Origin of the sequence: Collinsella sp. AM09-41, assembly GCF_003473245.1 — a bacterium.
GTDB lineage: Bacteria > Actinomycetota > Coriobacteriia > Coriobacteriales > Coriobacteriaceae > Collinsella.
This window is the reverse complement of the sequence record NZ_QRMJ01000001.1, coordinates 115343-173013: the sequence shown is the minus strand read 5'-3', so window position 1 is coordinate 173013 and position 57671 is coordinate 115343. Positions and strand designations below refer to the sequence as shown.

The 57671-nt window shown below is 58.7% G+C and carries 40 protein-coding genes and 1 CRISPR repeat array (2 of these 41 running past the window's edge); of the genes, 28 read left to right on the top strand and 12 right to left on the bottom strand.

Translation table 11 applies throughout. The annotated features are described in order from the left end of the window. The 12 genes from DW112_RS00715 to DW112_RS00660 form a co-directional block, all read left to right on the top strand. On the top strand, positions 1-117 hold the 3' portion of the coding sequence (locus DW112_RS00715; RefSeq protein ID WP_117564499.1) for a PRD domain-containing protein. The gene continues 738 nt to the left of window position 1, outside the view; the window shows 117 of its 855 coding nt (coding positions 739-855); the start codon falls outside the window, past its left edge; it ends in the stop codon at positions 115-117. A gap of 106 nt (positions 118-223) precedes the next feature. After that, on the top strand, positions 224-1654 hold the full coding sequence (locus DW112_RS00710; protein WP_117764927.1) for a PTS transporter subunit EIIC: 1431 nt from the start codon (positions 224-226) through the stop codon (positions 1652-1654). A gap of 127 nt (positions 1655-1781) precedes the next feature. Beyond that, positions 1782-3203 carry a 6-phospho-beta-glucosidase gene (locus DW112_RS00705; RefSeq protein ID WP_117757899.1) on the top strand — a complete coding sequence of 474 codons (1422 nt, stop codon included), beginning with the start codon at positions 1782-1784 and terminating at the stop codon, positions 3201-3203. Between the two features lie 198 nt (positions 3204-3401). After that, positions 3402-7205, top strand: coding sequence for a DNA polymerase III subunit alpha (dnaE, locus tag DW112_RS00700; protein WP_117764923.1), 3804 nt, complete (start codon positions 3402-3404; stop codon positions 7203-7205). 28 nt (positions 7206-7233) lie between these two features. Then, positions 7234-10698 (top strand): SNF2-related protein, encoded by a 3465-nt coding sequence (locus DW112_RS00695; RefSeq protein ID WP_118328134.1) that lies wholly within the window; start codon positions 7234-7236, stop codon positions 10696-10698. 168 nt (positions 10699-10866) lie between these two features. Continuing rightward, on the top strand, positions 10867-11229 hold the full coding sequence (locus tag DW112_RS00690; protein ID WP_118328133.1) for a desulfoferrodoxin family protein: 363 nt from the start codon (positions 10867-10869) through the stop codon (positions 11227-11229). Between the two features lie 117 nt (positions 11230-11346). Next, a complete protein-coding gene (locus tag DW112_RS00685; RefSeq protein WP_118328132.1) occupies positions 11347-13332 on the top strand; it encodes a hypothetical protein in 1986 nt (661 codons plus the stop codon). Between the two features lie 137 nt (positions 13333-13469). Next, positions 13470-13991 (top strand): crossover junction endodeoxyribonuclease RuvC, encoded by a 522-nt coding sequence (ruvC, locus tag DW112_RS00680; protein ID WP_035137351.1) that lies wholly within the window; start codon positions 13470-13472, stop codon positions 13989-13991. Further along, positions 13991-14611 (top strand): Holliday junction branch migration protein RuvA, encoded by a 621-nt coding sequence (ruvA, locus tag DW112_RS00675; protein ID WP_055310211.1) that lies wholly within the window; start codon positions 13991-13993, stop codon positions 14609-14611. Before ruvC ends, ruvA begins: the two co-directional genes overlap by 1 nt. Then, entirely contained in the window at positions 14611-15678 is a 1068-nt protein-coding gene (gene ruvB, locus DW112_RS00670; RefSeq protein WP_118328131.1) for a Holliday junction branch migration DNA helicase RuvB, read from the top strand. Before ruvA ends, ruvB begins: the two co-directional genes overlap by 1 nt. 144 nt (positions 15679-15822) lie before the next feature. Next, complete coding sequence (locus DW112_RS00665) at positions 15823-17490, top strand: formate--tetrahydrofolate ligase (RefSeq protein WP_118328130.1); 1668 nt, start codon at positions 15823-15825, stop codon at positions 17488-17490. Positions 17491-17685: 195 nt separating this feature from the next. Beyond that, positions 17686-19707, top strand: coding sequence for a zinc ribbon domain-containing protein (locus tag DW112_RS00660; protein WP_118328129.1), 2022 nt, complete (start codon positions 17686-17688; stop codon positions 19705-19707). A gap of 290 nt (positions 19708-19997) precedes the next feature. Here DW112_RS00660 and DW112_RS00655 read toward each other — a convergent pair whose 3' ends face one another. Continuing rightward, a complete protein-coding gene (locus DW112_RS00655) occupies positions 19998-20234 on the bottom strand; it encodes a hypothetical protein (RefSeq protein WP_118328128.1) in 237 nt (78 codons plus the stop codon). A 137-nt stretch (positions 20235-20371) separates the two neighbouring features. Between DW112_RS00655 and DW112_RS00650 the strand changes: the two genes are divergently transcribed. Continuing rightward, positions 20372-21307 (top strand): hypothetical protein, encoded by a 936-nt coding sequence (locus DW112_RS00650; protein ID WP_118328127.1) that lies wholly within the window; start codon positions 20372-20374, stop codon positions 21305-21307. 110 nt (positions 21308-21417) lie between these two features. On the opposite strand, the gene DW112_RS00645 is transcribed toward DW112_RS00650, so the two are convergent. Further along, positions 21418-22599 carry a cation diffusion facilitator family transporter gene (locus DW112_RS00645; protein ID WP_118328126.1) on the bottom strand — a complete coding sequence of 394 codons (1182 nt, stop codon included), beginning with the start codon at positions 22597-22599 and terminating at the stop codon, positions 21418-21420. Positions 22600-22860: 261 nt separating this feature from the next. Between DW112_RS00645 and DW112_RS00640 the strand changes: the two genes are divergently transcribed. From DW112_RS00640 to DW112_RS00615, 6 genes are all read left to right on the top strand, one after another. Beyond that, the gene (locus DW112_RS00640; RefSeq protein ID WP_118328125.1) at positions 22861-24198 is read left to right on the top strand and encodes a hypothetical protein; all 1338 of its coding nucleotides are present in this window, start codon (positions 22861-22863) and stop codon (positions 24196-24198) included. A 363-nt stretch (positions 24199-24561) separates the two neighbouring features. Continuing rightward, positions 24562-28767 (top strand): type II CRISPR RNA-guided endonuclease Cas9, encoded by a 4206-nt coding sequence (gene cas9, locus DW112_RS00635; RefSeq protein ID WP_118328124.1) that lies wholly within the window; start codon positions 24562-24564, stop codon positions 28765-28767. Next, the gene (gene cas1 / locus DW112_RS00630) at positions 28754-29635 is read left to right on the top strand and encodes a type II CRISPR-associated endonuclease Cas1 (protein WP_117637334.1); all 882 of its coding nucleotides are present in this window, start codon (positions 28754-28756) and stop codon (positions 29633-29635) included. Before cas9 ends, cas1 begins: the two co-directional genes overlap by 14 nt. A gap of 23 nt (positions 29636-29658) precedes the next feature. Further along, positions 29659-29967, top strand: a complete 309-nt coding sequence (gene cas2 / locus DW112_RS00625) for a CRISPR-associated endonuclease Cas2 (protein WP_117637333.1) — start codon at positions 29659-29661, stop codon at positions 29965-29967. Beyond that, positions 29964-30644, top strand: a complete 681-nt coding sequence (gene csn2, locus DW112_RS00620) for a type II-A CRISPR-associated protein Csn2 (protein ID WP_117637332.1) — start codon at positions 29964-29966, stop codon at positions 30642-30644. Before cas2 ends, csn2 begins: the two co-directional genes overlap by 4 nt. A 55-nt stretch (positions 30645-30699) precedes the next feature. Further along, positions 30700-32641: a CRISPR direct-repeat array (repeat unit 36 nt; unit sequence GTTTTGGAGCAGTGTCGATTTAACTGGTAATCAAAC). 52 nt (positions 32642-32693) lie between these two features. Beyond that, positions 32694-32963, top strand: a complete 270-nt coding sequence (locus DW112_RS00615) for a hypothetical protein (RefSeq protein WP_117637331.1) — start codon at positions 32694-32696, stop codon at positions 32961-32963. Between the two features lie 619 nt (positions 32964-33582). Here the strand turns inward: DW112_RS00615 and DW112_RS00610 are convergent. The 7 genes from DW112_RS00610 to DW112_RS00580 all read right to left on the bottom strand — a co-directional run bounded on the left by DW112_RS00610 (position 33583) and on the right by DW112_RS00580 (position 40211). Next, the gene (locus DW112_RS00610; protein WP_117637330.1) at positions 33583-33774 is read right to left on the bottom strand and encodes a hypothetical protein; all 192 of its coding nucleotides are present in this window, start codon (positions 33772-33774) and stop codon (positions 33583-33585) included. A gap of 32 nt (positions 33775-33806) precedes the next feature. Then, on the bottom strand, positions 33807-34595 hold the full coding sequence (locus tag DW112_RS00605) for an ADP-ribosylglycohydrolase family protein (RefSeq protein ID WP_117637329.1): 789 nt from the start codon (positions 34593-34595) through the stop codon (positions 33807-33809). A 133-nt stretch (positions 34596-34728) separates the two neighbouring features. Further along, positions 34729-35187, bottom strand: a complete 459-nt coding sequence (locus DW112_RS00600) for a helix-turn-helix domain-containing protein (RefSeq protein WP_118328123.1) — start codon at positions 35185-35187, stop codon at positions 34729-34731. Positions 35188-35232: 45 nt separating this feature from the next. Continuing rightward, complete coding sequence (locus DW112_RS00595) at positions 35233-35403, bottom strand: type II toxin-antitoxin system HicA family toxin (RefSeq protein WP_084591772.1); 171 nt, start codon at positions 35401-35403, stop codon at positions 35233-35235. A 606-nt stretch (positions 35404-36009) separates the two neighbouring features. After that, the gene (locus DW112_RS00590; RefSeq protein WP_117637327.1) at positions 36010-38475 is read right to left on the bottom strand and encodes a phosphatidylinositol-specific phospholipase C; all 2466 of its coding nucleotides are present in this window, start codon (positions 38473-38475) and stop codon (positions 36010-36012) included. Between the two features lie 304 nt (positions 38476-38779). Next, positions 38780-39373 (bottom strand): hypothetical protein, encoded by a 594-nt coding sequence (locus DW112_RS00585; protein WP_117637326.1) that lies wholly within the window; start codon positions 39371-39373, stop codon positions 38780-38782. 226 nt (positions 39374-39599) lie between these two features. Next, complete coding sequence (locus DW112_RS00580) at positions 39600-40211, bottom strand: hypothetical protein (protein ID WP_117637325.1); 612 nt, start codon at positions 40209-40211, stop codon at positions 39600-39602. Positions 40212-40563: 352 nt separating this feature from the next. On the opposite strand from DW112_RS00580, the gene DW112_RS10165 reads away from it, so the two are divergent. The 9 genes from DW112_RS10165 to DW112_RS00535 all read left to right on the top strand — a co-directional run bounded on the left by DW112_RS10165 (position 40564) and on the right by DW112_RS00535 (position 55881). Then, a complete protein-coding gene (locus tag DW112_RS10165; RefSeq protein WP_117637324.1) occupies positions 40564-40731 on the top strand; it encodes a zinc-ribbon domain-containing protein in 168 nt (55 codons plus the stop codon). A 30-nt stretch (positions 40732-40761) separates the two neighbouring features. After that, entirely contained in the window at positions 40762-41403 is a 642-nt protein-coding gene (locus tag DW112_RS00570) for a hypothetical protein (protein ID WP_147327737.1), read from the top strand. 184 nt (positions 41404-41587) lie between these two features. Further along, a complete protein-coding gene (locus DW112_RS00565) occupies positions 41588-42220 on the top strand; it encodes a cyclodeaminase/cyclohydrolase family protein (RefSeq protein ID WP_158571708.1) in 633 nt (210 codons plus the stop codon). A gap of 2 nt (positions 42221-42222) precedes the next feature. Continuing rightward, the gene (locus tag DW112_RS00560) at positions 42223-43077 is read left to right on the top strand and encodes a bifunctional 5,10-methylenetetrahydrofolate dehydrogenase/5,10-methenyltetrahydrofolate cyclohydrolase (RefSeq protein WP_117637321.1); all 855 of its coding nucleotides are present in this window, start codon (positions 42223-42225) and stop codon (positions 43075-43077) included. Positions 43078-43443: 366 nt separating this feature from the next. Next, positions 43444-44967, top strand: a complete 1524-nt coding sequence (locus DW112_RS00555) for a C69 family dipeptidase (RefSeq protein WP_117637320.1) — start codon at positions 43444-43446, stop codon at positions 44965-44967. A 148-nt stretch (positions 44968-45115) separates the two neighbouring features. Then, positions 45116-45532 carry a hypothetical protein gene (locus DW112_RS00550; RefSeq protein WP_117637319.1) on the top strand — a complete coding sequence of 139 codons (417 nt, stop codon included), beginning with the start codon at positions 45116-45118 and terminating at the stop codon, positions 45530-45532. An 8-nt stretch (positions 45533-45540) separates the two neighbouring features. Beyond that, complete coding sequence (locus DW112_RS00545; RefSeq protein WP_117637318.1) at positions 45541-47304, top strand: AarF/ABC1/UbiB kinase family protein; 1764 nt, start codon at positions 45541-45543, stop codon at positions 47302-47304. Positions 47305-47688: 384 nt separating this feature from the next. Further along, positions 47689-54963 carry a DUF4430 domain-containing protein gene (locus DW112_RS00540; protein WP_147351819.1) on the top strand — a complete coding sequence of 2425 codons (7275 nt, stop codon included), beginning with the start codon at positions 47689-47691 and terminating at the stop codon, positions 54961-54963. Between the two features lie 9 nt (positions 54964-54972). Then, entirely contained in the window at positions 54973-55881 is a 909-nt protein-coding gene (locus DW112_RS00535; protein ID WP_233503144.1) for a DUF4430 domain-containing protein, read from the top strand. Between the two features lie 347 nt (positions 55882-56228). Here the strand turns inward: DW112_RS00535 and DW112_RS00530 are convergent, their stop codons facing one another. From DW112_RS00530 to DW112_RS00520, 3 genes are all read right to left on the bottom strand, one after another. After that, on the bottom strand, positions 56229-56636 hold the full coding sequence (locus DW112_RS00530; protein WP_117842626.1) for a GtrA family protein: 408 nt from the start codon (positions 56634-56636) through the stop codon (positions 56229-56231). Between the two features lie 219 nt (positions 56637-56855). After that, the gene (locus DW112_RS00525) at positions 56856-57251 is read right to left on the bottom strand and encodes a GtrA family protein (protein WP_117655839.1); all 396 of its coding nucleotides are present in this window, start codon (positions 57249-57251) and stop codon (positions 56856-56858) included. 78 nt (positions 57252-57329) lie between these two features. Then, a protein-coding gene (locus tag DW112_RS00520; protein WP_118065107.1) for a fructose-1,6-bisphosphatase crosses the window boundary here: on the bottom strand, positions 57330-57671 show its end. 1575 nt of this gene lie beyond the right edge of the window; 342 of the gene's 1917 nt are visible here — the last part of the coding sequence; its start codon lies off the right edge, out of view; it ends in the stop codon at positions 57330-57332.

Sequence of the window (57671 nt, the reverse complement as noted above, 5' to 3'; positions counted from 1 at the left end):
TGTACCTATATGAAGCGGGAATGGCATACGGAGCTCACCGACGAGGAGAAGCTTTACTTCATGCTCCATGTCAACCGTATCTGTACGAAGGCGGAATCCGGCACAGCCGGACGCTGACAACCCAGGCCAGAAGGATTGTAACCTGTGTTAGGGCAGGGCATGACCTCCGAAAGTACGAGAACCATCTCGTGCCACGACGATTCGTGGCGTAAAAGGAGGAATGATGACTAACTATCAAAAACTCGCCCAAAGAATCATCGAAGAGGTGGGCGGCAAGGCGAATGTTTCAAGCGCGACGCATTGCATGACGCGTCTGCGCCTCGTTCTTAAGGACGAGGGGCTTGCAGATGACGCCAAGCTCAATGCGATTCCCGAAGTGATTAGCGTGGTGCACGCTGGCGGCCAGGTGCAGCTCGTAATCGGGCCGACCGTCGACAAGGTCTACGGCGCGGTATGCAGGGAAGGCGGCTTTGAAGTCCAGACGGCGATTGATGAAGATCTGGACGCAGCAGAGAGGCTTCCCTGGAAGGAGCGGTTCGCTCCGAAGCGCATCGGCAATCTGATTCTCGATGCGGTGAGCGGCTCTATCGCTCCCATTCTGCCCGTGTTCTGCATCGCGGGTATCTTCCGCATGTTCACCATTTTGCTTGGTCCGGAAGGCGCGGGCCTTCTAGCCGCGGAGGGCAGCATGTACCGGCTCTTCACCTTGGTGGGAGACGCGGCATATTACTTCCTGCCGATCTTCGGTGCCTATGCGGCGGCCAAGAAGTTCCAGACGAGTCCTGTGCTCGCGCTCATGACGGCTGCTATTATGATTCATCCGAGCATGCTCGCTATCGTCGAGGAGGGCGCTCCGTTCGACGTCTACGGCATCCCCATGACGCTGGTGAATTACACACAGTCGGTGCTTCCCATCATCCTTATCGTGTGGATTCAGTCCTACGTAGAGGGGCTTATCAAGAAGCATTGCCCTGACATGCTGCGCATCCTCGTGATTCCAGTGGGGACCATGCTCATCATGCTGCCGCTTGCACTCTGCGTCTTCGGCCCCGCCGTCTCCTTCATTATGGGCATCATCGCCGATATCATCATCTGGCTCGGCGCGAACGCCGGTCCGCTGTGCGGTCTGGTGGTCGGTGCGACGTGGAACCTCGTGATCGCTACCGGCATGCATGTGCCGATTCTCACCGCTATGATGCCCGGCTGGCTTGAGGTGGGCTATGACGCCGTGTGCACTCCGGGTACGACGGTGGTTGTTTACGTGACGCTTGCGGTCGCGCTCGCCTACGGCATCCGTGCAAAGGGCAAGGCTAACCGTCAGCTCGGTTGGACTACCTTCGCTACCTATGCGCTCGGCCGCGTATCCGAGCCCATCATTTACGGCATCCTCTTGCGCGATAAGAAGGCGCTCGCTTGGTCGATGATCGGCGGCGCGGCCGGCGGCCTTGCATGCGGTCTGCTCAACGCGCGCATCTTCGTCTTCTCGGGAGTCGGCTTCCCGTGGATGAACGTCATCAAGTTCAGCCAGGACATCATTCCGGGCGCCATCAGCTGCGCGATTGGCTTTGCGGTGACATTCGCCCTCTGCATGGTCTTTGGCTTCGACAATCGCGAATCGGGCGAGAAGGAAGCCGAGGAGGCCCTTGAGGCTTAAGCGCTGCATCTAGAAGGGTGCCTTAGCGCAACGAGTCTCTTCTCGGAACTGGGGCCCCATGAACCCGGACGGGCACCGCTGCATGGTGGTGCCCGTTCGCACTAAAAGCAAGATAAGGAGGACTCCCATGCCATTGCGTTCTGATTTCCTCTGGGGCGGCGCGCTTTCCGCCAACCAGTGTGAGGGTGCCTGGGACGAGGGCGGGCGGGGGCTCGCCAACGCGGATCTTCTGCCGTACGGGCGGGACCGTCTCGCCGTCATCAGGGGTGACGACGTTCCGCTCGAGCCGCTGTCCGACCATTACTACCCGGCCCAACAGGCCATCGATTTCTATCATCATTACCGCGAGGACATCGCGCTCTTCGGCGAGATGGGCTTCAAGGCTCTGCGCCTCTCCATCGCATGGAGCCGTATATTCCCCAACGGGGATGACTCCGAACCCAACGAGCAGGGCCTCGCGTTCTATGAGGATGTGTTTCGCACCTGCCTCGAACAGGGCATCGAGCCGGTGGTGACGCTCAACCACTATGACGTGCCCATGCATCTTGTTACGGCATACGGCGGTTGGCGCAACCGCGCTCTCGTGGGCATGTTTGAGCGCTTCGCTCGCACTGTGTTCGCACGTTACCGCAATCAAGTGCGCTCTTGGCTCACGTTCAACGAGATCAACATCATGACCTCTGCGTGCTTCATGGCGGCAGGCATCGTGTTTGATGAGGGGGAGGACCGCTACGTCTCCGTTCATAACGCGGTGCATCACGTGCTCGTGGCGAGTGCTTGCGCGGTGCGCGCCTGCCATGAGATCATCCCTGGTGCGCAAATCGGCTGCATGCTCAATGCGGGTATTTTCTATCCTGCTACCTGCAACCCTGCCGACGTTAAAACGGCTCAGGACGAGAATCGCAAGCACTACATGTTCACCGACGTGCAGGTGCGCGGCCACTATCCGTGCTACATGCTCACGGAGTATGAGCGTCAAGGGTTCGCGATTCCTTGGGCGGAGGGCGATGAGGAGGTCCTTGCGCAGAATCCGGTGGACTTCGTGGGCTTCTCTTACTACTCGACGCGCGTGGCGCAGGCAAACACCGAGGGGCAGTTCGACTCCAATCTACTCAAGAGTGCCCCCAACCCTTACCTCAAGATGGAGCCATGGGGCAGATTCATCGATCCCGCAGGGCTGCGCATCACCATGAACGACATATACGACCGGTACGAAAAGCCGCTCTTTATCGTGGAGAACGGTCTCGGAGCCCCGGATGAGCCGGATCAGAACGGCTTTGTGGATGATGGATACCGTATCGATTACCTGCGCGAGCACATCCAGGCTATGAAGGACGCCGTCGAAATCGACGGGGTGGACCTCCTGGGCTACACGTGCTGGGGACCGATCGATCTGGTTTCGGTCGCAACGGGCCAGATGCGCAAGCGCTACGGTTTCATTTATGTCGACCTCGATGACGAAGGACACGGCACACGTCGGCGCAGCAAGAAAAGATCGTTCGAGTGGTATCGCAAGGTAATTGCCTCAAACGGCGAGGACCTGAGCTGAGCTTTCCTCAGGGGCCGGACCGCGACATGGGGTCGCGGTCCGGCCCCTTTGCGACGAATGAAGCAATCAGGTCAAAGCAGCTAAAAAAGACACGTCCCAAAAAGACTGCCCGTGTGGGTTTGGCTAGGTTCGGGCGCTGTCCGCGCCGTGGGGTAAAATCGTTCAGTCAGAACACGAACCCGCATCGGAGCTCATCACATGGCATTCGTCCATCTGCACAATCACACTGTTTTCTCCATGCTCGACGGCGCAACCCGTATCCAGGATATGGTCAATCGTGCCGTTGAGCTGGGCATGCCCGCCGTGGCCATTACCGACCACGGCTACATGTATGGCGTACCCGACCTGGCGCTGGCCTGCGACGCCGTCAACCACAACACGCCCGAGTACAAAACCTGGAGCCACGACAAGGCCTTCTTGGAAAAGGACCGCCGCGACGAGCTGGTGGAGCCCGATCCCGAGTCCAGCCCGCGCGAGCATGCCCAGTATGTGAAGGACATGGCCATGTGGGACGAGAAGGGCAACATCGACGAGCTCAAGCCGCCTCTGGTCATCAAGCCCATCTTTGGCTGCGAGGTCTACTTTACGCCGGACGAGACGCTTGCCCGCGACCATAAGCCCGAGCTCTACCACATGATCCTTCTGGCCAAGGACCAGGAGGGATACGTCAACCTGATGCAGACGGTCTCCGAGGCCGCCGTGCAGGGCTTTTACTATAAGCCGCGCGTGACGCTCGACAACCTGCGCCGCCACGCCAAGGGCATGATCTGCACGAGCGCCTGCATCGCGGGCATCATCCCCAAATACATCGACCGCGGTGACATGGAGGGCGCCATCAAGTGGGCCGAGACCTTCCGCGATACCTTCGAACCCGGCGACTTTTACATCGAGATCCAGGAACACGGCATCACTACCGACAATGGTCTGACCGACGAGCAGATGGACCGTACGCTCATCGATATCGCCAAGCAGGTGGGCGTCAAGGTCATCGCCACCAACGACTTCCACTACCTGCGCCGCGAGGACGCGCCCGTGCAGGACGTCATCATGTGCATCGGTATGAACGCCAAGGTCGACGACCCTAACCGCATGCGCATGACTGGCTCGGAGTTTTACATGAAGACCGAGGAGGAGATGCGGGCGATGTTCCCGTATTGCCCCGAGGCCTGCGACAACACGCTCGAGATCGCCGACAAGTGCTACGTTGAGCTGGACTGGGACTCCATCATCCTGCCGCGCTTCCCGCTGCTCGATCCCGGCGAGACGCACGAGAGCCAGTTCCGCCGCGAGTGCGAGAAGGGCCTGCGCCAGCACTACGGCGACGACTGGGCCACGCGCGAGATTGGTGGCGTCAACATCAAAGAGCGCTTTGAGTACGAATACAAAGTCATCTGCGACAAGGGCTTTGCCGCCTACTTCTTGATCGTTGCCGAGTACGTGCAATGGGCCAAGGACAACGGCATCGGCGTCGGCCCCGGCCGTGGCTCGGCCGCCGGCGCTATCGTCGCCTACGCCATGAACATCACCGCGTTCGACCCGCTCGAGAACGGTCTGATGTTCGAGAGGTTCCTGTCCCCGCAGCGTACCGAGATGCCCGATATCGATATGGACTTCGACGATGAGCGGCGCCTCGAGGTCGTGGAGCACGTTCGCCAGCTCTACGGCCCCGAGAAGGTCACCCACGTCATCACCTACTCGACCATTAAGGCCAAGCAGGCCATCAACGACGCTGCGCGCGTCCTGGACTACCCGGTCTACATGGGCCAGCGTCTGTCCAAGATGGTCTCGAGCGACCCCAAGGTCAAGCTCAAGCAGGTGCTCGAAAAGCAACCCGGCAAAGAGGATCTGTTTAACCCCGATTTTGCCGAGGCCTATAAAAAGGACGACGACGCCCGCCGCATCATCGACACGGCGCTCTCGATCGAGGGCCTTACCCGTGGCGAGGGTGTGCACGCGTGCGCCGTTCTGATCTGCCGCGACCCCGTCAACGAGCACGTGCCCACCAAGCTCGACACCAAGGGCGGCGTCGAGATTACCCAGTACGAAGGTCATACCGTTGCCGACATGGGCCTGCTCAAGATGGACTTCTTGGGCCTGCGCACGCTGACGGTTATCTCCAAGGCCAAGGCAAACATCAAAAAGAACTTCGGCATCGACATCAAAGAGGAAGAGATCCCCTTTGACGACCCCGAGATCTTTAAGCTCATGGGCTCCGGCCATACCGCCGGCGTCTTCCAGGTCGAGTCCGCCGGCATGACGGCCACGATCAAGAACATGAAGCCCACCGAGTACAAGCACGTCGTGGCATTGATCGCCCTGTACCGCCCGGGCCCGCTGGGCGCCGGCATGGTTTCGTCCTACATCAACCGTATGAACGGCAAGGAGCCGGCCGTCTCCTACGACGACCGCCTGGACGACATCCTGGGCGAAACCTACGGCACCATGGTCTACCAGGAACAGGTTATGCTCATCTCCGTCGAGATGTGCGGCTTCTCCAAGGGCGAATCGGACTCGCGTATCCGTAAGCCCGTGGCTAAGAAGAAGATCAAGCTGCTCACGTCGACGGTGCTGCACTGGGAGGATGGCTCGGACGAGACCACCTACGACCACTGGATGAACGGCGCTATCAAGAACAACTACACGCGCGAGGTCGCCCAGAAGATTTGGGACGATGTTCTCGAGTTCGCATCCTACGCCTTCAACAAGTCGCACTCCGCCGGCTACGCCATCCTGGTTATGCAGACGGCGTGGCTCAAGGCGCACTATCCGCACGAGTACATGGCGGCCGTTCTGACGTCCTATACGGGCAAGACCGACAAGATCGTGCACTACGTCTCGGCGTGCCGTCACGACGGCATCCCCGTGCTGTCGCCAGATGTCAACGAGTCCGGCACCGAGTTCACGGCTACCAAGGAGGGCGTGCGCTTTGGTCTGGCCGGCATCCGCGGCGTGGGCACCGGCGTGGCGCAGGCGATTATCGCCGAGCGCGAGGCGGGCGGTCCGTTTAAGACACTGCACGACTTTGTCGAGCGCGTGGACTCGAGCCAGGCCAACCGTCGCGTAATCGAATCGCTGATCAAGGCAGGCGCCTTCGACTCCACGGGGTATCCGCGTCGTCAGATGATGCACTTTGTGGACAAGAACAACCCCGAGAACATCATCGACGCCGCGATAAAGCGCCAGAAGGACCGCGCGAGCGGCCAGACCTCGTTCTTCGACATGTTTGGCGACGTTGAGGGCTCGGGCTTTGAGGTGAGCGTGCCCGATCCGGACGGCCAGGAGTGGGACCGCCACCTTAAGCTGAGCCAGGAGAAGGAGGTTCTGGGCATCTATGTCTCGGACCACCCGCTGCGCCCGTTTGAGTATGCACTAGCCAAGGCGCGCGACTTCTCGTTCTCGCAGATCGATACCGGCTACGAAGTTCAGAATCCTACGGGCGGCACCATCAACCAGGAGATTCCCGAGGGCAAGGCGCTGTGGTGGGCCGGCATGGTCTCGAGCGTGTCCAAGCGCGTGACCAAAAACGGTGACCCCATGGGCATCGTGCAGCTCGAGGACATGGAAGGCGAGGCCACCGTCGTCGTGTTCCCCAAGACCTATAAAGAGGCCGAGGGGTACCTGTACGGCGAGGTCGATCCCGAGACCGGCGCGCAGCTGTCCGATGCCTTTGTGCGCATTAAGGGCAAGCTCGAGCGCTCGGACCGCGGCGACCAGATCATCGCGCAGGAGATCGTGCCGCTCGAGCTCAACGAGGAGAACAACAAGCCCAAGGTGTTTGAGGTCATGGTGCCTAACAGCCGCTTTAGCCAGGGCAATATGGCGCGCCTGGCCACGGTGCTCGCCGCTAACCCGGGCGGCGACCGCGTGGAGATCTTTATCGAGCAGGTGGACGGGCGCGTGCTGCGTGCCGAGGTACCTGCCAAGGTCAACGCGCGTTCGATTCCGCTGCTGGCCGAGGCCAAGGCCATTGTGGGTAACCAGGGTCGCGTGACGGTGATCTAAGCTACCCCGGGTGAGATTGGAGGAAGTGATGGCGCAGGGGACGTTTGTGCAGGCGCTTCGCAAAGAGGCGGCGTTGAGCGGCACCTTTATGAAGGGGCGTTCGCTCATGCTCAACGGTGCCGTGCTGTCGATCGAGGACAGCGGCTCGCGCTTCTCCAAAAACGTGACGGTCGAGGGCACGGTGCGCGGCTCGCGCGGTGACCTGTACAAGACGCACGTGGCGCTCGACATGGACGAGCACGAGGTTATCGACTACGACTGCGACTGCCCCGCCGCATACCGCTATCCCGGTATGTGTAAGCACGCTATTGCCACGGCGCTGGCGTATTTGGATGCCAGCGGCGCCGAGCCCGTCGAAGGTTTGCGCACGCCGGTTCGCACGTTTACGGCGCAGCCGAAACAGCCCGCGCGCGCCGCGTCCGCCGCGCCGGCCGTCAACCCCAATTTTCCCTTTCCGGCGCCCATCCCCACGAGCCCCAGCCTCATGGCGGCACTCTCCGATCTTTCGGACGCGCGCATGGATGAGCTGGCGAGCATGCGCCGCAAGCTCGCCAGCAGTGTGGATCCCGATGTCCCCAAGGCGGTGTTGGAGCCCTCGTTGGCGCCGTACTACAATCCGCTGTTCGCTGACCGCTTTAGCTGGGCGCTCGAGTTCCGCATTCGCTGTGGATCGGTCTCCTACGTGGTCAAGGACATCGACGGCATGGCCGATGCCTACGTGCGCGGCGGCACGTTCTCCTATGGCAAGAAGCTCACGTTTGTCCATTCACCTGAGGCCTTTGACGAAACATCGACAAAGCTGCTCAACCTTGTTGTGACGACAGTTGCCTATCTCGATGACATCACAAGCTCGCGTTCGGCGTCGTACGACTTTGCCCGCAGCGGTTTTGTTGCCGAGCGTCAGTTGCCGCTGTCCGAGCATAGCATCGTATATGTGCTGGACCTGCTGCGCGGCCAGACCATCTCCTTTGAGCCCGCCTGGTCGCGGGGGACGACGACGCGTCGCACCTACGACGTGGCGGTTGAGCTGTCTCCGCAAGGGGAGGACGAGGCGCCCGCTAAGCGCCCACCACTTCTTGCCGCCAAAATCGCGCCGGCGGCTGGTGGTAGCTATGACCTGCGCCTGCCCGCCGATATGTACTGCTTTGCGTCGGGCGATGTCGCCTACTTGGTTGACACGCGCCGCGCGCGCCGTACCGACGCTGCATTTGCTCAGCATGCCGCACCTTTTTTGTCGCGCTTGCTGCCGTGCCGCACGCCCGCCCATATTGCCGCCGAGCAGGTGGGTGAGTTCTGCCGTATGGCGCTGCCCATTTTGCGCGACTATACCGACCTGACCGCCCCCGCCGCACTCGATGCCGTGGCGCCCGAGGCGAGCTTTCATTTTGAGATTGGCGCCGACGATGGCCTTGTGACCTGCAAGATCACGGTGTTTTACGGCGATTGGTCGGCAAATCTCTTTAGCCTTGGTGCCCCGGGCAGCCCCTTCGAAGAGCAACGCCCCGGCGTTCCGCCCCGCGACGCGGTGGCGGAGTTTCGCGTCATGGACACGGCGGCCCTGTATTTCGATTTTCGCGAGGGCGGCCTGGCGTTTGAGGAGCGCGACGACGCCAGCCTGTTCTGCCTGCTGACCGAGGGCCTGTCTGCGCTGTCCGAGCTTGGCGAGGTCATGCTCAGCGACCGCCTGCGCCAGATCTCGGTCCGCCCTGCGCCCAAACTTTCGGTGCGTGCGGCCGTCAAGAGCAACCTGCTCGATGTCGAGTTGGGCGCGAGCGGGCTTTCGGCAGCCGACCTTGCCATCTATCTCGACTCGTATAAGCGCCACCAGACGTTTGTGCGCCTTACGTCCGGCGACATCGTGCGCCTGGATGAGGGAGCGCGCGCCGCGTTTGGCCTTGCCGAGGACTTGGGTGTCGATGCCGTCGACCTGCTCGACGGTGTGTCGCTTCCCGCATCGAGTACCCTGTTTGTCGATAGCATGCTTGCGCGCACACCCGCGCTCGAGGCCGATCGCGACGCAGCATTTCGTCGCACCGTTGAGCGTCTGGACACGCTCGGCAAGATGGACTTTACGGCACCCGCCTCGCTCAAGGCTACGCTGCGTGGCTACCAGGTCGACGGGTATCAGTGGCTCGGCTCGCTCGAGCACTTGGGCCTTGGCGGCATCTTGGCCGATGACATGGGCCTGGGCAAAACGCTGCAGATGATCGCGCATATTCTGGCGCGCGTGGAGGCGGGGGATGCCAAACCCACGTTCGTGGTATGCCCCGCGTCGCTTGTGTACAACTGGACTGCCGAGTTGGAGCGCTTTGCCCCAACGCTTAATGTGTGTGCCATTGTGGGCGCCAAGGCTCAGCGCCGCGTGCAAATTGCCGGTGTTGCCGAGCACAACGTGATCGTGACGTCGTATGACCTCATGCGCCGCGACATCGACGAATACGCCGAGCAGGACTTTGCCCGCGTGGTGCTCGACGAGGCCCAGTACATTAAAAACCCGCTCACCCAGGTGGCCCGCGCTGCCAAGCGTCTGCCGGCCGGCGTGCGCTTTGCCTTAACGGGAACGCCCATCGAAAACCGCCTGTCCGAGCTCTGGAGCATCTTCGACTTTTTGATGCCGGGCCTTCTGGGCACGCGCGACTCGTTTGCCAAGCGTTTTGAGAGCCCCGTTGAGCATGCCGAGGGCGACAGCGCCGCTCGTCTGCAGGCGCTCGTAAGCCCGTTTGTGCTGCGCCGCGTAAAGGAAGACGTGGTAGCCGATCTGCCCGAGAAGATCGAGGACACCGTCATGGCGCAGCTTACCGGCGAGCAGCGCAAGCTCTACCTGGCCAACCAGGACCGCATCGCCCAGCAGGTGCAGCACCGCGAGGCTGGGGAGTTTAAGAAGGACAAGCTCAAGGTGCTCGCCGAGCTCACCAAGCTGCGCCAGATCTGCTGCGACCCGCATCTGCACTACGCGGACTACAAGGCGGGAAGCGCCAAGCTCGATACGTGCATGGAGCTCGTCCATGGTGCGCTCGACGGTGGTCATCGCATCTTGCTGTTCAGCCAGTTCACGGGCATGCTCGATATCATCGGCAAGCGCCTGGCCAAGGAGGACATTGCCTTCCTTAAGCTCACGGGCGCATCGTCCAAGGAGAGCCGCGCCAAGATGGTTGCGCAGTTCCAAGCGGGCGAGGTGCCGGTGTTTTTGATTTCGCTCAAGGCGGGCGGCGTGGGTCTTAATTTGACGGCTGCCGACGTGGTCATTCACTACGACCCGTGGTGGAACGTTGCGGCGCAGGACCAGGCGACCGACCGCGCCCACCGCATTGGCCAACAGCACACCGTGACCGTGTACAAGCTCATCGCCAAGGACACGATCGAGGAGCGCATTATGCAGATGCAGGAGTCCAAGCGCGATCTGGTCAACAGCGTGCTCGGCGGCGATGGCATCTCGTCGGCGCTGTTCACACGCGAGGATGTCCTGGCGCTGCTGGGCGGTGAGGGGCGCTAGCCTGTGTGCTGATGCATGCGTAGCCGGGCGCTTGGAATCGCCGATGCGCTCCGGCCCCGACCGCTTAACACGTCCGTTATGTGTTCATTTGCAATGCCATGGATGGCCTGGCGCTCTTTGGGCATAAGAAGCATCAAGTACATTGGCACATCAGCAAAGGAGAACATCATGGCGAAATTCTTTAAGGATTCCGATGGCAAGCTCATTGCGGCTCTTGGCGACGACGTTGCGACCCCTGCCGGCTGCACGGAGTTGACCGCGAACACCGAGGATGCAGCGCACGAGAAGCACGTGCCCGTCGTCGAGATCGAGCGCGACGGCCACGTTATCCGCACGCGCGTGGGCTCGACGGAGCATCCCATGCTGCCCGAGCATTACATCGAGTGGATTGCGCTTGAGGCCGAGGGCCGCCTGGAGGTCCATTACCTTAAGCCCGGCATGAAGCCCACGACGTTTTTCGCTGGCGGCTCCAAGACCGGTACTATCTATGCCTACTGCAACCTGCATGGGCTGTGGTCCGCGACGTTCTAGGAGCGCGCCCCCGCTCGGGGTATCATAGCTAGCATATGCACATGCGAGCGCCGGCTGCATTATGCGGCCGGCGCTTTTACTACGACAACGACGATTTACGACGGAAAGGGCTGGGCCATGAAGCTCGCACTTGCACAGATCGATATGCGCCTGGGTGATATTGAGGGCATTTGCGGCCGCATCGAGGACCAGGCTCGTCTGGCCCATGAGCGTGGCGCGCGCGTGCTGTGCGTTCCGGCCCCGCTCTTTATGGGCGCCATACCGGGCGGCCTGGTGGGCGCTGCCGACTTTGAGCACGATATGCTGACGGGCCTGACGGGCGTTGCCGAACGCATCCAGGAGCTCGACATGATCTGCATCGTGCCCGCGGCGGTTTCGTTTGAGGGCCAGCCCCTGCTCGACTATATGATGCTTAAGGACGGACGCGTGGTGCCCGCGCGCGCAAGCATTGCCCTGCAGCGCGGCGAGAACAATGATACGCGCTGGGCGCCGCCGGTGTTTGACGTGGACGGCGTGCGCATTGCCGTGGTGTTTGACCTGGACCGCGAACTCGAGATGCTGCCGACTGGCGTCGACCTCATTGCGTATTTCCAATTCAACGCGTTTGACATGACCGACCGCGAGACTGCTGCCATTGCCGCCGTTCGCAGCGGCGCCTACCGCAAGATCGCATCCAAGCGCAGCGTGTGGTTTGCCTGCATGGCGCCGGTCGGTGCCTATGACGAGTCGGTGTATACCGGCGGTTCGTTTGTGCTCGACGACTGCGGCCGCGTGGTGGCCCAGGCGCCGTGTTTTGAGGAGAGCCTGCTGGCTCAGGAGATTCAGCGCGGCGTGATGCTCGATGCCCTGGAAGATCACGAACTGCCCGAGTTTCGTTCCGAGGAGTGGCTGTGGCAGGCGCTGGTGCTCGCTGTGCGCGACAACGCCCGAGCCCACGGTGCGTCGCGTGCTGTGGTGGCACTCGAGGGTGACTTGCCGTCGTCCCTGCTGGCGGCGCTGGCCGTCGACGCTCTGGGCCCGCGTAATGTGATTGGCCTGGTGCTGGGGCGCAACCGTATTTTTACGCCGGCGCAGGAGGAGGTGGAGGCCGCCCGCTGTGCCGCCGTCCGCGCCATCGCCGAGCGTCTGCACATTCGCACCGTCGAGCGCGATGCACCGGATGCGGCGCGTGTGCTCGATCGCGACGTGTCGGCGGGCGATGCCGAGCGTCTGCGCTCGCGCACGTTGGGCCTCATGCTGGAGGACACGGCGCTCGAGCTGGGTGCGATGGCGCTGAGCCCGCTGTCCAAAACCGAGTACGCGCTGGCGGCGCCCGCCCTTTCCGGCGGCTACCAGGGCGGCTTTGCGCCCTTTGGCGATGTGTATCTGTCGACGCTTGAGTTTGTGGCACGTGTGCGCAACCGCACGTCTGCCGTGGTGCCCCAAGAGCTCGTGACGCTCAACGCGGTGGAGGATTGCATGGAACGCGTGCTGGCGCAAGCGCTCTCGACGCTCGACGGTCCGGTCGACATGCTCGACCGCGCGGCGCAGCTGCTCGGTGGGCTCGAACCGGGTGAGGTCGATGGTGCGCTCGAGGCGCACGTGGACCGCAATCGATCTTTCGACGACATCCCGATGGCCGCTGGCAAGCCTGAGGCCTGCTCGCTGCTGCTGATGCTCGTTCGACAGGGTGAGGCTGCCCGCCGCATATTGCCGACGGCACCGATCGTCTCGTCCCGCTCGTTTGCCGAGCGCTCTTGGCCGTACATGCTCGCCTGGTCCGACCTGGGGCTTAATGGCAAGGAGCGTATGTCGGTCGATTCGCTGGCGCGCGCCGAGGTGCGCCGTTTTGCTGACGAGGATACGAGTGAGCGCATGCGAAACGAGATGATGGGCGTGCTGGGCGAGCTACTGGGTATTTCGCCCGAGCAGATGGAGGAGCTGCGCTCCGAGGACGGTCAGCGTCGTTTGCACGAGGGAATGAAAAAGTTCGAGGGCGAGGTTCAGGACGCCATCGATAAGATGATGGGCGGTCAGGGCGGCTCGCAAGGTGGTCCCCAGGATGGTCCGATGCCGCATCCGCCGGTGGATCCCCGACAGTTCCCATTCTTCTCGCAGAACTAAACTGGGGGTAGGATTCGCTTCCAACCCTGACACTTCAACTGAGCATCTTGGCCCCGTTGTGTTATTCTAGAACAGACGTTCGTGAATGATGCGCGGGGCCTTGTCTTGCGCTGTGCTTGTGGCGAGGGGAGGTTGGCTTGGTTATCTTGGGCATTGACCCCGGTTTGGCCCATACGGGTTGGGGGATTATCGAGGAGCGGCGTGGCGAGGTTCGCTGCCGTGCCTACGGTTGTATCGAGACCAGCGCCGGAAGTCCGCTCGCGGTGCGCCTGTCGCATATCGCCCGCGACCTCAAGGGTGTCGTGGAGCGTTATCGACCCGATACCGCTGCCATCGAGAGCATCTACTTTGGCGCTAATGTCCGCTCGGCAATCCCCACGGCACATGCCCGCGGTGCCGCGCTCGTGGCGCTTTCGGAGTGCGCGCTCGAGATCGGCGAGTACACGCCTATGCAGATCAAGCAGGCTGTGGTGGGTACCGGTGCCGCAGATAAGCGGCAGGTCGCCTACATGGTGCGCACGCTCACGCAGCTCGATCACGACCCGCATCCCGACCATGCCGCCGATGCCCTGGCCTGCGCCATCTGCCACGTTAACCTCAGCCGCACCCGGGCGCTTACCGGCGGCGAGTTCTATCAACAGAGAGGAACCGGATACTGATGATCTCCCAGCTCCACGGAACGCTTGTCGAGGCCACGATGAGCTCTGCTGTCGTCGATGTGTCGGGCGTTGGCTTTGAGCTCGGCATCTCGGGCAGCACTGCGGCCACGTTGCCGACGCCCGGCGGCGAGGTCCGCCTCTACACGCGTATGCAGGTGCGCGAGGACGCCATGACACTTTTCGGTTTTTCCTCTAAGGATGAGCGCACGATGTTCGATCGGCTCGTGTCTGTCTCGGGCGTTGGCCCGCGCTTGGCGCTCGCCGTGCTTTCCACCTATACCGTGGGGCAATTGTATTCGCTGGTGATGGCCGAGGACGACAAGGGCATGGCCAAGGTGCCCGGTGTGGGCAAAAAGACAGCTCAGCGTCTGATCCTGGAGCTCAAGAGCACCTTTGCCAAGGACAAGGGCTTTGTGCCGGTCGACGTGATTCCCGGCCAGGTTGCGATGCCCGTGCCCGCTGCCGCTCCCTCGGCCATCGATGACGCCCGTGCGGCGCTCCTTTCCATGGGCTTTAGCCCGCAGGAGACCGATGTTGCCCTGAGCGGGTATGATGGGCAGAATATGCGTGTCGAGGATCTGCTCGGCGCGGCGCTTAAGCGACTCGGAATGGATGCGTGATGTGGGAAGCCGATGACTCTCAGGACCTGTGGGCGACGCCCGGCAACTCGCCGGCGGCATCCATGGCGCACGGCGAGCGCATGGTGGGCTCGGAGCTGACGGCCGAGGACCTCGATGTCGACCGTACCCTGCGTCCCCAGCGCTTGAATGACTACTGCGGCCAGGAGCACATCAAACAGAGCCTGCGCGTGTTGATCGAAGCGGCACAGAGCCGTGGCGAGACGCTCGACCACGTGATCTTCTCGGGCCCTCCGGGCCTGGGCAAGACCACGCTGGCCACCGTTATCGCCAACGAGCTGGGTGCTCAGATCAAGACCACGAGTGGCCCCGCCATCGCGCGCACGGGCGATCTGGCGGCCATCCTTACCAACTTGCAGCCGGGTGATGTGCTGTTTATCGACGAGATCCACCGCCTCAACCGTTCGGTCGAGGAGGTCCTGTATCCCGCGATGGAGGACTTTGCCCTCGATATCGTGATTGGCAAGGGTCCGGCGGCGCGCTCGATTCGCCTGGATATCCCCAAGTTTACGCTGGTAGCGGCAACGACCCGCTCAGGTATGTTGACCGGTCCGTTGCGCGACCGCTTTGGCATTTCGTATCGCCTGGATTACTACACGGTCGAGGAGCTCGCGCAGATTGTGACGCGCTCGGCGACTATCTTGGGCGTGACGATTGACCATCCGAGCGCGCTCGAGATCGGCTCGCGTTCGCGCGGCACGCCACGTCTTGCCAACCGCCTGCTCAAGCGCGTGCGCGATTACGCACAGGTGCGTGGCAACGGCCCTATAGAGCTCGATATCTGCCGCCAGGCGCTCGAGTTCTTCGAGATCGATGAGCTCGGTCTGGACTGGATGGATATTCGCATTTTGGAGACGCTCGCTAAGACGTTCTCCGGTCGCGCCGTGGGACTTACGACCCTTGCCAGCGCGGTGGGCGAGGACCCGGGCACGCTCGAGGATGTCTATGAGCCCTATTTGCTGCAGTGCGGGTTGATGATTCGTACGCCGCAGGGCCGTCAGGCAACCCTTCGCACCTTTGAGCACCTGGGGATTGAACCTACCGTTTAGGGCGCTTTGTTTTGGCGGGCTGTTGAGCTATCGCTGGGCATCGGGTAAACATATCGCCGTTCATCGGTTATGGGCGTTTTACTATTGCGCGCCCGTGCTATGCTGAATTGGTCTTTTTCTCATTCGGTAACGAAAGGACCGCCCATGCCTACTGACATCGAAATCGCACGTTCTGTCACGCCGCTGCCTATTACCGAGGTGGCCAAGAACGCCGGCGTCGACGTTAAGCACCTTATTCCGTACGGCTTCGACAAGGCTAAGGTCGACTATTCACTGCTCAACGAGCCGACTGATCACCAGGCCAAGCTCGTCCTCGTGACCGCTATCAACCCCACGCCTGCGGGCGAGGGTAAGACCACCACGACCATCGGTCTGGCCGATGGCCTGCGCCGTCGCGGCATTAAGAGCGCCGTGGCCCTGCGCGAGCCTTCGCTCGGTCCCGTGTTTGGCGTGAAGGGCGGTGCCGCCGGTGGCGGCTGGGCGCAGGTCATCCCCATGGAGGACATCAACCTGCACTTTACCGGCGACTTCCATGCTATTGGTGCCGCCAATAACCTGCTGGCAGCCATGCTCGACAACCATATTCAGCAGGGCAACCAGCTCGGCATCGACGTTAAGCGCATCACTTGGAAGCGCGTTGTCGACATGAACGACCGTCAGCTGCGCCATGTCATCGACGGTATTGGCGGCAAGGCCCAGGGCGTGCCGCGCGAGGACGGCTTCGATATCACCGTTGCCTCCGAGGTCATGGCGATTTTGTGCCTGTCCACGAGCATCAACGATCTTAAGGAGCGCCTGGGCGAGATCGTTGTCGGCTACAGCTTTGCCGGTGAGCCCGTCCGCGCCCGTGACCTCAAGGCTCAGGGCGCCATGGCGGCCCTGCTCAAGGACGCGCTCAAACCCAACCTGGTTCAGACACTTGAGGGCACGCCCGCGTTTGTCCACGGCGGTCCCTTCGCCAATATCGCCCACGGCTGCAACTCCATCATGGCCACGCGTATGGCTATGCGTTTTGGCGATGTCGCCATTACCGAGGCCGGCTTTGGTGCCGACCTGGGTGCCGAAAAGTTCCTCGACATCAAGTGCCGCATGACGGGCGTTCGCCCCAGCGCTGTCGTGGTCGTCGCCACTGCCCGCGCGCTTAAGTACAACGGCGGTGTTGCCAAGGCCGACCTCAACGACGAGAACCTCGAGGCCCTCAAGGCCGGCATGCCCAACCTGCTGCGCCACGTCGACAACATCCAGAACGTCTACGGTCTACCCTGCGTGGTCGCCATCAACCGCTTCCCGACGGACACCGAGGCCGAGCTCGAGCTCATCGAGTCCGAGTGTCAGAAGCTGGGCGTCAACGTTAAACTGTCCGAGGTCTGGGCCAAGGGCGGCGAGGGCGCGCTCGACCTGGCCGATGAGGTCATGCGCCTGATCGAGCAGCCGAGCGAGCTCAAGTTTGCCTACGAGGACGGTGCCGATGTGGCCGACGCCCTCGAGGCTGTCGCCACTAAGGTCTACCGCGCCGATGGCGTCGACTTTACGCCGGCTGCCAAGCGCCAGCTCGCCGAGCTGCGCGAGAACGGCTTTGGCAACCTGCCGGTGTGCGTTGCCAAGACCCAGTACAGCTTTAGCGACAACGCCAAGGCGCTGGGCGCTCCCGAGGGCTTCCGCATCACCGTGCGCGAGCTCAAGGTTTCCGCCGGTGCCCACTTTGTGGTCGCGCTGACCGGCAGCGTTCTGACCATGCCTGGCCTGCCCAAGGTTCCCGCGGCCGAGAACATCGACGTCGACAACGATGGCAACATCACCGGCCTGTTCTAAGCCTGCTGCTCATAGCCGCTTGCCCGCCCCGCCGCGCCACCAAGGCCCGGCGGGGCTTTTTGTTCCCAAGGGGACGGAAGGATCATTTTAGGACGGCGACAATGTTGCGCAACAAGAATCACTATTTCTCCCGTACGGTGTAGTTGGAAGAATTGCGCGGGCGCATTGCGGCTGCAACAAGAGACGGGAGATGCGATGTATTGCACCAAGTGCGGAGCTCAGATACCCGATGGCTCCATGTTTTGCACGAGCTGCGGAGCACGCGTGGACGGAGTTGAGGACCAGGCGGAGCCTGTGGCGTTTCCGGTAGGGGGTGCGCCGGTGGGCGACCCTGCGGGACGGCACGCTCTTCAGGGTGCCTCGGCTCATATGGAGGTGCAGTCTCGTTATGAGGAATCTATGACCAAGTCAGCCGAGGTCGCTCAACCGTTTGTTCCGACGCCGCAGCCAAAGAAACCCAAGCACAAGGGCCGTATCGTCGCTGCCGTTATCGGCGGTGTTGCCGTTGTCGCCATTGTCGCCGCTATCGTGATCGTGCCGCGTATCGGCGCATCTTCCGAGGTAACTTCGGGTGGCAAGGGCTACGTTGTCTGCGCATGCGAGACCAAGATTCTCCCCAAGAACAGCAAGGGTAAAAAGCTCAAGAGCTATACCGTCGAGCTGGCGCCGGTGTCCGGCAAGGGTAAGAGCTGCACCATTAAGGTCGATGGCGAGGACGGCTTTACCATGGAGGACTTTGGTGAGCTGCCCGATCAGAAGTACCAGATGACCATCACCTCGGGCAAGGGCAAAAAGAAGAGCACGACCACCATGAAGGTCGACTATACCAAGGAAGGTTCGGACGCCCCCAAGAATGTCGAGCTCACGCAGTCCAAGAAGGAGGCCAAGGCGTCTGCCAAGGCGGCGGTCAAGACGGCAGATGAGCTGTTCACCGATAAGATTCTCGAGTACCAAAAGAAGTACGGCGAGGGCGAGGCTGTCGGGTTCGATGAATATGCGTATGGAGCCCAGGGTCTTGCTTACGCCAAGCTCATTGACTTTGATGGCGATGGTCAAGATGAGCTGCTGATTGAGTATTCCGATGAACCGGTGGACCGTGGGGATAACGCAGCCGCTGCGCATCTTGAGGTCTGGGCGTATAAGAATGGCGAGATTGAGAAGGTCTACACGCCAGAGGTAAACGTATCTCATCAGGAGGCGTGTGTGTCTGTCTGGCTTGATGAATACGAGGGCAAGATTGGTTTTTCGCAGTGGTATGACCATGGGACAGCAATTAAGCAAAGCGATCTCTCTGGCAAAAGTGGTCCTTCTGCTCACGAATACCAAGTTAAATTCATTGGCTACGACGGCAAGTCATTCAAAGCCATGACCGACCTTGTTGCCCCGAATGAAGTCGGTTCTGCCTCTTTGGGCGGTTTTGGTTTCTTGTATGCCGACGAGAGCTCGGTTAACAGCACCATTGGCACGGTCGCCACGACGCTGGAGCAGCTGAAGTCGAAGGATGCCGGCGACGATGCGCAGGTGAGCTACGAGGCCGTCTCTGCCACGCAGGATGTCGACTTTACGGCAGCGGTTGGCGAAGGCCCGCTGGACCCGTCCCCCGATGACACGTGCCAGATCACGGCTACGTGGACCTATCCCCAGGTGAAGGGGCAGGGCGTGGGCGTCGCCAAGTTTAACAAGGATATGGTCCAGCTCGTCGCGGATACGCTCGACGCGAGCAAACAGGCCTCGATGGACGACGAGGACAGTCGCGTGACCATGATGTACACCGCCGAGATCGTCTCGATCGATGGCGATATTGCCTGCGTGCGAACCTACACCGATAGCTATCAACCTCCGTATCGATCGGAGCGAGTGACAAGGTCGGCGTACTACAACCTCAAGACGGGCGAGCAGGTTTCGCTCGAGGACTCGCTTGCGCAGCACGGGCTTTCGTTTGATACCCTCAAGAGCGAGGCCAAGCAGGCAATTAAGACGGCAAAGCCGGATATAGACTCCGTGTCTGAGGACAACATCGACGATGACGATAACTACACCGAGGATCATTTCTACTACGACGGCAAGGGCTACATCATCGTCCTCGATACTGGTGAGTTTGACTGCATGGCATGGGATACCCACGACTTGGTTGCGCATGCCTTCGATTCGAACTATTCCTGCGGTCAGGATGTAACGCCCGAGCGAGCCAAGGCCACGTACGTACCCAATGAGTAAGGTAGACCGCGAGGGATAAATTGAACAGTCCCCGGTGACGCAAAACGCAGCGCCACCGGGGACTTTTTGATGCAAATTGGCTCCGAAATAAGCTATCTGGGCCAGCCGCGCCACGAAAAGCGCCCATCTACTACGTTTGCCAGGGTTGGACCGACCATGGAGCGTTTTTTAACAATGCGGCAAGACGTTTACCTGCGGTTTTGTTAATACAAATATGGCTATGGTTGGCACCCTTGGGTTAAACGTAGTAGATGGGCGCATTTTTTGGTGCACAGCCCAAGAAGGGATCATTAGCCGCGCTGGAGGCCGAAGAGTTTGGCGTTGCGCTCGGCGACTATCATGTTGATATCGGCGATTTCCATCTCGCCGTCAATGTAGGGCTGGTAGGTGCCATATGGATCGCCTGCTCCCAAGCTGCAGCTTCCACAGTTATCGCAGCTGCCGTTGCCGCAGCCAGCGAGTGCTAGCTTGATGATTTCCTCGCGCTCGGCACGCGTCGTGTCCTTGATGAGCTTGCTTTTTGCCATGACGTTCCTCGATTCGCTCGTGACCGTCGGCCGCGCATGTCTTGTAGATACCGGCGGGCTTTGCCCATCATAGGCTTTTGCGCGGGTAGAATGCATGGATAACTTGATGCTTACGGGCGACGGAAAGGAATCGTTGCATGGACCAGGATAAGACGACCGTAATGGGTGGCTACGGCTCCCCGCGGACGGGCAATGGCGCCGATGAGACCCGCGTCGTGCCGAATCCCGGCTACGCTGCCCCCGATACGACGCAGGCGTCGGCCGATCCCACGCGCGTTGTGAATTACGGGAACGCGGCGCAGGACCCGTATGGCGCCTCGTCGCAGAGTCCCTACGGAAGCGCGGCGGCAAACCCTTATGATGACTTGCTGCAAAACCCCATTCCGCAACCTCAGCAGACGACATATATGCCGCGCACGGCACAGCCGCGCTACGAGTCGCGCGACCGATATGCGCGCGAGCCGTATCGTGAGTATCCCAAGTCTATCCCTCAGTATGGCGAGGACGAGGAGAAGAAGTCTTCGCGTTCGTCGAGCGTGATCAAAAAAATCCTGATTGTGCTGGCGATCTTCTTTGCCCTGTCGGTTGTGTTTGCCATCGTGTCGGGCATGCTCAACAAGCGGGGCGCCACGACTGATACCACGGCAGGGCAGACCGAGACGACCCAGTCCGGCGCCGTCGACCTGAGCGATATCCCGGGTCAGTACTGGTCTAACGCCAAGAAGCTCCTCAAGTCGCGCGGGGCCGATCTTTCGAATGCCGTGATTCTGACCGATGACGGCTCGACGCCTGTTGTCGACGCCAACTGGGTCGTGACGTCTGCCTACTATAACGACAACGGTAACCTCGAGATTCAGCTCACGCGCAAAGACAGCTTGTCGGGCAATGCGTCCGGCGACCAGGGCACCACGGACAGCTCGAGTTCCAACACGCTGGAGGACCTGAGCAACAAGGCGCAGGAGTTGGGAGACAAGGCCCAAGAGCTGGGCGATACCGCACAGAACCTGGGCGATATGGCAACGAACGCCTGGAATGCCCTGCAAAACGGCATTTCGGGCGCACAGGGAAACTAGCGGTCGAGCGGCTAGAGCCTTAGCAGTGCAAACAAAAACGGGACGCAGGATCGCGTGACCGGGCGCATAGGCGCGTTGGTCGGCGGTCCTGCGTCCCGTTTTGCTGTCGATTACAGCTGCTCGGCCGGACGCTCGGGTGAGCTAAAGCCCGAGTCAAATGTGACGACGCACGAGGCATCGGGCCGGCGCTCGTGCACGATGCGCGTGACGAGCTCCAGCAGCTCCTCGTCGGATATGTCAAAGCCGTCGGGACGCACCAGGTCAAACGAAACGAACCCCTCGTGCTCATGCAAGTCGTGGATGGAGAGCGCGGGGTCGATCTGCATGACACCGCGCTTGACCCAGCCGCGCAGGTCGTCGCCGGTGGTGGCGATGGGGTCGCAGTGCAGTGTGATACCGATGCCCATCTGCCGTTTGATATCGTGCTCGATGGTGTCCAAGATTTCGTGGTGCTCAAACGCATCACCCTCGCCGGGCATTTCCACGTGCGCACTGGCAAATTGGCGGCCGGGGCCGTAGTCGTGCACCATCAGGTCGTGCGTGCCTAGGACCTGCGGATACGACATGATCTTGTCGCGGATTGCCTGGACGAGCTTGGGGTCGGGCGCTTGCCCCAACAGCGGGCTGATGGCGTCGCGCACCAGGCCCATGCCGCTGATGCAGATGAAGATGCCCACGCCCAGGCCTGCCCAGCCGTCGAGGTCAAAGCCGGTCGTCTGCGAAATAAGCGCTGCGGCCAGGACCGAGGACGAGGTAATGACGTCGTTTTTGGAATCCTGCGCCGTGGCGATAAGCGTCTCGGAATCTATGCGGTTGCCCAGCGTGCGGTTGAACGCCGCCATCCAAAACTTGACGAGCATGGACAGAATAAGGGCTGCCATGGAGAGCGCCGAATATGCGGTGGGCGAGGGCTTGATGATCTTGGTGACCGACTCCAGGATCAGGTTGATGCCGACGGCGCAAACCAGGACGGCGACAACCAGGCCGGCGAGGTACTCGTAGCGGCCGTGGCCGTAGGGGTGGCCTTCGTCGGCCGGGCGGCTGGCAAGGCGGAATCCGAGCAGGCTCACGATGTTGCTCGAGGCGTCGGAGAGGTTGTTGAAGGCATCGGCGATAAGCGAGACGGAGCCGGCGAGCAGGCCCGCGATGCCCTTGGCTAGGCACAGGGTAATGTTGAGGCCGATGCAGATGAGGCTTGCGGCAAAACCCGCGTTGGTGCGGCAGGAGGTATCGACCGGCTCGCTTTCGCTGCCGGGAACAAGCGTATGTACCAGCCGATTTACAAATAGCATAACGATCGTCCTCACAATCATGTTTAAGGGGATAGTGTAGCTCGCGCGGGGGCGCCGTGCACCGATGCTCAGAAAATGCAGCAATGGTCTGCCGGCGCTAACGGGCGCGAGGCGGAGGGGGACGACTGCTCGCGCGCCTTCGAGTTCGCTGCTCCTTCCCGTCCGACCGGGTGCTCCATTTTGGGCCACATGGGTATGGGCACGCGCCGATTTGCTCGACATACTGAATGTCGACAGCCCTGTGCAAAGGAGGACGTTTCCATGGACGAGATGTTTGCCATTAAATGCCAAAACTGCGGCGGCCCCATGTATTCGCACCAGGCAAAGCGCAGCTTTGAGTGCGCCTATTGCGAAACGGTTATTCCGTGGCAAGCGGACGCCGGAGAGCCCAAGAGCGCCCTGGGTATCCGTCATACGCCGCTGACGGTGGTTGACGGGCTGCTCAAGCTCACGCACGTCTCGCAGCTCGAGCGCCCAGAGGACCCGGACTGGTATTTCTTCAATTCGTACTGGCGCAATCAGTCGGTTCTGGAGCATCTGCTGTGGGAAGATCGCGGCACGGCGCAGGAGTTCCAAGAGGCGACGCACGTGAGCATTCCCTGCCCCTTCTGCGGCGCGTCCTTTGAGGGGTCATCGACCCAGCGCGTGTTTGAGTGCCCGTCCTGCGGCAACAAAATCGGTATGGCTGACCTTCTCAAGCCCGGTGCGTTTAGCAAGCGCCTGACCATGGGCGTGGGTGCCGAATACGTTCCCGAACAGGGCGTCCCCTGTGAGATATCGCCGCAGCAGGCACGTGCCAACGCGCTTCAGCTGGTGCGCCAGTACCCCGACGCCTTTGCCGGGCACGACGTGGAAGACGCGATTCAAAATGACATGATGCTCTTCTACTTCCCCATGGCACTCGCGGACTTGCGCATGATGGCGTCCTTCCCAGGCAAGGGGCTGAGCAAGGAGACCTTGGTGTACTACGAGGTACTCGATTGGGCGTATCCGCGGGCAAACTACCTGGACGTTCGCCTTATGGGCATTTTGGAGCCGTGGGACTTTGGCAAGGTGGGGCCGTTCGATCCCGCCATGCAGGAGGGCGACTTCCGCGTCGTTTCCGTCGATGCGTCTACCAAGGACCAGGTGGTTATTGATAAGCTGGCGCTCGACGTTGCAGGCAACGATGCCGAGGCGACCCTGGGGCTCAATAGAAAGAGCATCCGCACGTGGGCGCGCAAGGCTCGCAAGCACAAGGACGGCCTGGTGATGGTACCGGTCTACTTTGTCGATCGCCCGGCGTCGGATGGCCGCGATGGCGAGCAGGTGCGCATTGCCGTGAACGGCCAGACGGGTCGCGCGGCGGCGGTGGTGTTTAGCGACAAGCGCGAGACACATGTCGTGGCGCCGCTCAATCCGAGCCTGCATCTGTCCGGTGAGAGCACCGTACACGCCACACCCGTCGAGGTCAAATATGTTAAATCGCCGTTCCTATACCAGATCGTGCGCCGTGGAGACGGCGAGCAACCGCGCCAGGTTGCAGCCGCCGTCGAGGGTTCCTACCGAGAGGAGAAGCCCAAACGCAAGGGCTTGTTCGCTGCGATCTTTGGTAAGTAGGGGAGTGGCTCCGGTTGACATGACGGCGTGATAGCCAGAGGCACGGGGCGGCTCACGGGAATGTGGACTGCCCCGTTTTTATGCGGCGGCAGGACCCGTAGGCACTCCATTAAACACACATGCTCACAGCGCGAACGTTGAGCAACATTACGTTTGCCGATAGCTATTAAAAAATGTCCGCCCACGGTAGTAGTATCAAAAAAAGAGGGGTCCCAAATGGAACCCCTCTGGCAAGTCAAATTGTCCCCTACGGGACGCCTTCCAAGGAAGGCATTTTTGGCAAAGCCGTATTTTGACTCGCAGTGTCGATGTAACTGGTAATCGACAAGGCAACTGTAACACAGCGCGGAAGGGCTGGTCGACATGAATTTAAGAAACTGCTCTGGCGACTACAATATCGGCCTCGACATGGGAACCGGCTCCGTTGGTTGGGCGGTGACCGATGACCAGGGCAAGCTTCTGCATTTTAAGAAGCAACCGACGTGGGGCAGTCGTTTGTTCGATAGTGCGCAGCTGGCGTCCGAGGCGCGCGTTCATCGTGGGCAGCGTCGCCGTTACGTGCGCCGCCGCTGGCGCCTTGACTTGCTGCAAAAGCTGTTCGAGCCTGCGATGAGTGAGGTCGATCCGGGCTTTTTCATGCGACTCAACCAGTCGCGGACCATTGAGGGCGATCCGATTTTTACCAAGGACTTCACGAAGGCCGATTACTACGATCGTTTCCCGACCATCTATCATCTGCGTGCTTACCTTATGGACACCGATGAGCAGGTCGATCTTCGATTGGTGTATCTCGCAATCCATAACATCGTTAAGCATCGCGGTAACTTCTTGCGCCAGGGAGAGAAGCTGACGGCAAAGACGGCAAAGACATCCGATGCCCTCGAGCGCCTCAATGATTCCCTGCAGGCTTGGTGCGAGTCTAGGGAATACGATGTTACAAAAATCAATAAAAGCGCTGTCGCAAAGATTCTCGCTGACGAGCGATCTTCTCGTTCGCAAAAGGCAAAAGACATTCAGGCGCTTGTAAAAGTGGGCACTGCGGATGCGGCTGCGAACAAAAAGCTGGCAAAGGCTTTGTCGAACGCTGTCGTTGGCCTTCAGTGTGAGTTCAAAGACGTGTTTGGCGATTTTGAATGCGAGGCAACTAAGCTCGCGCTTTCGGATGACGAGAAGCTAGAAGCGCTGCAGGCCGCATGCCCCGATGACTGCGTGGAGCTTCTTGAGTCCGTTTGCGGTGTTTACTCTGCTTACGTGCTGCAGGGGCTTTTGTCCTATGCTGAGGGCCAGACTATCTCGGTCAACATGATCGAAAAATATAATTGTTACGCGAATGATCTTGATCGACTCAAGACTTTGGTCCGCGAATATGCTCCCGGCTCATATGAGTCTTTCTTCCGCGGCGCAACCTATCATGATTCGAATAGCGATGACCCCTCGCGCGACTACGATGCCTCTAAGGCGCAGGGTTACACCGCATATGACCTGCATAAACTGTCTTATGATGACCTCGCTAAATCCGTAAAGAAGCTCTTTGCGGGAACGGGCGCGGAGACGGACGAGCGCTATATCGCCATGATGGACGCATTCGACAAGCAGCGCTTTTTGCGTCGTCTTAAGACGAGTGATAACGGTGCCATCTACTATCAGCTGCATCTTGAGGAGCTGCAGGCCATTCTCAAAAACCAGGGTCGCTTCTATCCGTTCCTTAAGGACGAGGCTGCAAAGATTGAGAGTCTGGTCACGTTCCGTATTCCGTACTATGTGGGACCGCTGACGCCTAAAAATGCGGCTCAGGACAAACATGGCAACCATCGATTCCAGTGGTCCGAGCGCAAGCCCGGCATGGAAGATGCGACGATCACGCCTTGGAACTGGGATACCGTGATCGATAAGAACAAGAGCGCCGAGAACTTTATCATGCGCATGACGGGTGACTGCACGTATCTTGCTGGCGAGAAGGTGCTTCCCAAGCAGTCTCTGCTCTATGAGGAGTTCTGCGTTCTGAACGAACTCAATGGCGTTCGCTGGTCCGAAGATGGTGACGATTGGCAACGCTTAGATGCTGCGCAGCGCGAGGGCATTGTTCACGAGCTTTTCCATAAAAAGCGTCGCGTTACCTACAAGATGATTGCCGACTGGCTTGTAAAAGAGGGCGACGCGACAAATCCGGTTGTCCGCGGCGGCCAGGGTGAGAGCGGTCTTGAATCGAAGATGGGCTCGTACATCTTCTTTGCCAAAGACATCTTTGGTGTGGACGAGTTGAGCCGTGCCGAGTATCCGGTTATCGAGAAGATCATTCTTTGGAACACGTTGTTTGAGGACCGTTCGATCCTTAAGGAAAAACTGCAGGATGAGTTTGGCCCCAGTGGCAACGGAATGCTCGATGCCGAGCAGATTAAAAAGATTTGCAAAAAGCGCCTGACCGGTTGGGGACGTCTGTCGGAGAAGTTCCTGACGGGTATCAGGATTGATACACAAGCCGGTCGATCTATGAGCATCATGGACGTGCTGCGAGAAGGAAACCCCAGCTCAGAGCGCCGCTTGGGCGAGACTATGGTGATGATGGAGATTCTCCACGACAATACGCTGGGCTTCCAGGAAAAAGTGGATGAACACAATCGCAAATACTACGCCGAAAACGAGAAGTCACTAGGCGTTAATGAGCTCCCCGGATCTCCGGCGATTCGTCGCAGCCTGAATCAAGCGATTCGCATTGTTGACGAAATTGCAAAGATTGCGGGGCACGCGCCGGCCAACGTTTTTGTTGAGGTGACTCGCGACGAGGACGAAAAGAAAAAGGGTAAGCGGACCACGAAGCGCTGGGATGCCATCGAGGACGCGCTCAAGGCGTTTAAGGCCGAGGGCGGTGACCTGGTCGTTATGGACGATTTCAAGGAGCTCAAGGCAGCCAATGTGGACCTTGACGAGCGCTTGACCCTCTATTTGATGCAGAACGGAAAGTGCTTGTATTCTGGTCGCGCTATCGACCTTAATAAGCTTATGGCGGGCTCGGGCGAGTATGAGGTCGACCATATCATCCCGCGCGCCTACATTAAGGACGACAGCCTCGAAAACAAGGCGCTGGTGTACCGCGAGGAGAACCAGCACAAGACCGACCAGCTTTTGATTGATAAGAGCATTCGCTGGAAGATGGGCGAAACGTGGAAGCAGCTGCATCAGGCTAAGCTTATTGGCGATAAAAAGTATCGCAACCTGCTGAGGTCTTCCATAAACGAGAATGCCATGAAGGGCTTCGTCGCGCGCCAGCTCGTGGAGACGAGCCAGATGGTCAAGATGGCGCAGGCTTTGCTTGAGGCGCGTTATGCCGACGAGGGAACGAAGATCGTTCCCGTTAAGGCGAGCGTATCGCACAACCTTCGTGAGGCGGCCGGCTTGGTCAAATGCCGCGAAGCCAACGATTTTCATCATGCGCATGATGCCTATCTGGCATGCCGCTTGGGCCTGTTTATTCAGATGCGCCACCCGGGAATGTATGAGAACCCCATTGGCTACTCGCACGTGATTAAGAAATACGTGCGCGAGCAGTCTGAGCTGTTTAAGAAAACCCATCGCATGCCTGGATCTGCCGGATTTGTCGTCAATAGTTTTATGACTGCGGGTTTTGACCCCGAGACGGGCGAGGTCTTTGACGATGCCTGGACCGAGGACGACGAGGTCAAGCGCTATAGGGGAAAGTATCTTCCGGACGGCTGGAATGCAGCGGCAGAGGTCGAGAGCATTCGCCGTGCGCTCAACTATCGCCAGTGCTACATCTCGAGGATGCCTCAGGAGGATACGGGTGCATTCTGGAAGGCAACGATTTACTCGCCGCGTGATCCCAAGATGGGCGCAAAGCTTGAGTTGTCGACCAAGCAGGGGCTTGATGCTAAGCAATACGGTGGTTTTTCGAGCCAGCAGTTTGCGTACTTCTTTATCTATGAGGCCAAAAAGAAGGGTAAGCCGGTGTTCCGGTTCTCTCAGGTTCCCGTGTGGCTTGCGGCGCGCATTGAGGGCGACTCGGCGGCGCTCGGCGAGTACGCGCGTGAGCTTGCGGAGAAGGAAGGTCTGGAATACGTCGGTATCACGAGGTCGAAGATCTACAAGAAACAGTTGATTGAGGTGGATGGTGACCGCCTGATTATTACCGGCGCAAAGGAGGTCAGGTCGGGTTCTCAACTGGCGTTTTCACAGGATGAGATGTTGCTGTTAAATATGTCTAAAAAGGATGAAAGACTAAGCGTCCTTCCTTTGCTTGAGGGATTGGTGCACAAGATTGACCACGCTGCTAATGCAACTTGTGGAAAGTTGTCCAGGCAGCTTAAGCTCTCTCGGCTGTCTTCCGTTTCTGTGCTCGATGAGTTGCAGCAGCGTGAGCTTGCATTTGGCCTAATTCGTATTGAAAACGGCGCAGATCGAGTCGTTGATCTCTCTGGAATTGGCGGGCCTGCAAAAGCGGGCGCTATGGTGACGGATATGTCAAAACTAATCAACGAACCAGCGGCCCCGTTCTTTATCATTGACCAGTCCGTAACGGGTATGTTCGAGAGAAGGACCCGTGTCGGGCTTTAGGAACATTGTCATTTCAAGCCCCTGCAAATTGCAGTACAAGGGCGGCTACATGGTTGTCCGCCGCGAGGACGACACGGCGAAAGTCCACCTTTCGGAGATTTCGTCGGTCGTCCTTCAGACCAACCAAGTGTTCATAAGCGCTTATCTGCTCTCGGAGCTTGCCAAGGCAAAGGTCGCGTTTGTCGTCTCTGACGAGAAGCGCGACCCCATTGGGCAGTATTTGCCGCTATACGGGGCCCATAACACCAGCAAGCGTATTGCGGAGCAGCTTGAGTGGGGCGAACCAATCAAAAAGCGCGTATGGCAACGAATCGTGCGCGACAAAATCAAGCATCAATCCGATGTTCTCCACGCTCGTGCGCGTGAGGAGCAGGGTGAGAAGCTTAAGAGCCTTGTTCCCGAGGTGCGCTCGGGTGATACGACGAATCGCGAAGGACATGCAGCCCGATTGTATTTCAGCTCTCTGTTTGGTTCGTCCTTCTCGAGGGATGACGATACGCCTTTGAACGCCGCTCTCAATTACGGGTATGCGATTCTGCTATCGAGTGTCAATCGCGAGATTGCGGCGCGCGGATACCTTACGCAGGCGGGGATTTGTCACAGAAATGAGTTTAACCAGTTCAACTTGAGCTGTGATTTTATGGAGCCGTTTAGGCCTCTTGTAGACCGTATCGTGTTTGACAACTTTGACGGCGAGTTCTCTAAGGAGACAAAGCTGCTTTTGGTCGACATGCTCAATCAGGGAATCGCGTATCGAGGCGGCACGTATCGCGTGGGCTCCGTAATCTCTCTGTATGTTGCTGACTGTTTCAAGGCTCTTGACCGGAAGCTGTCGGTGGACGAAATCGAGTCGTTTGAAGTCGTATGAGTGTCGGGGAAAGGATCAGATATATGAGGCTTGTCGTCTTCTTTGATTTGCCCGTCGATACTCCTGCGCAGAGAAAAGACTACCGGGTGTTCCGCAAATTCCTTCTTAAAGATGGCTATCTTATGCTCCAGGAATCCGTGTATGCAAAGCTTGTTGTTAATGATGGGGCGGCAGGAAGCGCGGTGCAAAGACTCAGGAAGCATCGCCCGCCAGCTGGCCTTGTACAGGTTTTGCGCGTGACCGAATCTCAGTTTTCGACCATGGAGTACATTGCGGGTAACCGCGAGGCTCATGAGGAGATAGACACAATGGAGGAGCTCCTGGTTTTATGAGGCTTGTGTTTTCGGGACTTGAGAACTCGCTGGAACTAACAGCAGGGGAGACATCGGTTTTGCAAGTCGAAAACTCTGCTCTGTTCGCGCGGATTGTGACTTCTTTGCAAAACGGGTTGGGGCGCCAGGCGATGGAACCTTACTCCCTTTGGAAAGACGATGAGGAGATTAAGCCCGGCAGCGCTCTAATGGTGGTGCCTGATGCGCTGAATCTTCCATGGGATGACCGCGCATTTATGACCGCAATCACCAAGAAGGTTGAGCGTGAGTTTCTAGAAGACGAAGACCTGCGCATGCAAGTGGAAGAGGCTGAACGAGCAATAAGGCTGCGTTTGGGCGGATTGAACCTTGGCTTTAATGCCGATTTGGGGTTTGGTTTAGAATGGGATATGAAGCGCTACCTCAAGTTTTTAGGATTTGGTGCAGCGCCTCAAGAAGATAAATCGTTCCTTGATAATCTGCTGAATTTCCTTTCATTTGCTCTTGACGCTGGCTGCAGAAAGACAATCGTATTTGTAAATCTCAAAACATTTTTGACGGAAAATGAGCTGCAAACGCTCTATGACCACGTGTTTTTTCTTAAGTTGAGCCTGTTGCTCCTGGAGAATAAAAAAGATACCATGGCTTACGGACATGAACATAAACTAACGGTTGACCTGCAGTTTTTAGAGCATTGAAAGAACTGACCGGTTAGATTGAACGTCCCGTCGCAGTAGGGAATTTGTTCCAATGGTTTTGGAGCAGTGTCGATTTAACTGGTAATCAAACTACTACACTGACGAAGAATTGAAAGAACTAGTTTTGGAGCAGTGTCGATTTAACTGGTAATCAAACTCTATCTTCGCCATTCAAACACCCCACCCTGTTTTGGAGCAGTGTCGATTTAACTGGTAATCAAACGCGCAGCACGTCGTCCGCATCGGCGCCGGCGTTTTGGAGCAGTGTCGATTTAACTGGTAATCAAACTAGCTTCGGCTTCGACTTGACTCTGTACGAGTTTTGGAGCAGTGTCGATTTAACTGGTAATCAAACAGCCTTCTCATTCTTAGTGTCCGGGTTCAGTTTTGGAGCAGTGTCGATTTAACTGGTAATCAAACGGCTTATCGTTCGTGCTGTTGTTGGGATGAGTTTTGGAGCAGTGTCGATTTAACTGGTAATCAAACCGACACGCCGGAAGGGGACGCGACAATGCGGTTTTGGAGCAGTGTCGATTTAACTGGTAATCAAACTCGAGCAGGAGGTCGTGCTGGATGATGCTGTTTTGGAGCAGTGTCGATTTAACTGGTAATCAAACACATAGTGCGCTGGGTGTTCAGGCGGTGGAGTTTTGGAGCAGTGTCGATTTAACTGGTAATCAAACCCGTAGCTGTACGTACGGCCCTCGATTGTCGTTTTGGAGCAGTGTCGATTTAACTGGTAATCAAACGCTAGCGTCAGGTTCTCGGCTGTGGCCTGCGTTTTGGAGCAGTGTCGATTTAACTGGTAATCAAACTTGCAACGAGTATAGGCGTGATACGGTGCTGTTTTGGAGCAGTGTCGATTTAACTGGTAATCAAACCAGACATCCTAAGTGGATGCAACACGGTACGTTTTGGAGCAGTGTCGATTTAACTGGTAATCAAACCGAGCTCGATCAGGTCGTTCTGGAACATGGGTTTTGGAGCAGTGTCGATTTAACTGGTAATCAAACCGCCCTGCTTTTGTCTCATGCGATGCAACGGTTTTGGAGCAGTGTCGATTTAACTGGTAATCAAACGCGTGTACGTTGCCGCTTTCATCGTCAAAGTTTTGGAGCAGTGTCGATTTAACTGGTAATCAAACGTGCGATAGCTAACTAATTCGTAGCTATTGGTTTTGGAGCAGTGTCGATTTAACTGGTAATCAAACTATCCGTCAATCGATAGAACAGGAGATACGTTTTGGAGCAGTGTCGATTTAACTGGTAATCAAACATGGAAGAGGAGCGTCGTAATAAGAAGCAGGTTTTGGAGCAGTGTCGATTTAACTGGTAATCAAACGCAACATAGGCAACCAGCCATTTACACGGGTTTTGGAGCAGTGTCGATTTAACTGGTAATCAAACCATGTCGGCGTGGTTAGGCTTGGCAATCTGTTTTGGAGCAGTGTCGATTTAACTGGTAATCAAACGGTTTCGGGGGTTGCGCCTATAGGTATACCGTTTTGGAGCAGTGTCGATTTAACTGGTAATCAAACCACAGTTGCCGACCGCCTGCCTGATACCTCGTTTTGGAGCAGTGTCGATTTAACTGGTAATCAAACTACCTCTGGTAGTGATATACCCAGCTCGCGTTTTGGAGCAGTGTCGATTTAACTGGTAATCAAACGCTCATGCGCACATGGCGTCCAGAGGCCGGTTTTGGAGCAGTGTCGATCTAACTGGTAATCAAACGGCAAGATGAATGCTGAATATCTGTTGTCGGTTTTGGAGCAGTGTCGATCTAACTGGTAATCAAACTTTAGTCCGCTGATGCAATGCGGACTGTTGGTTTTGGAGCAGTGTCGATCTAACTGGTAATCAAACTTACTAAGGACTGTACTACCGACCTAGAGCATTTTGGAGCAGTGTCGATCTAACTGGTAATCAAACTGATTGCCGATAAGGAGCGTCGCGAGGTTGGTTTTGGAGCAGTGTCGATCTAACTGGTAATCAAACAATATGACAGTTCGGACCGCAATCTAACCAACGTCAACAAGGAGGAATAGAAATGGACAACGACACGCTGCTGTTCAGAGATAAGGGTGCCGGTGTATTCAAGGAGATCTGTATCTACCCGAATCGAATTACCACGCTCAAGAAGAACCGCTTCTTCGGCAAGCATATAGAGGTGACCTACCTGAATGACGTCACCGGTGTCTATAGGATCAAGGGCAAGCAGGTGATTCTGAACAACAGGCTGCGGACGGGCTACGGCTATAGGCTGAGCAGTCGCTCCCAGGCAGAGGAATTCGTGAGGGTTCTTAACTCAATCATGTAGCGATAACCAGATCTTCTGCCCATAGAAAAGCGCCCTACCAATCCGTCAAGACATGTGGAGCGCAAACAATCCTGTTCCCCGCACGCGCGGGGATGATCCCGTTTTGGTCGGGGCGGCGGGACTCGAGCCCGCACGGGCGATGCCCGTGATGGCAGATGTAAATAAACGGTGGAACGGCTGTAAAAGAGTCTTGCCACTGGGTAAAATCAGGATGTGCCGCGGAACCCGCTCCTCAGTCGGTCAACTTTGGAAGCGCGGGCAACGCAGGTATTTTCGTCTAAAGGGCCGGCTGCAACCGGCCCTTTTTTATGACTCCCTTCGCTATCCGCTACTGCTTATATTCCCGCCAGATCGAGTAGAGGTTCCGGGCAATGCTGGTCACATACATCGAGAGGCGCAGGATTTCAAGAAACAAGTTCATAGGCTTCACCCCAATCGGAGATCGGAGCGTTGCCCGCAGGCGGATTCCGCGGCAGTCAAGATTTTACCTCACAGGCCGCGGTGGGAGACATCCTACCCACCCCATGGTTTGGAACAGTGTCGATCTAACGGGCAATCAAACCTCTAGCACTCTTTGAATTGAGCAAGCATCTGCCCGAAGAAGCTGAGCCCGGATGGCTCACTCATTTATGAGCCCGGATGGCTCATAAATGAGTGAGCCGCCATCTTCGGTTCGGTAGGCCCCGCAGGGGAGGTAGCGCCCGTCGGGGAGAACATAGAGGTTGGCTTCTTCCTTCAGTCCTGCTGGAAATAGCGGAATCCCGTTTTCGTCCACTTGGAACTCGTCTATATTTGCGACCTTCCTCTCCATGATGCCTCCTGCCTTATTTCTTGAATGGCGCCCTAAAACAGGCAGCTCTCAATCAGCTCTTTTCCGCGCAGGGTATCGACCCACTCCTGCGGGATGGCCTCGATGCCGTATGCCGTGCCGGCGAGCGCGCCTGCGACGGCTGCGGTGGTGTCGGTGTCGTCGCCCAAGTTGACGGCGGCGAGCACGCAGGCTTCGTAGCTGTTGGTGTTCACAAAGCACCAGGTAGCGGCTTTAAGCGTGTCGCGCACGAAGCCGCCGGACCTGATTTCCTGCTCAGGCACGCCTTTCAGGTGGAGCGCCCACGAGGGGAGCGCATCGTTCATCACATCCCTCATCAGCTCGACAAATATGACGCATGCATCGGTCGACGTTCTGTGGGCGTGCGTAATCGCGGAGACCTCGCAGATCTCGTCGTCAGTCGCGTCGACAAACGCCAAGGGCGCGATGCGCATGAGCGAACCGTTGCCGTTGTCGCGTTCGCCGGAGCCACCTTTGCCGGTGTGCAGGGCGTGGGCAGTCGTGCCGCCGTAATCGAAAACGCCGTCGATCGTATACTCGCCACGGGCAATCCAGCCTACGAACTTGTCGCGCATGTCCGCGGTGTCGATATGCCCAAGCTCCCTAATCGAGTCACAGGTAGCAAGCGTCATGGATGTGTCGTCGCTCCAGGTGCCGGCGGGCTGCCCATGCGTGCCGTAGCCGATCATGTCCGTGCATTCGAACGTGCCACGAGGCCTGAACTCGTAGGGAACGCCCAACGCGTCGCCGACGGCAAGCCCGTAGATGCAGTCGCGTAGCGTTGTTTTCGGTCTGTCTGTCATGGAAAACTCCTCTTTCACTTCGGATTGGAGATGCGTGGCAATCAGCGACAATGTGTCCAGCCCAATTCGGGACGCAGTGAGTCCCGAATTGGGAGAGCTTGTCAGCTAATCTGACAAATGAAAACCCGCAACGCTATTGCTTTATACAGCAAGGGACCTCTTTTGGGCGCCCTGCCTTTGGTGCCTCGGCGAGTCGTACCTCGATGGAAGCTTTGGATACCATGCGCTTGGTGCCGTCCTTCCAAGAATCCAGCAGCCCAGCATTTATCAGCTGCGATACCCTTGCCGTGCTAACGCCAAGCATGCGAGCGGTGTCCGCCGCGGTGACGGCGGGGATGTCGCCGAGCTCGCGGCTGACGGCCACGGCGATTACCTTGCCGCCGTGTTGTGGCTGGTGTCCAAAGTCCGGCGCGGGAAGATCGACGCCGCCCATAAGGTGATCGTCGACCATACATGCGAGAAAATCGGCGGCGCTTTCGACAGCGTCGTTTAGGTCGGAGCCAAACGTTCCTCCTCCGCCCAGCGAGCCACATGGCACGGCATCGACCATACCGTCCGAATCAAAGAACTCAAATTCCCATACGTAAACCATGTAAGACCTCCTTTAAAAAGTGATGCGAAATGTGATGAGGATGAGCTATCGAAGCCCTGCCTGCCTTAGGATTCTTTTGGCAATTTGATCCTCGATCTCTCGGTGGCGTTTTACGAGCACGAGCTTGTCGCCTTTGACGAACTTCTCGTGATTAGTGCCTCCTTTCGAGATGAAGCCGGCTTCTTCGAGGATACGGATCAATTCGCGTCTCTGCATCTCAGCCTCTTTCAATAACTATATATTAGCACTTCCTAAGGGTTTTAGGCTTAAATCTTAGCTATTGCTAATCCTTTGTTTTGCGGCGCCATCCTTGGATAACGGCTTATATTCGTTGTTGTATTAGTCTATTTGCTCGTGCGGACACGTTTTGGTGCCCTGCGCGTGACCGCAAAAAGGGTTTGTAGTGACTAAAATGTGGTCATAGAGATAGTTTTATCGAACTCCATGGGGGTGGCGCGCGTGGATGACAACACGTTGTTGTTTCACGATAAGGGTGCCGGCGTTTTCAAGGGAATAAGCATCTATCCCAATCGTATCGAGGCGGTCGTGAAGAACAACTTCTTCGGCACCCATACCAAAACGTCTACCTCAAGGACATTACGGGTGTCAACAGGGTCAAGGGTAAGCGCGTGTTCCTTCGTAATAGGTTACTGACCGACTGTTCCTACAGGCTGAGCAGTCATTCCCAGGCCAAGGAATTTGTGAACGCGCTGAACATGGTGATGTAGCCTATGGCGGCGTTCGGACCAAGGTAAAAATCAGGGGCGCAGAACGGTGTTCTGCGCCCCTCATCGAGTTGATGCGCCCAAAAGGCCGGCTGGCCTATTCGCTAGCGCCTTCGTCACTTTCATGGTCGTTGACAAGCATTGCCGCGCCGACGGCTGTTGTTGCTACGGCGGCAGCGGCGAGCCCGGCGGCGATGCCAGAGCCGTCGCCCGTGCCGGCGAGTTTTCCGGCCGAGCTTTTGCCCTTGCCGTTCTTGTCGGCGCTACCTGCGTTGGGGCCCGTGCCACTGTCGGTGCCGGTGCCGTCGCCGCCCGCGTTGCCCGAGGCTGCAACTGCAAAGCTTGCGGCTCCGTCGCTGGCGAGCGTGTAGTTCTGCGCCGCGTCGCCCAAAAGGCCTTTCGCGCGCACCCAGTACGTCCCTGCGGTAAATGCCTCGCCCTCGGCCATTGCCGTGCCCGGAGCGCCGTTTGCATCGTGCATAAACTCGAGCTGGGCCGTGCAAGCATCGGTTTCGAGCTTGCCGTCGAGCAGCGCCGTGATCTTGGCGCGCACGTCCTCGCCGACCTTGAGGCCTTCGAGCCCCTCAAAGTGGGGCGTCAACGCGCGCCGGTCGATATAGATGGGCACGGAACCCCGCAGTCCTGTAACAGTCTCGTTGCCCAGGGCGTCGACATCCACGTATTCGACGAACTTGCTGCCCGAATCTGCCACGTTGAGCGTGCTGCTGCTGTCGACGAGGCGGAAATAGCCCTCGCCAACGGTCTTTCCATCCTGAAGTGAGGCATCGCTCAACGAGTCGCCGTATGTCATGCGCATACGGGTCGGGAGGTAGTACGAAACGGTCTGCTTGTGCTTCGCATCGTAATTGCGCTGGTAGATGCTTCGGGCCAGTGCCGCATCAACAAAGTCGGACGCAATGATGCCAATGTGCTTGAGGCAGTCCTCCTTTGTGCTCTCATTTCCGGTGCTGTTTATATACTGGCTCTTGTATAGATGCTCGTTGACCACTCGTGCTGCGGTAAAAGGATTGCTTCCTTGCTTGTAGTTCGTGCAGCTGGTGTAGTTGATACACCAGCTGTGCTCCAGGACCTTTACCTTGGCCCCGTCATTGTCCTCGACGTCCACCATGATGCGGGCGAGCTTGGTTGTCTCCTGCAGCGCCATATCGACCCAGCCGATTTTGTCGGTTCCTGTGCATTCGTAATGGTCCTGGGCGTATACCTTGGTGCAATAGGGCTCTTCGTCACCCGTTTTCCCCACGGCTTCAAAGCCCCGCTCGTCTCGAACGAGACACATAGAGGTGCTGTCGGTGTGTGCTGCGATTTTGTCGTCCCATTGGGTGAGGTCGAGGCCCCATGTGTGGCTGCTTACGCTGTTGCCGGCGAGCCCAAACCGACGCAGCAGGACGATCTTTCCGCGCACCTCGCCCAGCGTGGGGATGCGGCTCGATGTGTAGAACAGGTCGGGGTTCTCATCAAAAACCTTGCCCAAGGCCGTCGTGAGGCTTTCGTCGGTAGCCTCGTCATTGCCCCGCGACACGAGCATGATGAGCGCTTCTGTCGGGTTTTCGCTCAAAAACGTATTGAAGTACCCGATGACATCGGAGAGATGCATAAAGTTCCCGTCTTTTTTGAGCAGGTAACATGCTCCGTGGTCGATGCCGGGGTTCTCACCCTTTCCGAGTCGAATATCAAAATAGCGAACGCCTTCGAGCAACTGCGTGGGGATGTAATCCTGCTGGCATTTTGCTTGGGAGGATTGGGGCTCGGTGTCGTTGTCCACGCTGCAGGTGCCCGAATCGTGCGTGCCCGGGATGCTCAGTTCGTCGAGGAACTTGTTGTTGTCGACGTATTTCATCCAACAGGGCCCGTCGACGTAGCTGCTATACGTGGTCCAGTCGATACTTCTAACCGTGGTATTGATCTTGCCCATGTCGTAACCGACAAGCTCGAGCTCCCACGGAATGTCCTTCCTCTTATGGCAGATCTTGTTGTTGTCCTGGTCTTTGCCGTCCTTTTCTATGGCCAGGTAATTAATGTCTTTTTTCTCGTTTGTGCGGTCTCGGATGATGTAGGTTCCGTTTAACTGGCGTTCAAACGCAAAAGCGCGGCTGGGCTTTTTGTCATACTCACCATTCCATACGTGGATGACCTTTCCATCTTTGTCCGAGTCGCCGTCGACCGACCAAATGCTGTAGCCCGTCTTTTTATGCTCTTCGAAATTGAGTAAGGTGCGGATGGCATACCAATTTGTATTATCTGCATCGGTCAGCACGCGCTCGAGGATGAGCTTGCTTGACGTGCCGTCGTTAAAAAGGTGGCAGACGTTGCCCTTGATGTTGCCGTCTTGGTTGACGCTTGCGGTACGAAAATAGCCCGCGGGGCGAAGGCGAATGACGAACTTGTCGAGGCTGACCGACGCTGTGGCAGCGTCGTCTGCAAATGCCGCTCGCAGGGGAATACCCAGCGTCGCGGTTTCGGGCAGGCTTGCAAGCGGCGACAACGCCGCAAGTCCTAGGCCCAACGTAAACGCTCGGCGACTGATGGCGTGGTGTTCGGTCATAACTCCTCCATTCGCAGGGTGCGGTTATGCACTCGTTTGGGTCACTATACTGCCCAGATGTCTAAACGTGTTGGCTTAATTGTCTGCGCGGCGCTATAAATCGGCGGGCGGACGCGTTGGGGCGCTTGTCTATTTGTGCTGCTACCGCGCTGGGGGTGGTTTTGCCGCCCGGCACCCTCGCGTTCGCCGGCTATCGGCATAAGAAAGGGAGGGCCGGCGAGCCGATCCTCCCTTGGTGCGAAGCGCTGGGGTATCGTCGCTTGTTTGCACTGTGCCTGTGTTTCCCGCTGCGCTCGCCAGTCGCTTAGCGCTTGATCTCGATATCGTCGAGCTTGACGTCCATGGCTTCGGCCTTGGCCTTGACGATGTCGTCGGCAAATTCCAGGGACTTCATCATGGTCTCGACGGTATCCTTGTGCTCCTCGACGTTGTCGATGCGCACGTACACGCTGCCGCCTTCAACGTCGGTGAAGTACTCGGTCGTTACGCCGCCCGAGTGTGTATAGGAAGCGTTGCGCCAAGTCTTGCCGTTGTACTTGACGGGGTCATTCTCGGTCCACTCAAAGCTGGCATTCCACTTTGCCTCGTAGTCGAACAGCTCGTCGGCGTTCTTGTCAGAGTCGAAGACGGGGATGAAGCGATCGCTGGCGTGCTCGCTTTCAGTGAACTTAAACTGGGCCCTGTCGGCGGTGTCGCCTGCGACGTCGGTGATCTCGACGCCCTCGGGGACCTCGACCTTAAACCAGATGAAGTCGGTCCTCATATCCACGGCTGGCTTTTCTGCTCCGCCGCCACCGCCACTGCCGGTAGCGCCGCCGCTTCCGCCACAGCCCACCAGGGCAACCGCGGCAAAGAGACTGATGCAGAGGGTGAGAATCGCAAAGGCCTTCTTTTTCATGGTCGTGTCCTCCTCGATCTGTAACCGCCCATGGATTACCTGCCTTTACTGTACGCGTGGACGGCTCGTTCGGGTGGGCCATGTGTCCCATTCTGGGGGCAGGATTTGCGCCGTTAAGTGGCAATATGCGCGGGCGTAAAAGAGGGGAGGGCCGGCCGATCCGATCCTCCCCTGGCTGGGCGTCCAATCATTTAATGACTGCGCATGCGATGCTGCGTGCGAGCCCCTAATGCTTGATCTCGATGCTCGAAATCTCGACTTCGCGTGCCTCGGCAACTGCCTTCGCCATGTCATCGGGAAACTCGATGGAGTTGAGGAGCGCCTCGGCTTCTTTCTTATGCAGATCGAAGTTCGAGATGAGAACGTAGACGCTTCCCGGCTCAACGTCGGTAAAGAGGAGGGTTGAGACGCCGCTGTTGTCCTCGTACGTTCCGACGAGCCACGTCCTGCCGTTATACTCGACGGATCCGCCATCCTTCCACTGGAACGTATCCCCCTTCTTTTCCGCCTGGTCGGCGTGGGATTCCTCGGCCGTCAGCGCTTTTTTCCAAACGGGGATAAAGCGATCGGCCGAACCGTTCTCGTCTTCGGGGAAGGTGAGCTGGACCCTGTCGGCATTCTTGCCAGCGGAGTCGCTCACGCCAACGCTCTCGGGTATCTCGACCTTAAACCAGATAAAGTCGGTCTTCTTGGCGACGGGAGCTTTTTCCTTGCCCTCGCTCTTGGATGCGCTGCTGCCCCCGCCTCCGCTTAACGCACTTCCGCCGCAGCCCACAAGGGCGAGTGCGGCAAAGAGGGCGATGCAAAGGGAAAGGATCGATAGGGTCTTTTTCTTCATGGTGGCGTCCTCCTTGTCTGTCGGTGACATCACGGCGCCGCGGGTTGTTGGAGCCGTTGGTGTATGTTGCTATTCGCAAGCGTGGCGGATGTCGTTGTGTGTGGTGCGGCGATACCTCCGTTCTTAGTTTTCGGCCGTTGAGTGGCCGTGCCCCAACGGGTTCCTTACTTATAGATATGCCCCAGCTTGTGCTGCCCGGGAGTCTCGAAAGGTGGGCCATGTGTCCCATGTTTGGGGCAGGCGCATGGGACGGTACGGCTCGGCATCGGCTTTTTCATGTTGCGCAACAGCGCCCTGGGTGGGGGCGTATAGACTTGGCTGTGACAAAAGCTAAACCACGAAAGGTCGAACGATGTTCTGTCAAAAATGCGGACAGCAAGTTCCCGATGGATCGACGTTTTGCACGCATTGCGGGGCGTCGCTTGCGGGTGGCTCCGCGCCGACGCCTACGGGCGCTGGTCCTTCCTCTGCCCCGGGCCTAACCCAATCGATGCCGCCGGTCGCGCCTGCGCCTCAATAGCCCAAGAGCAAGGCGCCGGTCATTATCGCTGTGGCATGTGCTGCTGTGGTCCTCATCGGCGGCGGCACGGTGTTTGCGCTTACGGTGCTCAATGGGTCAAAGAGCTCCGGCACGCAGATTTCGGTGGTCGATACCGGGTCTTCGGACGAGAAAGATTCTTCTGCCAAGAAGAAGAGCGACAAGTCCAAGTCCAAGGAATCCTCGGCGTCCGATGACGAGGCCGTCCCCGGGGACGAGTCGGCATACTACGGTTCGGGCGATTCGGACGATTACCTGACCGACGTGCATACGTACACGAACGACATGCATCCTTATAGCATGTCGATTCCCAACCGTTTTGAGATGGAAGATACTCCCAGCGGCAGCAGCACAAGGTACGAGGATCCGGAGACGGGTTTTGTGATCAGCCTGTCTGGCTACGTCAACATTAACGACGAAACTGCACACGAGATGTTTGTCGATGAGGACACCTCGGGCAAGGCCGACCTCTATACCGCAGAGGGCGACAACTGGTACGTGGTCTCGTGGTGTGAGGACGATACGGTCATTTACGAAAAGACGATCGTCACGGATTCGACGATTGCCACGGCGCATTTGGAGTACTCGACTGCAAACCGCGACATGGGATCGAAGATTATCGACACGCTGCTGCCGACGTTTCAGGTGGACTAGGCGCCCGTGCCTATAGCCGGCAATCGGAAACACCGATAGCCAGAGCTCCTGACAGCCTTTGTCTTATGGGCTAGACTGGCTTGGACAAGATCGATGAATGGGACAACCGCTTCCTGGCGTCGTTGTCCCATTTTTTATTCCGGCGCGGTCCGTGGCGACCGGCGCTCTAGGCAGAGGTGTTTCGATGAGCCAAGAGATGATGGATAAAACCTGTCGCGGTTTTGCCGAGGCGCTTGCCGCGCGCGAGCCGGTTCCCGGCGGCGGCAGCGCCAGCGCGTTTGTGGGAGCACTGGGTGCCTCGCTGTGCGGGATGGTTGCTCGCTATGGCGCGACGAACCCCGCGCTTGCCGATCGCGCAGACGATCTAACGCACGCGTTTGCCCAGGCAGACGAGCTGGCTCAGGAGCTTGTGGGTCTGGTTGCCAAGGACGTTCGTGCGTACGGCCAGGTGTCTGCGGCATACGGTATTCCGCGCGATGATCCGGCTCGACCGGCTGCGATTCAGGATGCACTGCACGTGGCAGCCATGCCGCTGTACCGCATTATGGATGCGTGCGGTCGTGCGCTGGCGCTGCTCGAGGACATGGCCGATAAGGGTTCGCGCCAACTGCTGTCCGATGTGGCGTGCGGCGCCGTATTCTGCCGCGCTGCCATGCAGGGCGCGAGTTTGACGCTCTTTGCGAACACCACGTCTATGAAGGATCGTGCCCGCGCCGAGGAGCTCGAGGCGGCGTGCGATGAACTGCTCGATACGTGGCTGCCGCGCGCCGATGCGCTGGCGCGCCGCGCCGCCGACGCCGCCAGGAAGAGGGGATAGCCATGGCAGAGCTGCTGAAGGGTGCTCCCGTTGCCCGTGCTTTGACTGAGGAACTCGCTGCTCGCTGCGCCGCCCTGCGCGAACGGGGCATCGTGCCGACGCTGGCCATCGTTCGTGTGGGCGAGCGCGAGGACGATCTATCCTACGAGCGTGGCGCCCTCAAGCGCTGCGAGAAGGTCGGCATCGAGGTTCGCCGCGTTTTGCTTCCTGCCGATGTTTCGCAGGACGAGCTGTTGGCGGCCATCGAGGACATCAATGCCGACCCCGCTGTTCATGGCTGCCTGATGTTTCGTCCGTTGCCCGTTGGGCTTGACGAGGATGCAGTTGCCGCGGCACTCGATCCTGCCAAGGATGTTGACTCCATGACGCCGGCCTCGCTGCTTACCACGCTTTCGGGGCGTGGCGAGGGCTTTGCCCCCTGCACAGCGGAGGCTGTGCTGGCGTTGCTGGACCATTACGGCGTTGAGCTGGATGGAGCCAAGGTCGCGGTCGTTGGTCGGTCGCTGGTGATTGGCCGTCCCGTTGCCGCCATGCTTACGGCTCGCAATGCCACAGTGACGACGTGCCATACGCATACGCGCGACTTGGCTGCTGAGTGCCGTTCTGCCGACATTGTTGTTGCCGCGGTTGGGCGTGCGCGTACGATTGGCGCGGATGCGGTTCGCGAGGGCCAGACGATCATCGACGTGGGTATTAACTGGGACGAGGCCGCCGGCAAGCTGGTCGGCGACGTCGATTTTGATGCTGCGGAGCCGATTGTTGGCGCCATCACGCCCGTGCCGGGCGGCGTGGGCGCAGTGACGACGGCGATTCTCGCCAAACACGTGATCGAGGCGGCGGAGCGCGCATTGAACTAGGCATTTTTGGCTGATTAGGGGGTTAGATATATACTCCCGTGACACGCCGTGTGCAAAAAATGCCAAATATGAGTACTGTTGCCAAGCTAGTCGCATATAATTTAGGTCATTTTGGCTCTCTAACGATATTTAGTATCGATAGGGACCCCTATTTTATTGGACCTTTGAGGAATTACATAGTCTAACTTTTGTACAAATGTAGACTTTCGACGCCCACGCCCGGCAAAATAGCTGCTACTAAATTGGTGTCAGTACTCATATTTGACATTTTTTGCACACAGGGGTTGCTGTGGCCGTGGTTTCGCCCTTTTTGCGCCGAAGCGATACACTGTTGCCGTTTGATTTCTTCGCTCAAGGAGGATGCGCATGCCGTGCACAACGATTTTGGTTGGTAAGAACGCGAGCTACGACGGGTCGACGCTTGTCGCCCGCAACGAGGACTCGTCCAACGGGGTGTTTGAGCCCAAGCGCATGCGCGTGGTGCATCCCGACGAGCAGCCGCGTGTCTACACGAGTGTCCTGAGCCACCTGACCGTTGAGCTGCCCGACAACCCCATGCGCTACACGAGCGTCCCCGACGTTGTCCCGGGCCATGGCATTTGGGCCGAGGCCGGCTTCAACGAGCTCAATGTTGGCATGTCCGCAACCGAAACACTCACCACCAACGAGCGCGTCCGCGGCGCCGATCCGCTCGTGGACTATGTACCCGCCAAGGGCAACGAGGGCGAGGACGGCTATGTTCCGGCCCAGCCCGGCGGACTGGGCGAGGAGGATATGGTGACCCTGGTGCTGCCGTACGCCAAGTCCGCCCGCGACGGCGTGCGTATTTTGGGTGACCTGCTCGAGCGCTACGGCACCTACGAGAACAATGGCATCGCCTTTAGTGACGTTGACGAGATCTGGTGGCTCGAGACCATCGGCGGCCACCACTGGATCGCCAAGCGCGTGCCCGATGACGCCTATGTGACCATGCCCAACCAGCTGGGTATTGACAGCTTTGACCTGGACGACGCCGAGGGCGCTCAGGTCGACCACATGTGCTCTGCCGACCTGCGCTCCTGGATGGCAGAGTGGCATCTGGACCTAACGCTGGGCGTCGAGGGTGACGGTCCCGCCGCGGTCTTTAACCCGCGCGAGGCCTTTGGCTCGCACAGCGACAGCGATCACGTCTACAACACGCCGCGCGCCTGGTATATGCAGCGCTGCCTCAACCCCAGCGATGTGTGGGACGGTCCCGACGCCGACTACACGCCCGAGAGCGACGACATTCCCTGGAGCCGCGTGCCCGAGCGCAAGGTGACCATCGAGGACATCAAGTACGTGCTTTCGAGCCACTACCAGGGCACGGAGTACGACTGCTACGGCAGCAAGGGCACGCCCGCCACGCGCGGCGCCTATCGTCCCATCGGCATCAACCGCAACAGCCAGCTTGCCGTGCTGCAGCTGCGCCCCTTTGCGCAGCCGGCGTATCGCGCCGTGCAGTGGATGGCGTTTGGCTCCAACTCGTTTAACGCGCTCGTGCCGCTGTACGCTAACGTCGAGACCATGCCCGAGTACTATGCCGGCACGCAGGCTCGCGTGACGTCCGAGAATTTCTATTGGGTGAATCGCCTGATCGGTGCCTTGGCAGATGTCCGCTTCCATGAGTGCGGTCGCGCGGTCGAGGATTATCAGGAAAAGGTCGGCGGCATGGGCCACAAGCAGATTCACGACGTTGACGCTGTCGTAGCCGCGCTGCCCGAGGCCGAGGTGCCTGCCGAGCTCGCCCGTGCTAACGAGGCCTTTGCCGAGCTCGTGCGCGTGGAGACCGATGCCCTGTTGGGCAAGGTGCTCTACACCACGAGCTGTGCCATGAAGAACTCCTTCGCGATGAACGACAACGTAAGGTAAAGGCAACCTTGCAGCGAACGAGCGGGGCAAACGCCGTCAAAGGCTTTGGCCCGCTCGATTTTTATCTTGGCGGTAAAACGATTTTGTGTCGTTCACTCAATCTTGGGTACAAGAAGTCCAATGCAGTTGTTCATGATTGGAGCCAACCATGGTTATGAAACTCGATCAGCTTGTTAACGGTGCCATCAACGTGGGCTTCGGCGCCGCCGCCGTTGCCGTCGAGGGCGGCAAGAAGGTTCTCGACGACCTCGGTACCAAGGGCGAGCAGGTCCGCAAGGATGCCGGCACCCCCGATATCGCCCGCAGCGTGTCCGATATGTTCGAGCAGGCGGGTGGCACCATCTCCGACCTGACCGAGCGCCTGGGCATGCAGGGCGAGACTGCGGCACAGCGCGTGCTCGATGAGCTCATCCTGGCTCGCGTCCGCGTTATGACCGCCCCCGAGCGCACGGCCTTCCTGGCCCATGTGCGCGACATCGTCGATTCGGTCGAGGACAACGTGACCTCGGTGCCCGTCGAGTCCGTTGAACCCGACGACGCAGAGGACGCCGAAGAGGCCGAGTAGCAGCGCAGATGGCAGATTCCACCACCGATTACAACAATCAAGATCCCTTGGGTGACGAGGCGGCGGTTGTCGACGAGGTCGATGCCGCCGTCTCGGGCGCTCGCAAGAAGCCGCGCGCTGTCGATATGGTCCCCGAGGAGCCCGACGCGATGGCGCCGGATGAGGAATACCAGCTCACGCCGGCAGGTCGTCGTGAGCGCATTGGGCAGATCGTTCGCCTGATCAAAAAGTATCGCGTGTGGGACAACCTCACGCCGGTGCGCCTGCGTCGTCTGCTCGAAGAGCTCGGCCCTATGTTCGTCAAGATGGGGCAGATTCTGGCCAACCGCTCCGAGATCTTGCCGCAGCGGTTTTGCGACGAGCTGCGCCGTCTGCGCTCCGACGTAGAGCCGGTGCCGTATGAGGTAGTGCTCCGCTGTCTGGAAGAGGAATACGGCCAGCGCCTGGGGCAGATGTTCGACGCGATCGACCCCAACCCGCTCGGTAGCGCGTCGCTCGCGCAGGTGCACCGCGCCCGCCTGGTGACCGGCGAGGACGTGGCCGTTAAGGTGCAGCGCCCCGGTGCGCAGCAGGTGATGGCGCAGGACATCGACATCATTCGCTCGGTGGTGCGTATCGTTTCCAAGTTCGTCAACACCGACCAGTTTGTTGACCTGCACGGCGTGGTCGAAGAGCTGTGGACCTCGTTTCGCGAGGAGACCAACTTTTTGGCCGAGGCCAAAAACCTCAACGATTTCTATGACTTCCACAAAAGCGTGCATGGCGTATCGTGTCCCAAATCCTACCTGGACCTTTGCACCGAGCACGTGGTGGTCATGGACTACATCGACGGCATCTCCATCGCCGATCCCAAGCGTTTGGCAGCCGAGGGTTATGACTTGGAAAAGATCGGCGCCGCAATCGTCGAGGACTATTCGACGCAGGTGCTCGACGACGGCTTTTTCCATGCGGACCCGCATGCGGGAAACATTATCCTCAAGGACGGCATCGTCTACTTTATCGACCTGGGCATGGTCGGGCGCATGTCGAGTCACGACCGCGGTATCGTCAAGGACATGATTTTCGCCGTGGCCGAGGGTGACGTCCCCAAGCTCAAGGATTCGCTTATGCGCTTTGCCGTGACGCGCGGCGATTCTGCCGAGCTCGACCATTCGGCCTTTTTGTCCGACTTGGACTTTATTGTCGCCGACTTTGCGGGGCTCGATCTTAAGGACCTGGATATCGGCGAGTTTTTGACCTCGCTGCTCAATCTGGCGCGCAAAAACGACGTTGAGCTGCCGAGTGTGGTGACGATGTTCGCGCGCGGCATGGTGACGCTCGAGGGCCTGCTGACCGAGTACATGCCCAACGTCAACATGATCCAGATTATCCAGACGCACATCAAAAACGAGAAGAGCACCTATGCGCGCGTGCGCGATATGGGGCGCGATCTTGCCGCGAGCAGCTATCGAGCGGCAAAAGGTTCGCTCGAGGCGGCCGAGTATCTGGGCTTGGCGTCGCGTATGCTTACGCGCGGCCAGCTTAAGGTGAACACGCAGATCATGAGCAGCGATAAGGCACTGCGGCAGCTGGGTGGAATTATCGACCGCATGTCGATGGCAATTGTGATCGCCGGTCTGTTTATCGGTTCGTCGGTGGTGTACTATGCGCGTATCGAGCCGGTTGTGTTTGGTATCCCGGTCATTGGCTTTATGGGCTACGTGAGCGCGCTGGCGCTGGCACTGATGCTGGGCCGCGAGATCTGGCGCAATAGCCACGGCGGTAAGCGTTAGCGATTTCCCGGGGTCGGGGAAACGGGTTATTTTGCTCGGCACTTCATCCCCGCCCTTTTCTATCGCAAACCATAGCTTGTACCTTGGGCTTCGCCTGTGTGCGGGGCCCTTTTGCGTGCTACCATATCGACAGTAATAATCGATGGCCTAGATGGTGGTGCGGAGACGCACGAATGCGCGGTTTTCCTGCGCGTTTGGGAGAATCGGGGTGTAAGTCCCCGGCTGTACCAGTAACCGTAATTCCTCTTGGCCCGGGATGGTCGCGTCGCAGATCGGACGGCGCGCCCGGGTCGGTAAGGTTAAGTCGGATCGCCTCCCATCTTGTACGCGGCCGCGGCGCATGCCGCCGGTACGCGTTGGGCTCTGGAGGGAAGGGGGACCCCGATGGGGGTACTCAAGCGCGATATGCGCGATGACGTGGGGCAGCCGCTGGGCAATGTCCCAAGTTCAGACAATAGGAGACAAATGGATATGTTTGAGGATGAGTGCCAACGCGCCTCGTGGCGTCGTCATGGAGCGATTGCCCGCGGCGTAGCCAAGCGCGGTCTGGTGGCGTTCCTGGCTTTTGCCATGGCTTTTGGCACCACGCCGGCGCAACTTTGGGCCGAGGGCGCCGAGGGCATTGCCGAGGCCGTGGCGCAGGCTGCGACGGGCGGCGAGGGCGCGGCGGCCGACGATGGCACCGCTGCCGACACCGGCGCGAACAGTGCGGCGGCGAGCGCTGCTGCCGATGACGCCGGCGCAGATCAGGGCGCAACTGCGAGTGCCGCGAATGGTGCCGACACCGCCGCAGGCAACGCGACTGAGTCCGAGAACTCTGCTGCGACGCCTGCTGCTTCGGAGCAGAAGAACGCCGTTGCCGCCGCGTCTGCCACAACGCTTTCGAGCGAGGCCAAGGTCTTCATCCAGGATACCAAGGATAAGGACAGCTCCTATTCCACGAAGTCGGGCGCGCTCAAGGCCGGTGAGACGCTTTGGGCAAATATGTACGATGAGGTCGAGGACGACTGGTACGGCACTTCGACTGAGCCCGTTGCCAATCCCGGCACTTGGACTTACACCTGGCTCGCCGGTACGACTAGGGCCAGCAGCAATGTCGCCGACTACACCGAGGTCGTAGGCCACGAGCAGTCGCTCACCGTCACCGCCGCGATGGAAGGCAAATACTTCATCTGCAGGGTAACGGTTGATGGCAAGGACTACTATGGTCCGTCCGTTTCTTCCGGCTCGGGTATCAATGCCAACAACATCCCCGGTCCCGTGCTGGGTGCCGGGCAGATGGAGCTTAACAACGTCAAGCTGAGTAGCGACACGCCGAGCATAGGCGACACCCTGACGGCGACTCCGTACATAAGCTATTATCAGCAAGCCCCCGCCGACGCCAAGGTTACCTACACGTGGTCCGCATCCACCTCGCAGTACTCGGGCTTTACCAAGATCGAGGGCAAGACGGGTGCTTCGCTCGTGGTGGGCGACGACCTTGAGGGCAAGTACATCAGGGTCGAGGCCAACGCTGGCGTCAACACGGTGAACAAGACCACTTCTAGCAAGGTCAAACAGGCCGGTGCGGTCGAGATTTCGGCCGTGTCCATCATCAATACCAAGGACGATACGAGCGTCTTTGCGGTGGGGGATACCGCTAAGGCCCGCGCTAAGGAGAAGGGCGGCGCGTACGGCGCGTTCGTCGACGCGAGCAAGCTCAACTATCAGTGGCAGAGCTCTGACACCAAGAGTGGCACGTATACCGACATTGCGGGTGCCACGGGTGAGACCCTCGAGCTTACCGACGCTTTAGGTGGCAAGTACCTCAAGTGCAAGGTGTCCTCGAAGATCGGCTCTTCGAGCATGGCCAACAACACGGGCGCTCTCGTTGCGGCTACCGGTTCAATTAACGTTACGAGCGTGACTATGAGCCCGACTTCGGGCAAAGTCGAGGTTGGTTCTACGATTACGGCGACCGCCAAGGCGGGTTCCACCGACGTTACCGCCGATTCGCATGTCACGTGGCAGTGGTATAAGGGCACCTCGAACACCGCAAGCAAGTGCGACACGCCTATCAAGGGTGAGACCGGTAACACCCTGACGGTGACCGCCGCCCTTAAGGGCTACTACGTCGTGGCCAAGGCCAACGGCGGCTATGGCGAGCAGAAGCCGTACTATGCGGTGGGTCCCGTTTCCGTCGCGGGCCAAGTGGAGCTCTATGACGTGCAGTTCGAGGGTTCTCCTGCTACCAATGGCGTGCACGTAGGCGATACGCTCAAGACTAAGGTGCGCAAAAAGGACGGTTCGCGCTACAACTATATCGACCGCACCGATAACGTGACCTACCAGTGGCAGTATGCAAACAGCAGCTCGAGCTACGACCCCGCCTATACCGATATTCCCGGTGCTACCGAGGCCGCCTATACCGTTGACGCTGCCTATGCTGGCAAGTATCTGCGCGTGAAGGTGACGAGCGAAAATACCGTTTCCAGCACGCAGAAGAAGAGCTCCTACGGCGGCACGCAGTCCGTTGCCCCGCTCGGCCCCGTGACGCTTAAGGGCCAGTACAAGCTGGCAGGCATTGAGCTTGCCGATAAGAACGTTACGCTCAGCGTGGGTTCAAAGATCACGCCGAGCGTGCAGGTTCCGGGCAGCTGGTCGGGCTCGACGAAGGACGTGCCCGAAGATGCCGAGCTCACCATGGCGTGGTATGCCAAGGGCGAGGGCGATGCCGATTGGACCGAGCTCACCGACGGCATCGATAAGACCGATGGCAGCCTGACTCTTACGGATGCGCTTGTCGGCAAGCGCATCAAAGTTACGGCGAGCGCTCTCGACAACACGGTTGAATGGGTTTCGTCCGATAGCGTCACCGCGGCGGGGGAGTATAGCCTGCTGCGCGTGATCGCCAGCCCGCAGATTAATAGCGATTCGACCCATCTCGTCTCGGGCGATAGCGTAAAGGCGACAGCGCAGGCCAAGCGCGCCGACGGTTCGACCACCAACGGTATCGATGTCACCGACCAGGCGACTGTAGCCTGGTATGCGGCCGACGACGCGAAGGCTCCGGCGGCCGACTGGACGCTGCTGCCCGATATGTCGGGCGCCGCGGCAACGGTTTCGGCATCTGCTGCTGGCAAGTATCTGAAGGCTGTCGCCACGAGCGGCAGCTCGACGGTCGAGCTCGTCTCCGCTAACAAGGTTATCGCCGCGGGCTCGCTTGAGGCCGCAGTCCAAAAGCTTAACGATGCCAATAAGCAGATCGCCGTTGATTACAGCGCCAAGGGCGGCAACGTCAACGATGTCCTGAAGGCGCAGCTTGCCGATTTGGGCTTTACCGATATTGACGTCAAGGTCTCTGAGGGCGGCGTTGCCTTTAAGGCCGAGGACGCCAAGGCTACGGTCGGTATCTCCGACGCCCAGGATAAGACCAATGGCAATGTGACGTTCTTCTTCATTGACCCCAACAACTACACCGGTTACAACATCGACGGTCTGCGTAACGCCGATGTGGCGTTTGAACTGTCGCGCGATGGCAAGACCGAGTATTACCTGCCCAACAAGTCCGTGCAGGTTGCTTGGGACGAGGCTAAACTGCAAGACCTTCTTGACGGAGCCGCCGAATCCCTGCAGATTGGCTACGCGTCGGGCGAGTCCGCCGATGGCGTGACTCAAAATGTCACGCTTCCGTACAAGGCGGGTTCCGCAAAGAAATTCTCTGTTGAATGGACAAGCTCCGACACCGAGCGCCTGTTTGTTTCTGGTTATAGCTGGGAAGATAAGACGGGTAAGGTTTCGCGCGCATCGAGCGATCGAGACGTGACGCTGACCGCCAAGGTTACGGTTACGAGCGGCGACATCAAGCTTGCCGGCTCGCATGACTTCGTCGTGACGGTCAAGGGCGATCCCGAGAAAGTCAACGCCGACAAGAAGGCACTGCAGGAGAAGGTCAATGCGGCCTTTACCTACGATAATATCAAGTACTCCGGCACCGACGTGGTCGCCAACAAGGACGGCTTGACCGCCGACCTGCAGATGCCACGCACGAGCACGCTCAATCTCGACGGCAAGTATTACGAGGTCAAGTACTCTGCCAGCACCGATGACATCACGTTCAACGGTTACAAGGGCACGGTCTATCAGCCGCTGCCCGGAGCCAAGGCCGCAAACACCAAGATCACCCTCACGGTGACCGACAAGTCGAACTCCGAGGTCACGGCTAGTAAGACCCTCGATTTTGCGATTGCTCCGCAGGACCAGGGCGAGCTCGATGCCGAGCTTTCTCTTATGGAGCAGGCTAAGGCCGGCTACGCCGCTGCCATCTTGAATGGCCAGGACGCTAGTGCCGTTTCGACCGACATGCACGCGTTCCAGAAGGCATATCTCGATGCCGACGGCAACCTTGCCTGGAGCTACAACAAGGCAACGACCGATTCGACGTCCCCCGGTATTGTTCCGGTCGATCTGCCTGGCTATGACGCGATGTCCGGGCAGGATTGGCGTCTGTTTAAGTCGAGCAACAGCTCTATTGTTTCCGCAGAGAATCTCAAGGTCACGCAGCCGCAGTACAACACGAAGGTTGTCGTTTCCTCGCGTCTGACGAGCGAGAAGTACGCTCGCTACGCTGAGCGTTACCCCGACAACGCTACGTACGCCAAGCTTGCCAACCAGGACGTGTCGGCAAAGATCACGGTTCTGGGCACGAGCGGTCAAAACGATCCCGAGGTTACGGCGACGTGCTCCGTCATTGGCATCGATGCCAAGGGTAAACAGCAAACGTGGGCTGCCGCGACGCAGTACACGCTCAAGAATGGCTCGACGGCCGCCGATCTTTCCGAAGAGCTCTTTAAGCAGGCCGGTCTCAAGGTCGACTACGACCCCAATGGTTCTTGGGGCTGGGTGCTCAACTCCATTACGTCGCCTTTCGACGCTGATCGTACTCTTGCGTATGATTCCGCTACGGGTGCCTATTGGCAGCTGTTTATCAATGGTGTTGCGGCGTCGGTTGGCGCTGGCAGTTACCCCCTCGATGCGGGCGACTCTGTTGTCTGGTGCTATTCGAAGTACGGCGACGCTGCACCCACCGACCAGCTTTCGGTAAGCTGCACCGTTATCGGTCAGGACGCTTCGGGTGCTCAGCAGACGTGGGCGCAGCCTACGACTGCACTGGTGGAAGAGGGCGCAACTGCCGCCGATCTTTCCGAGCAGGTCTTTAAGCGGGCCGGTATTGGCGCCGACGTCCAAACCGGTTCGTATGGTTGGTTCCTCAATTCGCTGACTTCTCCGTTCAATAAGAGCGTGAAGCTTTCGACCGTACGGGTAAACGAAAGCACCTGGAAGTCCTGGCAGTTCTTCGTTAACGGCAAGATGGCCAATGTCGGCGCCGGCAACTACACGCTCAAGGCCGGCGATGAGATTACCTGGGTCTATGGTTCCGATGGCACCATGCCCGGTCAGGTCTCTGTCTCGATGGAGATCATCGGCAAGAAGGACGATAAGGCACAGCGCTGGACCGATCCTTCGAAGCAGGTGTTTGTTGGGGGCACGACGATCAAGGACGCCACTGCCGCCTACTTCGATGCTTTGGGCATCAAGTCCGAGATGTACGATCAGCTGGGCTTCTGGGGCGTTCACAGCCTCGTCTCTCCGCTTGACGGCACTAAGTTGGCCGGCGCTTGGTCGTACTTTGTTAACGGTGTTCCCGGATCTCAACTCGACAGTGACTACGTGCTCAAGTCGCGTGACGAGATCGTCTGGGCCTATGCTGCCGGCGATACGGTGCCTAATCCCGACGAGGTCGTAGTCAATCCGAGCGCCCCACGTCCGACCGATTGGAAGTCCGATTGGGACGGCAAGTCCAATGCAGCGGTCGAGAACGTTTCGACGCCTACGGGTGCGCTAGCGAGCTCCTGGACGTTCGATTGGAAGGCGTACTCGGGTGCCACGAATCCCAACGCAAGTGAGCCTATCGTTGTTAACGGCTACGTATACCTCGCCGTCAACAAGCGTTTACTAAAGATTAACGCCGAGTCGGGCAAGGTCCTTGCCGAGTCGAAGCTTAAGACTGCGGTCGGTTACACCTCGCGCCCGATTTACGCGAACGGTTTGGTTATCGTTCCGCTCGACCGCGGTGCGGTCCAGGCTCTGACGGCTGACACGCTCACAACGGTTTGGGTCACTGACTTCGTGAGCGGGACTGCTCAGTCGAATTCTCAGCTGACGGTTGATGGCAATTACCTCTATGTCGGCACCGTTGATGTCGACTATGGAAAGGGCACGTATGACAACGGCCATCTGACGCGCATCAATATCCTGACCGGAGCGGTTTCTTGGCAGCATGTCAATCCGAACGAGGGCTATTACTGGACAGGCGCTACGGTGGGCGATGACTTTGTCTTGGTTCCCACCAGTTCCGGTACCGTCGAGATGCTGAGCAAGTCGACGGGCGATGTGCTCGGCAGCGTCTCGGTTGGGGCGATTGTCAACTCCACCTGCGTGTTTTCTGACGACGGTAGCCATGCCTATCTCATCTCGCGCGACGGCAAGCTGCACGTATTGGCGATTTCTGATGGCGACTCACGCGATGCGGATGCCGCTTCGCGTATTACCGAGGAGCGCGTAGTTGACCTTGGCCTTACCGGCTGTGCGTGTGCGCCTACGATGTATGATGGCAAGCTAATTGTTGGCGGCGAGGTTGCTGGCGGCTCTGCGCTGGCGATTATTGACCCGGCCAAGGACTTTGCCAGGACGCTGGTCACGACGGCGGACGGCTCTCAGCTGCCGGCCGGACTTGGTGGCATCAAGGGCGCTCCGCTCGTGAGTGCCCAGGGCAAAGACGCGTATGTCTACTTCACGGTTAACTACGGCGAGAGCCCTGATTTCGTTAACTACACCACGGGCGGTGGCGTATATCGTTACAAGTTGGGTGACACCGAGGCTTCTGGTGTGTTTAGCGCAACGGGCCACAACAACTACTGTGACTCGCCAATCGCTTGTGATGCCCAGGGCAACTTGTACTACATCAACGACTCTGGCACGCTGTTCAAGCTGAATGCTGGCGTTAAGGTTTCGTTTAGTGCTGGCAAGGGGTCCAAGGTCGATTTTCAGACTACGGCCGCCAACGGCTCTGTGGCCAAGCCTGCCGATCCGACGCGCGAGGGCTACACCTTCGCTGGTTGGTATACCGACGAGGCTTGTACGGAGGCGTATGACTTTAGCGTTGCGGTGACGGCGGATATGACGCTGTATGCCAAGTGGGTCAAGAATGCTGTTAACCCTGGTGGTAACGGCGGCTCTGGCTCCAACGGCGGCTCGGGTAATGCCGGTGCCGGCGCCGGTTCCGGCAATGGTACTAACGGCCAGCAGAGCGGCGGCGCTGTTTCGCCTGGGCAGAAGCCGGTGTCGTCGACCACGACCACGACCGAGACCAAGGACGGCAAGGATTCCAAGAAGGATTCCGACAAGTCCGACAAGAAGGACAGCAAGAAGTCTGATAAGAAGTCCAGCAAGTCCGGCTCCAAGTCCGATACGGGCTCGTCTGCTACGACCGCTGCTAAGAAGTCCACTGCGGCTCCCGCGCAGCAGTCTGGCTTCAATCCGCTTGCCATCGTCGGCGTTGCGGCAGGCGTGATCGGTCTTGCCGTCATCGGCGTGTTCGTATTCACCAAGCGTCGGTAGGTGAGGGCTGTGTCCAATAAGCCTCAGGACGCCGAGTCCAAGCAGCCCGACTCGTCGTTCATCCAGCTTGACGATACAAAGCAAAAGGGCGCCGCTTCGGTGGCGCCCGCCTCGCGGCGCAAGGCGCTTGTTGGTGTTCTGACAGCCGTCTGCATTGCGCTGATTGTCGTCTCGCTGGGCTTTGTTTACCCTTCCGTCAGCGGTGCCTGGTCCATCGATTGGATTGTCGAGACCGTGACGGGGGAGAGCATCGTTGCCAAGGATGCGTCGGTTTCCGGCTCGACTACCGCTTCGGGTAAGGTTGCGTCCAAGGACTCCAAATCTTCGGACAATGCGAAGGACGGGTCGAAGGACTCGGATGAATCTGATTCCAAGGACGCTTCCGAATCCTCGGACAAGGACTCAAAAAAGGATTCGAAGGAGAAGAAGTCCGAAGGCAAGGGCGGGAAGAAGTCCAGCAACGTGTCTGCCGGACATGGCTCCGAATCCGCCGGTGGATCGAGTTCTTCTGACGGCTCTTCTTCGGGCGGCGGCTCGGTGTCTGGCGGTGGGTCTGCATCCAACAGCGGCAGCGCCTCTGCTGGCAATCAGGGCGGCTCGCAGCAGCCTGGCTACGTCACGGTGACGGTTTCGGTCACATCGAGCGCCGTGGGCAATCCTGTGTCTTCTAGTGGCACCTTCACCTTTAACGAGGGCGCTACGGCCTACGATGCTCTGTGCGCCCTAGGGCTTTCCGTGAATGCGCGCGGCACGTCGTACGGAACGTATGTTGCCGCCATTGGCGGTTTGGCCGAGATGGAGCATGGCGGCAAGAGCGGCTGGATGTACTCCGTTAACGGCACAGCGCCCATGACGGCCTGCAGTAACTACGTTCTCCCTAATGGCGCCAACGTCGTGTGGTATTACGTAACGGGCTAGAGGCCTCGACATAGCGCGCCAGACGGGCAGTTCGGACCAACATCCGAGCCGCCCGTTTTCATGCGAATGGGACGTCGTTTCCCAATCGAGGCTCAACCGGAAATTGCATCCCACTCTGAAGGCGAATTCCGGGACACAGTTTCCGCTAGGACGGCGTTGCGGAAGCTGTGTCCCATTCTGAGGCTGCAATCTGGGATGCACTTTCCGGAACGGCGCTCATAGGGAAACTGCGTCCCATTCATGCACTGTAGCCCGCCTCGTACGCCTTCCGCGGCAGACTCTGTAAACAAAAAGCCGGTTGGAACGTGAATTCCAACCGGCTGCGAAGCGAGATTATGTTGGGCCGTCTACGACTGCGCGCCCTCGAGGAATAAGCGACGGCTAAAGTAGTTGTACCAGGTGACCAAGAACGTTGCGATTGCCTTCATGGCCTGGTAGCCGATGCTCAAAAACGTGACGCCCACAAACATGTACAGGTCGTTGAGACCCAGACCAATTACCGACAGGATGGTGAAGATCGTAAACTCGCGCTTGCGGCTCATGCCCTCGCGATGGTCGAACACGTACTTCATGCTGAGCCAGTAGTTAACCACGACGGAGGTGGTAAACGAGACTGTGGTGCTCATCAAAAAGTCGAGATGGAACAGCTCGACGAGCGCAATCAGCATGCCCCAGTCGATGCCAAAGGAGATAAGGCCCACGACAGCGAACTTGAGGAATTGCTTAGTATGAGGTTGTGCCAGTGCCTTGCGCACGTAATCACATCCAATGCGTTGACGAATCGAGCAGAGGATACTTTAGAGCTTTTGCATGGGAAACGTAAGGTCTTTGCCAAGAACTATACGAACTCGCCAAATTTGCAAGAGACAATCCGCAAACGTGCCAAATTTGCCCGTAAACGAACAAGGCCCACGAACAACGCAGCGCTCGACGCACGTCGTTCGTGGGCCCCGTAGTGCAACGAGGAGGCCGAGCTATTTGGTCTCCTCGCCCTCCAGGAAGATCTTTCGGGTCACAAAGTTGTAGACCATGACCAGTGCGGTGGCGCAAATCTTGGCGATATTGGCCTCGAGCCCCAGACCGGCGTTGAGCGCCAGCACGATACCGTCGTTGAGCGCCAAGCCGATCACGGACAGCACGACAAAGATAATGAACTCGCGGCGGCGACTCATGCCCTCCTTGTGTGCAAACACGTACTTCATGCTCGCGACGTAGTTAAAGATGAGCGAGACGATAAAGCCGCTGGTGTTGGCGATCAGGATGTTAAGGCCCAGACCGTAGTGGAGCAGATTCATGATGCCAAAGTCGATGACCGTGGCGACGACGCCGACGACGCCAAACTTCATGATCTGCGCAAGGAGCTTTTGCATGGTACCTGCCTTAGGATTGCGCCGGGGCGCCGCGGGGATGATGAACTCAGCAAGTTTAGCCAATCCCCACGGGTGGAGCTAGGCGCGCTCCTCGATAGCACCGTTTCTATATGCATCGAGCAGTTGGCGTAGGTCCTGGATCTGGCTGCGGATCTTGGCACCCGTATCGGTGTCGCTTACCATGCGGCGGCGGTCGGCCTCGTCAAAGCGGTTGGTCTCGCTCTCGATATCGATATTGCGGGTGAGCGCCTCGGCAACGGTGGTAAAGGCCTGGTGCGACTTGAGGCGGCATCCGCGCGAGCTCGAGATGAGCGTGTAGCCGGCGATGCCCGTCTTGGGGTGGTAGGCGCGGCAGAAACCGCCATCGATGACCAGCAGCTTGCCGTTGGCGCGGATGGGCTGCTCGCCCTTGGTAGTCTT

Bases quoted from the DNA above. Each gene is read 5' to 3' on its own strand.
- DW112_RS00710 (WP_117764927.1), top strand. From the start codon at position 224: ATGACTAACTATCAAAAACTCGCCCAAAGAATCATCGAAGAGGTGGGC.
- DW112_RS00705 (WP_117757899.1), top strand. From the start codon at position 1,782: ATGCCATTGCGTTCTGATTTCCTCTGGGGCGGCGCGCTTTCCGCCAAC.
- dnaE (WP_117764923.1), top strand. From the start codon at position 3,402: ATGGCATTCGTCCATCTGCACAATCACACTGTTTTCTCCATGCTCGAC.
- DW112_RS00695 (WP_118328134.1), top strand. From the start codon at position 7,234: ATGGCGCAGGGGACGTTTGTGCAGGCGCTTCGCAAAGAGGCGGCGTTG.
- DW112_RS00690 (WP_118328133.1), top strand. From the start codon at position 10,867: ATGGCGAAATTCTTTAAGGATTCCGATGGCAAGCTCATTGCGGCTCTT.
- DW112_RS00685 (WP_118328132.1), top strand. From the start codon at position 11,347: ATGAAGCTCGCACTTGCACAGATCGATATGCGCCTGGGTGATATTGAG.
- ruvA (WP_055310211.1), top strand. From the start codon at position 13,991: ATGATCTCCCAGCTCCACGGAACGCTTGTCGAGGCCACGATGAGCTCT.
- ruvB (WP_118328131.1), top strand. From the start codon at position 14,611: ATGTGGGAAGCCGATGACTCTCAGGACCTGTGGGCGACGCCCGGCAAC.
- DW112_RS00665 (WP_118328130.1), top strand. From the start codon at position 15,823: ATGCCTACTGACATCGAAATCGCACGTTCTGTCACGCCGCTGCCTATT.
- DW112_RS00660 (WP_118328129.1), top strand. From the start codon at position 17,686: ATGTATTGCACCAAGTGCGGAGCTCAGATACCCGATGGCTCCATGTTT.
- DW112_RS00655 (WP_118328128.1), bottom strand. From the start codon at position 20,234: ATGGCAAAAAGCAAGCTCATCAAGGACACGACGCGTGCCGAGCGCGAG.
- DW112_RS00650 (WP_118328127.1), top strand. From the start codon at position 20,372: ATGGACCAGGATAAGACGACCGTAATGGGTGGCTACGGCTCCCCGCGG.
- DW112_RS00645 (WP_118328126.1), bottom strand. From the start codon at position 22,599: ATGCTATTTGTAAATCGGCTGGTACATACGCTTGTTCCCGGCAGCGAA.
- DW112_RS00640 (WP_118328125.1), top strand. From the start codon at position 22,861: ATGGACGAGATGTTTGCCATTAAATGCCAAAACTGCGGCGGCCCCATG.
- cas9 (WP_118328124.1), top strand. From the start codon at position 24,562: ATGAATTTAAGAAACTGCTCTGGCGACTACAATATCGGCCTCGACATG.
- cas2 (WP_117637333.1), top strand. From the start codon at position 29,659: ATGAGGCTTGTCGTCTTCTTTGATTTGCCCGTCGATACTCCTGCGCAG.
- csn2 (WP_117637332.1), top strand. From the start codon at position 29,964: ATGAGGCTTGTGTTTTCGGGACTTGAGAACTCGCTGGAACTAACAGCA.
- DW112_RS00615 (WP_117637331.1), top strand. From the start codon at position 32,694: ATGGACAACGACACGCTGCTGTTCAGAGATAAGGGTGCCGGTGTATTC.
- DW112_RS00610 (WP_117637330.1), bottom strand. From the start codon at position 33,774: ATGGAGAGGAAGGTCGCAAATATAGACGAGTTCCAAGTGGACGAAAAC.
- DW112_RS00605 (WP_117637329.1), bottom strand. From the start codon at position 34,595: ATGACAGACAGACCGAAAACAACGCTACGCGACTGCATCTACGGGCTT.
- DW112_RS00600 (WP_118328123.1), bottom strand. From the start codon at position 35,187: ATGGTTTACGTATGGGAATTTGAGTTCTTTGATTCGGACGGTATGGTC.
- DW112_RS00595 (WP_084591772.1), bottom strand. From the start codon at position 35,403: ATGCAGAGACGCGAATTGATCCGTATCCTCGAAGAAGCCGGCTTCATC.
- DW112_RS00590 (WP_117637327.1), bottom strand. From the start codon at position 38,475: ATGACCGAACACCACGCCATCAGTCGCCGAGCGTTTACGTTGGGCCTA.
- DW112_RS00585 (WP_117637326.1), bottom strand. From the start codon at position 39,373: ATGAAAAAGAAGGCCTTTGCGATTCTCACCCTCTGCATCAGTCTCTTT.
- DW112_RS00580 (WP_117637325.1), bottom strand. From the start codon at position 40,211: ATGAAGAAAAAGACCCTATCGATCCTTTCCCTTTGCATCGCCCTCTTT.
- DW112_RS10165 (WP_117637324.1), top strand. From the start codon at position 40,564: ATGTTCTGTCAAAAATGCGGACAGCAAGTTCCCGATGGATCGACGTTT.
- DW112_RS00565 (WP_158571708.1), top strand. From the start codon at position 41,588: ATGAGCCAAGAGATGATGGATAAAACCTGTCGCGGTTTTGCCGAGGCG.
- DW112_RS00560 (WP_117637321.1), top strand. From the start codon at position 42,223: ATGGCAGAGCTGCTGAAGGGTGCTCCCGTTGCCCGTGCTTTGACTGAG.
- DW112_RS00555 (WP_117637320.1), top strand. From the start codon at position 43,444: ATGCCGTGCACAACGATTTTGGTTGGTAAGAACGCGAGCTACGACGGG.
- DW112_RS00550 (WP_117637319.1), top strand. From the start codon at position 45,116: ATGGTTATGAAACTCGATCAGCTTGTTAACGGTGCCATCAACGTGGGC.
- DW112_RS00545 (WP_117637318.1), top strand. From the start codon at position 45,541: ATGGCAGATTCCACCACCGATTACAACAATCAAGATCCCTTGGGTGAC.
- DW112_RS00540 (WP_147351819.1), top strand. From the start codon at position 47,689: ATGGGGGTACTCAAGCGCGATATGCGCGATGACGTGGGGCAGCCGCTG.
- DW112_RS00525 (WP_117655839.1), bottom strand. From the start codon at position 57,251: ATGCAAAAGCTCCTTGCGCAGATCATGAAGTTTGGCGTCGTCGGCGTC.